This window comes from Arthrobacter sp. HMSC06H05 (assembly GCF_001807395.1).
Taxonomy (GTDB): Bacteria; Actinomycetota; Actinomycetes; order Actinomycetales; family Micrococcaceae; genus Pseudoglutamicibacter; species Pseudoglutamicibacter albus.
Genome location: NZ_KV788977.1, coordinates 1 through 57,671, shown reverse-complemented (window position 1 = coordinate 57,671; position 57,671 = coordinate 1). Strand labels below are relative to the sequence as shown.

Annotated in this window: 51 protein-coding genes (1 of these 51 running past the window's edge); 41 read left to right on the top strand and 10 right to left on the bottom strand. The window is 59.6% G+C overall.

The genetic code is table 11. The features are described from left to right. On the top strand, nt 1-3 hold the end of the coding sequence (locus HMPREF3160_RS02855) for an NAD(P)H-dependent glycerol-3-phosphate dehydrogenase (protein WP_256173851.1). 1,005 nt of this gene lie to the left of the window's left edge; 3 of the gene's 1,008 nt are visible here — the last part of the coding sequence; its start codon lies off the left edge, out of view; its stop codon occupies nt 1-3. Between the two features lie 3 nt (nt 4-6). Continuing rightward, on the top strand, nt 7-1,140 hold the full coding sequence (locus HMPREF3160_RS02850) for a D-alanine--D-alanine ligase family protein (protein WP_035757189.1): 1,134 nt from the start codon (nt 7-9) through the stop codon (nt 1,138-1,140). Here the strand turns inward: HMPREF3160_RS02850 and HMPREF3160_RS02845 are convergent. Beyond that, on the bottom strand, nt 1,137-1,391 hold the full coding sequence (locus HMPREF3160_RS02845) for a hypothetical protein (RefSeq protein ID WP_070506998.1): 255 nt from the start codon (nt 1,389-1,391) through the stop codon (nt 1,137-1,139). The genes HMPREF3160_RS02850 and HMPREF3160_RS02845 overlap by 4 nt on opposite strands. A 432-nt stretch (nt 1,392-1,823) precedes the next feature. Between HMPREF3160_RS02845 and HMPREF3160_RS02840 the strand changes: the two genes are divergently transcribed. The 3 genes from HMPREF3160_RS02840 to HMPREF3160_RS02830 are packed head-to-tail and all read left to right on the top strand — an operon-like array spanning nt 1,824 to nt 6,681. After that, entirely contained in the window at nt 1,824-3,107 is a 1,284-nt protein-coding gene (locus HMPREF3160_RS02840) for an LCP family protein (protein ID WP_083285349.1), read from the top strand. Between the two features lie 41 nt (nt 3,108-3,148). Further along, nucleotides 3,149-4,333, top strand: a complete 1,185-nt coding sequence (locus HMPREF3160_RS02835; RefSeq protein WP_070490369.1) for a DAK2 domain-containing protein — start codon at nt 3,149-3,151, stop codon at nt 4,331-4,333. Continuing rightward, nucleotides 4,330-6,681, top strand: a complete 2,352-nt coding sequence (locus HMPREF3160_RS02830; RefSeq protein WP_083285346.1) for an ATP-dependent DNA helicase RecG — start codon at nt 4,330-4,332, stop codon at nt 6,679-6,681. Before HMPREF3160_RS02835 ends, HMPREF3160_RS02830 begins: the two co-directional genes overlap by 4 nt. Before the next feature lie 14 nt (nt 6,682-6,695). Here the strand turns inward: HMPREF3160_RS02830 and HMPREF3160_RS02825 are convergent, their stop codons facing one another. From HMPREF3160_RS02825 to HMPREF3160_RS02815, 3 genes are all read right to left on the bottom strand, one after another. Next, nucleotides 6,696-7,370, bottom strand: coding sequence for an RsmD family RNA methyltransferase (locus tag HMPREF3160_RS02825; protein WP_035757188.1), 675 nt, complete (start codon nt 7,368-7,370; stop codon nt 6,696-6,698). 67 nt (nt 7,371-7,437) lie between these two features. Then, on the bottom strand, nt 7,438-8,331 hold the full coding sequence (locus HMPREF3160_RS02820; protein WP_141739801.1) for a spermidine synthase: 894 nt from the start codon (nt 8,329-8,331) through the stop codon (nt 7,438-7,440). A gap of 38 nt (nt 8,332-8,369) precedes the next feature. After that, on the bottom strand, nt 8,370-9,719 hold the full coding sequence (locus tag HMPREF3160_RS02815; RefSeq protein ID WP_070490366.1) for an aminotransferase class I/II-fold pyridoxal phosphate-dependent enzyme: 1,350 nt from the start codon (nt 9,717-9,719) through the stop codon (nt 8,370-8,372). 124 nt (nt 9,720-9,843) lie between these two features. On the opposite strand from HMPREF3160_RS02815, the gene coaD reads away from it, so the two are divergent. The 16 genes from coaD (at nt 9,844) to smc (ending at nt 29,505) form a co-directional block, all read left to right on the top strand. Further along, a complete protein-coding gene (coaD, locus tag HMPREF3160_RS02810) occupies nt 9,844-10,308 on the top strand; it encodes a pantetheine-phosphate adenylyltransferase (RefSeq protein WP_035757186.1) in 465 nt (154 codons plus the stop codon). A gap of 112 nt (nt 10,309-10,420) precedes the next feature. Continuing rightward, nucleotides 10,421-11,476, top strand: coding sequence for an LCP family protein (locus HMPREF3160_RS02805; RefSeq protein WP_035757184.1), 1,056 nt, complete (start codon nt 10,421-10,423; stop codon nt 11,474-11,476). A gap of 136 nt (nt 11,477-11,612) precedes the next feature. After that, entirely contained in the window at nt 11,613-12,464 is an 852-nt protein-coding gene (locus HMPREF3160_RS02800; RefSeq protein WP_035757182.1) for an ABC transporter permease, read from the top strand. After that, nucleotides 12,448-13,284, top strand: coding sequence for an ABC transporter ATP-binding protein (locus HMPREF3160_RS02795; RefSeq protein WP_083285344.1), 837 nt, complete (start codon nt 12,448-12,450; stop codon nt 13,282-13,284). Before HMPREF3160_RS02800 ends, HMPREF3160_RS02795 begins: the two co-directional genes overlap by 17 nt. After that, a complete protein-coding gene (locus tag HMPREF3160_RS02790; protein WP_070506995.1) occupies nt 13,284-14,342 on the top strand; it encodes a glycosyltransferase family 2 protein in 1,059 nt (352 codons plus the stop codon). Before HMPREF3160_RS02795 ends, HMPREF3160_RS02790 begins: the two co-directional genes overlap by 1 nt. Then, nucleotides 14,339-15,322: a CDP-alcohol phosphatidyltransferase family protein gene (locus HMPREF3160_RS02785; protein WP_070506992.1), complete on the top strand. Its 984-nt coding sequence runs from the start codon at nt 14,339-14,341 to the stop codon at nt 15,320-15,322. Before HMPREF3160_RS02790 ends, HMPREF3160_RS02785 begins: the two co-directional genes overlap by 4 nt. Then, complete coding sequence (locus HMPREF3160_RS02780) at nt 15,322-16,275, top strand: glycosyltransferase family 2 protein (RefSeq protein ID WP_370977389.1); 954 nt, start codon at nt 15,322-15,324, stop codon at nt 16,273-16,275. The genes HMPREF3160_RS02785 and HMPREF3160_RS02780 overlap by 1 nt, the downstream gene beginning before the upstream one ends. A gap of 104 nt (nt 16,276-16,379) precedes the next feature. Continuing rightward, nucleotides 16,380-16,841, top strand: coding sequence for an FAD synthase family protein (locus HMPREF3160_RS02775; RefSeq protein ID WP_070506989.1), 462 nt, complete (start codon nt 16,380-16,382; stop codon nt 16,839-16,841). Beyond that, nucleotides 16,841-18,151: a CDP-glycerol glycerophosphotransferase family protein gene (locus tag HMPREF3160_RS02770; protein ID WP_070506987.1), complete on the top strand. Its 1,311-nt coding sequence runs from the start codon at nt 16,841-16,843 to the stop codon at nt 18,149-18,151. The genes HMPREF3160_RS02775 and HMPREF3160_RS02770 overlap by 1 nt, the downstream gene beginning before the upstream one ends. 17 nt (nt 18,152-18,168) lie before the next feature. Then, nucleotides 18,169-19,542: a Stealth CR1 domain-containing protein gene (locus tag HMPREF3160_RS02765; protein ID WP_141739800.1), complete on the top strand. Its 1,374-nt coding sequence runs from the start codon at nt 18,169-18,171 to the stop codon at nt 19,540-19,542. Between the two features lie 163 nt (nt 19,543-19,705). Further along, nucleotides 19,706-23,128 (top strand): CDP-glycerol glycerophosphotransferase family protein, encoded by a 3,423-nt coding sequence (locus HMPREF3160_RS02760; RefSeq protein ID WP_070506983.1) that lies wholly within the window; start codon nt 19,706-19,708, stop codon nt 23,126-23,128. A gap of 133 nt (nt 23,129-23,261) precedes the next feature. Continuing rightward, nucleotides 23,262-23,837: a YceD family protein gene (locus HMPREF3160_RS02755; protein ID WP_070506980.1), complete on the top strand. Its 576-nt coding sequence runs from the start codon at nt 23,262-23,264 to the stop codon at nt 23,835-23,837. A gap of 107 nt (nt 23,838-23,944) precedes the next feature. Further along, a complete protein-coding gene (gene rpmF / locus HMPREF3160_RS02750) occupies nt 23,945-24,148 on the top strand; it encodes a 50S ribosomal protein L32 (protein WP_035757176.1) in 204 nt (67 codons plus the stop codon). A 7-nt stretch (nt 24,149-24,155) separates the two neighbouring features. Then, nucleotides 24,156-24,893, top strand: a complete 738-nt coding sequence (gene rnc, locus HMPREF3160_RS02745; RefSeq protein WP_070507176.1) for a ribonuclease III — start codon at nt 24,156-24,158, stop codon at nt 24,891-24,893. Beyond that, nucleotides 24,893-25,849 (top strand): bifunctional DNA-formamidopyrimidine glycosylase/DNA-(apurinic or apyrimidinic site) lyase, encoded by a 957-nt coding sequence (gene mutM, locus HMPREF3160_RS02740; RefSeq protein ID WP_070506977.1) that lies wholly within the window; start codon nt 24,893-24,895, stop codon nt 25,847-25,849. The genes rnc and mutM overlap by 1 nt, the downstream gene beginning before the upstream one ends. Nucleotides 25,850-25,917: 68 nt before the next feature. Further along, nucleotides 25,918-29,505, top strand: a complete 3,588-nt coding sequence (gene smc, locus HMPREF3160_RS02735; protein WP_070506974.1) for a chromosome segregation protein SMC — start codon at nt 25,918-25,920, stop codon at nt 29,503-29,505. Here the strand turns inward: smc and HMPREF3160_RS02730 are convergent. Then, nucleotides 29,502-30,746, bottom strand: coding sequence for an MFS transporter (locus tag HMPREF3160_RS02730; protein WP_070506971.1), 1,245 nt, complete (start codon nt 30,744-30,746; stop codon nt 29,502-29,504). The two genes, smc and HMPREF3160_RS02730, sit on opposite strands and share 4 nt — an antisense overlap. 160 nt (nt 30,747-30,906) lie before the next feature. Between HMPREF3160_RS02730 and HMPREF3160_RS02725 the strand changes: the two genes are divergently transcribed. The 18 genes from HMPREF3160_RS02725 (at nt 30,907) to HMPREF3160_RS02640 (ending at nt 49,241) form a co-directional block, all read left to right on the top strand. Continuing rightward, entirely contained in the window at nt 30,907-32,961 is a 2,055-nt protein-coding gene (locus HMPREF3160_RS02725; protein WP_070506968.1) for an acyltransferase family protein, read from the top strand. A 40-nt stretch (nt 32,962-33,001) separates the two neighbouring features. Next, on the top strand, nt 33,002-34,210 hold the full coding sequence (gene ftsY / locus HMPREF3160_RS02720; protein ID WP_070490354.1) for a signal recognition particle-docking protein FtsY: 1,209 nt from the start codon (nt 33,002-33,004) through the stop codon (nt 34,208-34,210). A 125-nt stretch (nt 34,211-34,335) separates the two neighbouring features. Beyond that, nucleotides 34,336-35,877 (top strand): signal recognition particle protein, encoded by a 1,542-nt coding sequence (gene ffh, locus HMPREF3160_RS02715; protein ID WP_035757162.1) that lies wholly within the window; start codon nt 34,336-34,338, stop codon nt 35,875-35,877. 4 nt (nt 35,878-35,881) lie between these two features. Further along, entirely contained in the window at nt 35,882-36,901 is a 1,020-nt protein-coding gene (locus HMPREF3160_RS02710) for a hypothetical protein (RefSeq protein ID WP_070506966.1), read from the top strand. Beyond that, nucleotides 36,898-38,856, top strand: coding sequence for a prolipoprotein diacylglyceryl transferase (locus HMPREF3160_RS02705; protein WP_070506964.1), 1,959 nt, complete (start codon nt 36,898-36,900; stop codon nt 38,854-38,856). Before HMPREF3160_RS02710 ends, HMPREF3160_RS02705 begins: the two co-directional genes overlap by 4 nt. A 287-nt stretch (nt 38,857-39,143) precedes the next feature. Further along, nucleotides 39,144-39,584 (top strand): 30S ribosomal protein S16, encoded by a 441-nt coding sequence (rpsP, locus tag HMPREF3160_RS02700; RefSeq protein WP_035757211.1) that lies wholly within the window; start codon nt 39,144-39,146, stop codon nt 39,582-39,584. Between the two features lie 11 nt (nt 39,585-39,595). After that, the gene (locus HMPREF3160_RS02695; protein WP_035757153.1) at nt 39,596-39,838 is read left to right on the top strand and encodes an RNA-binding protein; all 243 of its coding nucleotides are present in this window, start codon (nt 39,596-39,598) and stop codon (nt 39,836-39,838) included. Nucleotides 39,839-39,984: 146 nt separating this feature from the next. Then, entirely contained in the window at nt 39,985-40,488 is a 504-nt protein-coding gene (rimM, locus tag HMPREF3160_RS02690; RefSeq protein ID WP_070490351.1) for a ribosome maturation factor RimM, read from the top strand. Between the two features lie 62 nt (nt 40,489-40,550). Further along, nucleotides 40,551-41,396, top strand: a complete 846-nt coding sequence (gene trmD, locus HMPREF3160_RS02685; RefSeq protein ID WP_070490349.1) for a tRNA (guanosine(37)-N1)-methyltransferase TrmD — start codon at nt 40,551-40,553, stop codon at nt 41,394-41,396. 204 nt (nt 41,397-41,600) lie between these two features. Then, nucleotides 41,601-41,954: a 50S ribosomal protein L19 gene (rplS, locus tag HMPREF3160_RS02680; protein WP_035754209.1), complete on the top strand. Its 354-nt coding sequence runs from the start codon at nt 41,601-41,603 to the stop codon at nt 41,952-41,954. Between the two features lie 117 nt (nt 41,955-42,071). Beyond that, on the top strand, nt 42,072-42,821 hold the full coding sequence (lepB, locus tag HMPREF3160_RS02675; RefSeq protein WP_256173843.1) for a signal peptidase I: 750 nt from the start codon (nt 42,072-42,074) through the stop codon (nt 42,819-42,821). Between the two features lie 13 nt (nt 42,822-42,834). Further along, on the top strand, nt 42,835-43,590 hold the full coding sequence (locus tag HMPREF3160_RS02670; protein ID WP_070506961.1) for a ribonuclease HII: 756 nt from the start codon (nt 42,835-42,837) through the stop codon (nt 43,588-43,590). Nucleotides 43,591-43,611: 21 nt separating this feature from the next. Continuing rightward, a complete protein-coding gene (locus HMPREF3160_RS02665; RefSeq protein ID WP_035754210.1) occupies nt 43,612-43,932 on the top strand; it encodes a DUF2469 domain-containing protein in 321 nt (106 codons plus the stop codon). A 126-nt stretch (nt 43,933-44,058) separates the two neighbouring features. Next, nucleotides 44,059-44,493: a YraN family protein gene (locus tag HMPREF3160_RS02660; RefSeq protein ID WP_052048179.1), complete on the top strand. Its 435-nt coding sequence runs from the start codon at nt 44,059-44,061 to the stop codon at nt 44,491-44,493. Then, nucleotides 44,490-46,208: a YifB family Mg chelatase-like AAA ATPase gene (locus HMPREF3160_RS02655; protein ID WP_083285341.1), complete on the top strand. Its 1,719-nt coding sequence runs from the start codon at nt 44,490-44,492 to the stop codon at nt 46,206-46,208. Before HMPREF3160_RS02660 ends, HMPREF3160_RS02655 begins: the two co-directional genes overlap by 4 nt. Then, nucleotides 46,208-47,482, top strand: coding sequence for a DNA-processing protein DprA (gene dprA / locus HMPREF3160_RS02650; protein WP_083285338.1), 1,275 nt, complete (start codon nt 46,208-46,210; stop codon nt 47,480-47,482). The genes HMPREF3160_RS02655 and dprA overlap by 1 nt, the downstream gene beginning before the upstream one ends. 93 nt (nt 47,483-47,575) lie before the next feature. Next, entirely contained in the window at nt 47,576-48,565 is a 990-nt protein-coding gene (locus HMPREF3160_RS02645; RefSeq protein WP_070490347.1) for a tyrosine recombinase XerC, read from the top strand. Between the two features lie 172 nt (nt 48,566-48,737). Beyond that, nucleotides 48,738-49,241, top strand: a complete 504-nt coding sequence (locus HMPREF3160_RS02640) for a DUF3145 domain-containing protein (protein WP_035754213.1) — start codon at nt 48,738-48,740, stop codon at nt 49,239-49,241. A gap of 103 nt (nt 49,242-49,344) precedes the next feature. On the opposite strand, the gene fabF is transcribed toward HMPREF3160_RS02640, so the two are convergent. The 5 genes from fabF to aceE all read right to left on the bottom strand — a co-directional run bounded on the left by fabF (nt 49,345) and on the right by aceE (nt 56,499). Beyond that, on the bottom strand, nt 49,345-50,583 hold the full coding sequence (gene fabF / locus HMPREF3160_RS02635) for a beta-ketoacyl-ACP synthase II (RefSeq protein WP_070506958.1): 1,239 nt from the start codon (nt 50,581-50,583) through the stop codon (nt 49,345-49,347). 167 nt (nt 50,584-50,750) lie between these two features. After that, the gene (locus HMPREF3160_RS02630; protein WP_035754216.1) at nt 50,751-50,999 is read right to left on the bottom strand and encodes an acyl carrier protein; all 249 of its coding nucleotides are present in this window, start codon (nt 50,997-50,999) and stop codon (nt 50,751-50,753) included. A gap of 180 nt (nt 51,000-51,179) precedes the next feature. Next, the gene (locus HMPREF3160_RS02625) at nt 51,180-52,106 is read right to left on the bottom strand and encodes an ACP S-malonyltransferase (RefSeq protein ID WP_035754288.1); all 927 of its coding nucleotides are present in this window, start codon (nt 52,104-52,106) and stop codon (nt 51,180-51,182) included. Nucleotides 52,107-52,298: 192 nt separating this feature from the next. Next, complete coding sequence (locus HMPREF3160_RS02620) at nt 52,299-53,636, bottom strand: PucR family transcriptional regulator (RefSeq protein WP_256173842.1); 1,338 nt, start codon at nt 53,634-53,636, stop codon at nt 52,299-52,301. 118 nt (nt 53,637-53,754) lie between these two features. Beyond that, nucleotides 53,755-56,499 (bottom strand): pyruvate dehydrogenase (acetyl-transferring), homodimeric type, encoded by a 2,745-nt coding sequence (aceE, locus tag HMPREF3160_RS02615; RefSeq protein ID WP_256173841.1) that lies wholly within the window; start codon nt 56,497-56,499, stop codon nt 53,755-53,757. Nucleotides 56,500-56,748: 249 nt separating this feature from the next. Here aceE and HMPREF3160_RS02610 point away from each other — a divergent pair, with 249 nt between their 5' ends. Beyond that, entirely contained in the window at nt 56,749-57,123 is a 375-nt protein-coding gene (locus tag HMPREF3160_RS02610) for a DUF3052 domain-containing protein (RefSeq protein ID WP_070490564.1), read from the top strand. Then, on the top strand, nt 57,124-57,606 hold the full coding sequence (locus HMPREF3160_RS02605) for a redoxin domain-containing protein (RefSeq protein WP_070490344.1): 483 nt from the start codon (nt 57,124-57,126) through the stop codon (nt 57,604-57,606). The last annotated feature ends 65 nt before the right edge of the window (nt 57,607-57,671 follow it).

The following is a 57,671-nucleotide window of genomic DNA, read 5'->3' as shown; positions in this document are numbered from 1 at the left end:
TAACCAGTGTCAACGCCTCAACGGAAGGTTTTGCTCCTTTTCGGTGGCCAGTCGAGCGAACATTCGGTTTCGTGTGTGACCGCGGCCGGAGTTTTGCGTGCGATCGATACGGATCGTTTCACCGTGATTCCAGTGGGTGTCACCCAGGACGGCGTATGGACGCTGGTTGCGCCGCAGCAGGTTCTGACGTATTCCTTCGACGGCGGTGTTGAACCGATGGTTGAGCCTCAAGGCCAGCCGGTGCGGCTCATGCGCTCGGACAGCCCCGATGCGGCGGCGCGTCTGGTCACGGATGCCCAACCAGGTGAGATGGTCAAGATGCTCACCGGTATCGACGTTGTGTTCCCGCTGTTACATGGTCCATATGGCGAGGATGGCACGGTTCAGGGCCTGCTGGAGCTGATCGGGGTCCCATATGTGGGCTCGGGTGTTGCGGCTTCTGCTGTGGGTATGGATAAGCATCTGATGAAGATGGCTTTCAACGCAGCTGGCTTGCGTGTGGGGCCTTATCAGGTGGTCACCAACCGTGAATGGGATGCGGACCCTCAAAGTTGCTTAGACCGGTGTGACTCCCTTGAGCTTCCGTTGTTTGTGAAGCCTGCGCGGGCAGGCTCTTCGCAAGGTGTTGTGCGTGTGGATGATCGTGAGGATTTGAGCCTTGCGATCGAGGAAGCCCGGATGCATGACCCGAAGGTATTGATCGAGCAGGGCATCACAGGGCGTGAGATTGAGTGCGCTGCCTTAGAAGGGCGCCGAGGCGAGCCGACACGTGCCTCGGTGGGCGGTGAGGTTGTGGTCGATGAGGCCGCAGCTGACCTGTATGACTATGAATCGAAATACCTGGCCGATGACAACGCACGCACCGAAGCCCCTGCACAGCTGAGCGAGGAGCAGGCTACATCCCTCAAGGAACACGCGATCATCGCTTATGACGCACTCGGTTGCGAAGGCCCCTCACGCGTGGACTTCTTCTTGGATGAAGCCGGCGAATGGATCATCAACGAGATCAACACGATGCCAGGCTTCACCCCGATTAGCATGTATCCGCAACTGTGGGCGGCAAGTGGTTTGCCGTACGAAGATCTGATCACCGAGCTGATCACCCTTGCCCTTGAGCGGCAGCCGGGGTTACTGCGTTAGCCGTTCTTCTTGCCTTCGCTGACCACGTCCTCGTCCGCGTCCTCAGGCGCTTCGAGGTTGAGGTCGCGGGCTGAGGTGCAGCGTTTGGTTGCTTTGTTGTTCTTCACGGCATCAGAGACCGCAACTGCGACATCGGAGGAAGAGATGCGTGCCGTGTCGATCGTGATGGTGATGTACGGTTCACGGCCGTAGGTTGCGATCGTCCATGTACCGTCATTGTTCTCACGCGCGGTCCAATCCACCTCATCCAAAGTGGAACACCTGTCTGAGGTGACGGCGGGCGCAATCTCACCGCATTTGAGGATCGCTGAAGCCGGTGAACCCCACGCGGCAGTGGACTGGCTCGGGTTTTCCGTTTAGGTTGCCCTGAGATCTCTTGTGGCAAGGTGATCATGACCTGTGAGCATCGGGCATCTGCTGCGTTCTCTGCGGGAGCGACCTCGACCGGTTCGCTACAACCGCTCAAGGTGAGGGTTGCGCCAATACTCAGTACAGTGGCGATAGCGGCCTTGCGTCCACGACAACGGAGTGTGATGCGAGGCTGAACAGGCCTAGAAGGCTGAGAGAACACGGGAAAAGCACGCATATCTTCAGTTTATCTGCAGGGTGCGGCTCTAAGCTTTCCTGTAAGACAGTTGTACTGTGCACATCAGATGCGCATTGAACGAGGTAGGAGACCGCCGATGAGCGACCGGAGATTCAACGTCGACCCTGACCGGTATGACGACGACCGGTACGACAATGGTCAATGGGGCAATGAGTTCAGCGCGACCTCCTCGGGGCGCTCAAGCTACGGATCCGGTTCAGGGTACGGGTCAGGCTACGGATCCGGTTCAGGGTACGGAGGGGAACAAGGATATGGCTATTCCCAACCTGCCCAGCCGTATCAGCCTGCCCAGCCATACCAACAGGGGCAGCCGTACCCGGCCAACCAGCAGTATCAGCAGCCTGGTCAGCCGTATCAACAGCCGGGGCAGCAGCCGTATCCGCCGCAGCGCAAGCCGCGAAAGAAGAAGAGCGGGGGCAAGAAGTTCCTGATTTCGCTGCTCACGATCGTCCTTGTTGTTCTGGGCTTGCTGGGTGTCTATGCGGCGGTGCTTGCCGCGAAGTTCAACGAGTCCCACGCGATTCCGGTGGCGGAGGCGTTCCCGCAAGGGCAGCGGCCGCAACACGGGCCAGGGGATAGGTCCGTCAACATTCTTCTGCTCGGTAACGATTCCCGCGGCGGTCAGAACGATTCCGGCCGTACGGACACGATGATGCTGATGCACATCCCATCCGATAGGCACGGGGTCTATGTCACCTCGATCATGCGTGATACGTGGGTGAACATCCCGAATCACGGTGAGGCGAAGATCAACGCCGCCTACGCGATGGGCAAGATGCCCTTGACCGTGGCAACCCTAGAGAACCTGTTCAACGTTCCTATCGATCACGTCATGACCATCGACTTCTCCGGATTCGAAGGGATGGTCGATGCGCTGGGCGGGGTCACGATCGATGTTCCACAGCCCTTCGATAAAGCAGGCACCCACTATGAAGGCCGCATGGACGTCAACGGCAAGCAAGCATTGTGGTTTGTCCGCGAGCGTTACGCCTTCAAGGACGGCGACTATCAGCGTGTGAAGAACCAGCAGCAGCTTGTGAAAGTCATCTTCACTAAAATGCTGAGCCCGCAAACCTTGATCAACCCGGTCAAGACAACCAACACGGTAGGCGCAATGGCGCCCTATATGACCCGCGACGAGACCCTCACCGGATGGAAACTCATGCAGCTTGGGATCACCATGCCGGGTGTGAGAGCCAACGACTTCCACTTCATGACCCTGCCGAATAAAGGCGTGGGCACCAGCGCTGACGGCCAATCCATCGTGGTCCCGGACATGGACGTGATCAACGAATTCTCTAAAGCGATGCGAGAAGGCGGCATGGAGGATTTCATGACTCGCCACGGATTAGCTAAATAAGTATTCTGAACCAATGGTGGATGAGTGAGAGGGAGGGCACGGTGACGCAGGCAATCCGCGCGGACTTTTCAGGGCTCCAAGACTGGCTGAGCCTCAGCGTCACCGAGCTAACCAAGCAACAGGAATCCCTCAACGCGATCAACGTCTTCCCAGTCCCAGACGGTGACACCGGAACGAACCTTGTAGCGACGATGCGCACCGTGCACCAGGCCATCACCGAGGCTGAACCTACCGGGGACCTCGGGCACCACCTCGCAACTGCTGCCCGGCAAGCGCTCGGCTCAGCCCAAGGAAACTCAGGATCCCTCGTCTCAGTGTTTCTACTCGGGATGGGTGAATCCCTCGCAGGAATCACGACCCTCACCGCGCCGGCGCTCGCCGAGAGTCTCGAAGCTGGACGGTTACGGGCGTGGGCCGCGTTGTCTGAGCCTGTGGGCGGAACCATCTTGTCAGTCATGGAAGCCGCAAGTGATGCCGCCAGAGCACGAGCCAGCCAACAGAAACAACGCGGCCACCAGAAACAGTCCGTCCCACAGGGCACCGTGCCACAGCGCACCGTCCCACAGCGCAAGCGCCGGCTCACCGGGCCCGAGACCGAACCTGCCGCACTGATAGGAACCCTTGAAGACGCGTGGCGGGCCGCGTTGAGGGAAGCCGAGCACACACAGGCCCGGTTGAAAGACCTCACTGATGTTGCGGTCGTGGATGCCGGCGCGGTCGGTTTCGCGATCATCCTGAACTGTTTGCTCGCCGCAGTCACACACACCGCCGTTGACCCGGAGCCTTATCGTGACCTGCCCGGCTATCATGACCAAGGCGAGATCCGCATCGAACAGGTTGAAGCGGCCGATGGTGTGGAAGTTGTATGCACCGTGACCGCATCGGCACTCGATGCCGCCCTGATGCGTGCCGCGCTCGATGCGGTAGGGGACTCCGTTGTCATGTCCGCCATGGAACCGGTCTCAGAGCACGATCCGGAGTACCGCGGCTACAACCACGCCAACCCTAGCCAACAGGCAGCAACCAGCGAGCACACACTTTCCTGGCGGGTGCACGTGCACGTCCCCACCGAAACAACCGCGCTAGAGATCATCAGCAAAGCCGGGGAACCCACCGACATCGCAGTCACGCCGCTACAACACCTATCCGAACACAACCCAACACGCCCGCACACGGCAGGGCAGAGCTCTCAAGGCTGCAACCACGCTGGGATAAACCACCGATGACCGCCGAAACAAACCCTCAGCCAGGTGCCACAGCCTCAGCCGAGCCCTCAGCCACTACAGCAACCGCAGCAAGCGCAGCCACCACAGCAACCGCAGCAACCTTGACCCCAGACACACCACTGATCGAGGCGCTGGGCAAGCGCGACGCCCAAGCGATCCAGAAAGCCTTCGGTTTCAACACCGTCGCAGACATGCTCGCCCACATCCCCCGCCGCTACCTCGACGTAGGAGAGCTCACGGCCGTCCGCGACCTCCCGCTCGGCGAAGACGTGACCGTAGCCGCCAGAGTCATCCACGCACACCAACGCCGCATGCACCGCCGCAAAGGATTCCTCCTCGAGATCGAAGTCGAATCCGAACAAGACGGCGGACTCATGCCCATGACCTTCTTCAACGGCTACCTCGCCGCCCAACAACTCACACCAGGCACACGCGCCGTCTTCAGCGGCAAAGTCACCGCATATAAAGGCGCACTGCAACTTTCACACCCCGAATACACACTGCTCGGAGAAGACCAAGAAGCCGAAGCTAAACCCTTCCCGATCTACCCGCTCAAAGGCAAAATCGGGCAGATCCGCGTGCGCACACTCCAAGCGAAACTACTCGAGCGCATCGACCCCGAAACCTTCACCGACCCTATCCCCACACCACTACGCACCCACCACCGGCTACCAGACCGTGTGTCCGCGCTACGAGCCATCCACCAACCCGAAAACCTACAAGCCGCCTACCGGGCACGGCAACGCTTCGTATTCCAAGAAGCCCTCGTCCTACAAACATTCCTCGCCGACCGCAAAGCGGCACTCGCCGGGCAGACCGCCGTCCCACGGCCCAAGCGTACAGGCGGCCTGTTGGAGGCTTTCGACGCAGCGCTACCCTTCATGCTGACCCCGGGACAGGTCGAGGTAGGGGAGCAGATCGCATCAGACCTCGCACGCTCGCATCCGATGAACCGGCTGGTCCAAGGCGACGTCGGCTCGGGTAAAACACTGGTTGCTCTGCGTGCGATGCTCCAAGTGGTCGATGCGGGCGGGCAGGCCGCGTTCATGGCGCCCACTGAAGTTCTGGCCCAACAACATGCCGCAGCACTGCGTTCGATGCTAGGGGAGCTGGCACGGGCCGGTGAGCTGGGTGCCCCAGAGACCGCAACCCGGGTTGAATTGCTGACAGGCTCGCTCAAGACCGCCCAGAAACGTGAAACCCTGCTAGCTGCCGCTTCAGGGCAAGCAGGCATCGTAGTGGGCACACACGCCTTGATCTCTGATCACGTGCAGTTCGCTGAGCTCGGGCTCGTGGTGGTCGATGAACAGCACCGCTTCGGTGTTGAACAGCGCGATAAACTACGCGACGGTGCAGGGGCGAGGCCGCACATGCTGGTCATGACCGCAACCCCGATCCCGCGAACGGTCGCGATGACAGTGTTCGGGGACGTCGATGTTTCGACACTGAAGGGATTGCCAGCCGGACGCGCCGAAGTCAAAACATTCGTGGTGCCGCTGGCCTTGCCGGCCTGGAAGGAACGCATCTTCACCCTGATCCGTGACGAAGTAGCTCAAGGCCACCAAGCATACGTAGTGGTTCCACGCATCACAGCCAGCGAAGACCAACACCACAACGAACCAGCCGGCTCTCCTGGGCAACCTGGCTCCGCTGGACAACCTAGCTCCGCTGCAGCAACAGTTGCTCCCGAAGAAGGGATGCTTCCGCTAGAGGTCCAAGCCCAAGAGAACCACACGCAACGGACCCCGCTAGAAACCATGTACGAAGTACTCGCGGGACACCCAGCCCTCAAGGACGTGCGCATCGGAGTCCTCCACGGCGGAATGGACCCAGCCGACAAAGCACAAGCCATGGACGACTTTGAAAACCACCGCAGCGATGTCCTGCTCGCGACCACAGTGATCGAGGTAGGAGTGGACGTCCCCAACGCCACCGTCATGGCGATCATCGACGCCGACGCCTTCGGCATCTCCCAACTCCACCAGCTACGAGGACGCATCGGGCGCGGAAACCTGCCCGGAACCTGCCTCTTGGTAACCAACCTCGAACACCAACACCCCTCAGTCGAACGGCTCGAGACAGTCGCATCCACCACAGACGGCTTTGCGCTCGCCGAGGAGGATGTCAAACTGCGCCGTGAAGGCGACATTCTGGGGCAAAGCCAGTCGGGCGGGAAATCGACGCTCAACCTCCTACGCGTCATGAGGGACGCCGATGTGATCCAAGCGGCCCGCGAAGACGCCCACGGCATCGTCGCGCCGGGTTGGCGCGCGGCCCACCCCGAACTCGCGCGGCTCGTGGCTGAACTCGAAGACTCCGAAAGCGCGGCCTATCTGCAACGCTCCTAAGCCTTCTGGAGCGGTTATGGGGTTTCGGCTACTGGTGTTTCGGCGAAATACAGGGTGGTTTCCCCATAGCGGCGTGGCTTGAGCGCTGAAAGGCCGTCCGGCCACTGTGGGGCAGGCGAGCTGGAGGCTCTCTCGAGGCACACGACCGCATCGGGAGCCAGGTGGGGCACAAGTGCGGCTAGAAGCTCATCCACCTCCTCAGTGCTCATGGGGTAGGGAGGGTCGAGGAAGACGAGCGTAAACGAGACGCCCGAGTAGTTGGCGAGGAACGTTGCCGCCTTCGCCTGCTCAACCCTGGCTCCGAACGCGCAGCCCTTCCCAGGCGCTGTGCTATTGACAGGCGCTGGGCTGTTTATGGGCGCTGTGTTGCTGATGGGCGCTGTGTTGCTGACGGGAGCTGTGTTGCTGAGTTCCTTGTTGATGAGTGTGGCGTTGGCGCGTAGGGCTTGGATGGCGGGGCGGGCGTGATCCACGAGGATCGCGTTGTGGGCTCCGCGCGATAAGCTCTCGAGTCCGAGCGCTCCGGATCCGGCGAACAGGTCAAGCACGCGGGCGCCAGCGATGACGTCCCAAGAGTCCAGGCGGGAGAACAGGGCCTCTTTGACGCGGTCGGTGGTCGGGCGGGTGTCGTGGCCGGGCACGCTTGTGAGTCTTCGGCCGCCGGCGACCCCTGCGATGATGCGGCTCACTTATCCTCCTGAGGTTGCTGCCCGGTTGTTTTCATCTGTTCGGTTTCATGTGTCCGTGTGGCGGGGATCATTGGGTGCGGCCTGCGAACACCGCGGCGAGTTCTCCGGGGCTCAGCACGGTACCTGGCCGCGGGCCTGCCGCGTGGAGGGCGGCTAACTCCTCGGCGGTGAACGGGGCGGGTGAACGCCGCGCACCAAGCACGACGTTGCCGGGCATCGTGAGAGAGAACATCGAGGAATCAGCGGCAACGAAATAGCTAGCTCCGGCGGCCTTGAGTGAGTCAGCCATCCGGCGGGTCGCCTCAAGACCCGGCTCGTCGCCGATGTTGATGAGAACAAGCCCGCCGGGGACTACCGCATCGAACATTTCGGTCATAAACCCCGGATCGAACAGGCGAGCTGGCGAATCAGGCTCGATCGAGATATCAAGCACGAGAGCATCGGCAACTCCGGCGACCTCTACCGCGCGAGGCAGGGCATCCCGCACATCGCCGGCGATCACGTGCGGAGCGTTGGTGCCCGGGAACGGAACCTTCGCTAGCACCGTATCGATCAAGTCAGGATCTAAATCCACCACGATGTGGGTGCTGGCTGGTTCCGCTACGGCAAGGGCCCGCGGCAAAGACAAACCTCCGCCGCCTAAGTGAATATAGGTTCCAGCGCGGAAAGCAGTGCCTTGCGATGTTCCAGCGCGGTCCGATTCTCCGGTGCCGCGTGCTGTTCCGGCGCCGCGTGGGGTCCACAGCTGGAGGGCGGCCTGCATCCACTGAAGGTAGTCGTAGAGAAGCCGCGACTGATCATCCGGGAAAACCGTGGACTGTTCGGCCCCATCGATGTCTAAGGTCAACCCGCCCGGGATCCACGGGGAACGCCACCAAGCAGCTACCGCCCCTGAACTGAGAACCTCGCTACCAAGGAACTGAGACCCACTCGGACGTGAAGTATCGGGGTGTTCATTCACGTTTGACGCCTCATCGGCATTGTGTACTCCGCTCATGATCACCGGCCAGCGCTTTCACCCGCTACCGCCCGCGCAGCATCAGCAAGCGAGGTACGCAACCGTTTCGCGCCCTCCTCAACGCTCGCTTGGTCCTTGCAAGCGGCAAAACGCAAGTATGAAGCGAAACGGCCCTCAAACTCAGGCGTCGTGAAGGCGCTGACCGGAACCGCAGCTACACCGGCCTTCTCAGGCAACACCTGAGCGAGCTCGGTCGCATCCTCAATACCCAACGGCGCCATATCGGCCAGCACGAAATATCCACCACGTGGCCGCACAACCTTCGCGCCAGCGTCTTCGAGCGCATCGACCAATACATTGACTTTCTCACCCAGCTGCACAGCACGGCGGGTGAAGAACTCGCGCGGCAAACGCAAACCATGAGCGATCGCCGGCTGGAACATCGGGCCGGTAGAGAACGTCAGATACTGCTTGACGGTACGCAACGCATCAATCAACTGAGCCGGGCCAGTAGCCCACCCAACCTTCCACCCCGTCAAAGAGAACGTCTTCCCGGCAGAAGAAACCGAGATGGTTCGCTCCCACGCCCCAGGCGTGTGAGCAAATGGCACAAAACCATTGGCAAGCCCCAGACGCTCATCGCCTTTTTGGTTATAGACCAGGTGCTCATAGACCTCGTCAGAGAGGATCAAAGCAGAAGCCTCAATAGCAGCCCTAACTATCGCCTGGCGGGAGTCCGGACTAAACACCGAGCCGGTCGGGTTATGCGGATCATTCACGATGATCATGCGTGTGTTCTGATCCACCGCCTGAGCCAAAGCCTCACAATCCGGCTGAAAAGAACCCGTCTGAGCGTCATAAACCATCGGGACAGTCCGCAACTCAACCCGGGCAAAACCAGTCAACGCCGCATAGGCGTCATAAAACGGCTCGAAAGTCACGACGTTATCGCCCGGACGAGCAAACGCGAGCACAGCCGCAGCGATAGCTTCCGTAGCACCTGAGGTCACAACAACCTGCGCATCCGGATCCACCGTCACCCGATACCAGGACTGCTGATGCTCAGCGATCGCAACCCTCAAATCCTGGACACCGGCCGCCGGAGCGTACTGATGATGACCACGCGCAAGCATCTGCTGAGCGATATCCACGATCTCATCAGGCGCATCGTTATCCGGAACACCCTGACCTAAATTCACCGACTCATGCAACCGTGCAAGATCCGAAACCTCCTCGAAGATAGTTTTCTTCAGCCCATGAGCCCCCGCCAGACGCGCTCGCCGCGCCCCCTGGAACCACGGCGCAATCGAGGGTGAGGCAGGAATCGAAGAGAAGCGGGGCTGCTGGCCCGGGTTTGAAGTATTCGTGCTGGTCTCATTGATGCTGGCCATGCTTATACAGTACCGAGCCCATACACGGACGCCGCTGCGCATAGCTGCGCGCCACAACCTGTGAATGCATCCCAAACCGTACGAATTCGACGACGTTCCCAGAAAAATATGAAACAGTGTTCACATGACTCGTGTTGTATGCCCAGGGTCCTTCGACCCTGTCCATAAGGGCCACCTAGAGGTCTTCATGCGTGCGGCCTCACTCTTCGATGAGGTCATCGTTGCCGTCTCCACGAATCCGGCAAAGAAATACCGTTTCAGCGAAGAAGAACGCGTCCAAATGATCCGCGACCAGGTCTCAGCGATCAGCGGCATCACAGTGGAACCCATGGGGGACGGGCTACTAGCCGAATACTGCGCTCGCAAAGGGGCGCGCGCCATCCTCAAAGGGCTACGCAACAGCCAGGACTTCGAATTCGAAACCCCGATGGCCTCCATGAACCGCCACCTCACCGGGGTTGAGACCGTATTCATTCTCGGAGACCCGGAGTATCAGTACGTTTCTTCATCGCTGATCAAGGAAGTTGCATCACTCGGGGGAGACATATCCGAATTCGTCCCCAAGAGTGTCGCTGCGAAATTTGCCTAGTAAACCCAAAACGACTCTATTCTTAGAACTTGGGACTATCACTTCTGTGAGCGGTCGCTTCGTTGGATCATCAGGGCGCCCATAGCCGTGATCGACTACGTGAGGAGCATTGATGTACGGAACCACGCAGGGTACCTATGTGCCCCGCCGCGTGAAGCACCGTCGGGTGCACGTCGGCCGTATCGTACTGGGATGCCTGCTCATCATCATGGTCACCGTCGCAGGAGCCGGCCTCGGCCTGGCCTCAAAATTCGGGCGTGCCTTCGAGAAAACCACCACAATCGCAAGCGCTTTCCCGGACGAGGACGACCGCCCGGTCAAAGACCCAGGCGACACCTCCATGAACATCCTGCTACTGGGCGCAGACGGTGGACCCGGCAAAGGTAAGCGGGCGGCTATCGACCCGAACGCGACCGCAACTGACCGGCGTTCCGACTCCATGATGCTCGTCCACATCCCAGAAAGCCGCGATAAGGTCTACGTCATCTCGCTCATGCGAGACACCTGGATTTCCATCCCAGGCCACGGCGAGGCAAAACTCAACGCCGCAATGGCTAACGGCGGCGTCCCGCTACTCATCCAGACCCTCGAAGAACGGCTCGGCACCCGCATCGACCACGTAGCGATCATCGACTTCCAAGGATTCCGCGACCTCACCACAGCAATCGGTGGCGTCACAGTCGACAACGAATACGACTTCATCGCCCACGACACCGACTACCACTACCCGAAGGGCAAGATTCACATCGACGGCGACAAGGCCCTACGCTTTGTGCGCGAACGTAAGAGCTTCCCCGACGGCGACTATCAGCGCGTACGAAACCAACAGAAGTTCCTCAAAGCTGTCTTTGGGAAAGTCCTGAGCGCGGAGACCCTGTCTAACCCGGCCAAGCTCTTCAAGGTCGTGGATTCTATAGCCCCATACATCTCCATGGACGAAGAATTCTCTGACCCATCCCTGCTCACCGGGCTGGGACTGCAGATGAAGAACGTACGTGCCTCCGACATCGTGAGCTTCACGCTGCCAACCGCAGGTACAGGTACAAGCCTGGACGGACAGTCGATCGTTTTGCCTGACCAAGCCGCGATCGATGCGCTCGCGGAAGCTCTGCGCAACGACACGGTCGCGGATTACTATGCGGCGCTACCGGAAGAAAAGAAAAAGTAAGCGGCAGCACACCGATTGCATCCGAGCCGTCGATGCGCGCTAAGGTGAGCAACACACGAACAGATAGAATCTTTCACACCAAGCCGGCCGTTTTGCATGTACGGCCAGCATCATTAGAGGAAGCAGTAGCTCGTCTATGGACATCCCAGCGTTGGCACAGTCCCACGGCCTGAGCCGTGTGGGCGCGCGCCCTGGCCTCTTCGCTTATTATCGAGAGACCTGGCGGCGCAGGCGATTCGCCATTGTCTTTGCACAGTCCAAGATCCGTGCACGCAATTCCCAAAACCGTTTAGGCGTGTTCTGGGAGATTCTGAAGCCTACCTTCAACGCGTTGATGTACGGGTTCATTTTCGGTGTCCTGCAAGGAGACCGGCGCCCGCCTGGATTCGCGGCGTTCGTGGTGATCGGCGTGTTCCTCATCGAGTTTTTCTCCAAATCGATGAGCGACGGCGCCCGCTCTATCACGGGTAACCGTGCGCTCGTGCAGTCGCTAGCCTTCCCGCGCGCGACCCTTCCGTTCTCGATCGTGATCCAGCAGATCCTCACTCAGATTCCGATGCTGGGCGTCATGTTCATCTACGTCATGGCACTGGGCTACTGGCCACGGTGGCAGTGGCTTTTGATCATCCCGCTATTCGCGCTCTATGCGATCTTCAACACAGGGGTTGCATTCCTGTTTGCACGCTTGACCGTGCACACACACGACCTGACGCAGCTGCTGCCGGTCGTGAACCGTTTCTTCTTCTTCACATCCGGTGTCTTGTTCTCGGTCGAGAACATCCTGGCTCAGTGGCCAGCCGTGATCACCGTGTATGACTTCCACCCGATCTATCAGGTCCTCACCATTGCACGCGGACTTGTTTTGGGTGGTAGCCACACGTTTGATCCAATGGCGTGGGCAGTCGTAGCGGGTTGGGCTGTGGGCCTGTTCGTGATTGGCACCGTATTCTTCTGGCGAGCGGAGGAACTCTATGGCCGAGTCTCCTAAAAAGGAACAACCTAAGAAAGAGCAAGAAGGCGTGGCCGAGCCCGTTCCGCCGAGCCGTGACGAGCAGCTGCGCATCGACCCTGATCGTCAACCGGTTGTGATCGTGGATGATCTCCACGTGAAATACAAGGCGTTCTCTTCAGGCCGCTCGGCCGGGGCGAACAGTCGCGGAGGCATCTTCAAGAAGCGGATGCGCGGCGTTCGTGAAGTGCACGCGCTCAAAGGTGTCAGTTTCGTTGCGTACAAGAACGAATCCATCGGCATTATCGGTTCGAACGGTTCCGGAAAATCGACGCTACTGAGAGCCATCACGGGCCTCACCCCACCAGCTGAGGGCGCAACCTACGCCTCAAGCCGCCCGAACCTCCTTGGCGTCGGTGCGGCTTTGATCCCGAGCGTCTCAGGCGATGAGAACATCACATTGGGTTGTTTGGCGTTGGGTTTTTCGATGCATGAGATCGAAGAGCTGCGCCCCAAGATTGTTGAATTCGCGGGCCTTGAAGATTTCATCGACCTTCCGATGCGCACCTACTCTTCAGGTATGCAGGCGCGTTTGAAGTTCTCGATCGCGGCTTCGAAGTTCCACGACATCCTGATTGTCGATGAAGCCTTGTCCGTGGGAGACGCGGCTTTCCGTAAGCGTTCGGAGAAGCGGATCCGTGAGATCCGTGACGGCGCCGGCACCGTCTTCTTGGTGTCCCACTCGATGAAATCGATTCAGGATACCTGTAGCCGAACTATTTGGATTGAAAAGGGTGTCTTGATGATGGACGGGGACACCCCAGAGGTCGTCAAGGCGTATCAGAGGTCACGAGGCTAATGACGAAGAATGCGTTGCCGCAGCTGAAGGCGAATCCAACGGTTGCGTATGTGATCCCTGTGCTGAACGGGGCCGCCTATATTGCGGAGGCTATCGCCTCAGTTTTGGATCAGGAATATGAAGGATCCCAGAAGGTCGCTGTAGCGGTGGGCCCCAGCAATGACGGTACTGAACGGATTGTGCAGCGGATCGCGGCAGAAGATTCGCGTGTGCTGTTTGTGGAGAATCCGGCCGGTAACACGCCGTCAGGTTTGAACAGGGCGATTGAAGCGGTCGACGCGGATGTCATCATCCGCGTGGATGGCCACTCTGTTTTGAGCCCGGGCTATACGCGGATCGCGATTGAGGCGTTGAAAGAGACCGGGGCCGCCGATGTTGGCGGGATCATGGACGCCCAAGGCACCAACCCGATCCAGCGTGCAGTCGCTGCGGCCTATAAGTCGCCGTTCGGTTTGGGGAACGCCCCCTACCACACCGGCGCGCAGGCCGGCCCCGCTGATTCCGCTTATCTTGGTGTTTTCCGCCGCGAGATCTTCGAGATCGTGGGCCTCTATGACGAGACCATGATCCGCGCCCAGGACTGGGAGCTGTGCAAACGCATCCGCGAGGCCGGCCATACGGTGTGGTTCGACCCTCGCTTGCGAGTTCGCTACTACCCCCGCGATAACTTCGGGGCTCTTGCCCGCCAGACCTTCGCATCAGGCGTGTGGCGTGGGGAACTAGGGCGACGAGGCCCAGGGGGCGCGCGCCTGAAACACTATGCGCCTCCCGCTGCACTGATCGGCTTCGGCGCGGGCATCATCGGGCTTATGATCCGTCCATTCACCTCGAAGGGCTCGGCCCTGCGCAAAGCGAGTACCGCGGCCGCGATAGCCCCGATCGGCTACGGCCTCGGCATCCTAGGGGCCGCTTGGCATGCCGGCCGTGAGCTACCGTTGAAGGAGAAAGGATTGCTCGCGCGGGTATTGCCGACAATGCACGGAACCTGGGCGGCCGGCTTCATCCGTGGCCGCATCATGGGCGCCGGCGACGTCAAAGACACTTCGAGAGTCAAATGACCCACAATTTCCCATCGAATCTGCAGGTTTCTGCTGACGGCACCGTCCCGGTTGGTCCGGACGGGTTGATCCGGCCGGCGAACCCCACGCTCGCCCAACTGCGTGCCGTGTGCCAGCCTCCGCATGTGCGGGCGCGCAAGAACGCAGAACACTGGACCGCTGAGCTGTATCTCCGCCACATCTCGATCTATTTCACGCGTGTGCTCGTCAAGACCAGGATCACCGCGAACCAGGTCACCACGCTCATGATGATCACGGGCTGGTTCATGGGGGCGGCAATGCTGATCCCGGGTATCTGGGGCCCGTTGATCGCAGTGGTGTTCTCGCAGGTTCAGCTCTACCTCGATTGCTGTGACGGGGAAGTAGCGCGCTGGCGCGGCGTCCGCGGACCTAAAGGCATCTTCATCGATATGGTCGCGCACCACTCAACTGAGGCGGCCGTTGCCGTCGGGGTGGGCGTACGGGTTGCGATGGGGGTCTCCCCAAGCGCGTTCACCGCGGCCGGATGGGCTGCGGCCTGGGCCGGGGCAACGTTGGGTGTCTTGCTGTTGATGAACCGCTCGCAATCGATCATGATGCATGCCTCGCGCGCATTCGCCGGTGTTGAGAAGCTCCCGGACACCTCAGAGGCCCGAGCGATGCCGCCAGCTTCGCTGATTGGACGCTTGCGCAGCATGGCGCGGTTTGTTCCGTTTCACCGCATGCTTCACGCGGTTGAGTTGAGCCTCATCTTCTTTGCGGCCTCGATTGTCTCTGCGGTGATTGGCCAGCCGGTTGTTGCCGAATCGTGGGTCATGTGGGTCTTGCTCGTTGCCACAGTGGGTGTGAACGTGGGACATTTCTGTGCCCAGGTGTTCTCTGCGCGCCTAGCGCCGCTATCGACCGGCTGGGAGTATAAGCGCCCCGAAGACGTTCAAGCACAACCTGTAGAGCTCACGGATGCTACTGATGCGTCTGTGCGTACAAGCGGTGAGAACTGATGTTCTCATCCCTCAAACGTCGGATCGGGAAGCTACGCTCAGCTGGCCGCCGTCAACCGCACCTCATGGTTGAAGGCACACCCACAGTCGGTGTTGTAGTGCTCACGATGGGCCAGCGGCCTGCCGAGCTGGCTCGTGCGTTGCGTTCGTTGCGGCGCCAGAAGGACGTCAACGTCAACATCGCGGTGGTCGGCAACGGCTGGCAGCCAGTGGGGCTGCCTGATGGGGTCAAGGGCATCAAGCTCGAAGAGAACCTTGGTATCCCGGCTGGCCGGAATGCTGGGGTTGAGCACGTGCATGGGGAGTACCTCATGTTCTTGGATGATGACTCCTGGCTGTTGGATAACGACTTCATAGCGGAGGCGGTTGAGCGTTTCCGCCAACACCCGTCCATGGGCCTGTTACAACCGCAGATCGTGGACCCTGCTAAACCGGGCCAGTCGCCCCGCCGCTGGACGCCGCGTATCTGGAAACGCACTCCAGACGTTTCCAGCAACGTGTTCCACGTAGGGGAGACCTGCTTGGTGATGCCTCGGCACCTCTTCGACGAAACCGGCGGGTGGGCTGGTGGTTTCTGGTACGCGCACGAAGGCATCGAACTTGCGTGGCGTATATGGGACACAGGCCACCGAGTCTGGTATGCAGGTGACATGCGTGTCGGCCACCCCGTGGTTGATGCCCGCCGGCATAAAGAGTTCTATCGTCTGAATGCACGTAACCGCGTGTGGCTGGCCCGCAGAAACTTGCGTCCGCCGTTCAAGTGGATCTACCCGATGGTGTGGGCGTTGGGGCAAACCGTGAGAATGCGGAAGGACCCTCGAGGTTTACGGCAATACTGGGAAGGTTTCCAGTCCGGTTGGGAAGGCTCGCCGTGGTATCACCATCCGCGGCCTCCTTTGAAGTGGTCAACGCATCTACGGATGGCTCGCTACGGGCGCCCACCGCTGATATGAGCCAGCCGGCAGGTTCGGTGTGAGATGATGGGGCGAGTTAACCCTGCGTCCATCTTCTGTTTGGACGTTTCTCATATTCTTCTAAGTCTTCACCAGGAGGACCTGTGGCACGCACCATCATCACGTATGGGACGTTTGACCTTTTCCACATCGGGCATCTGAACATTCTGCGCCGCCTGAAAGAGCAGTGCGACCGCCTTATCGTGGGTGTTTCAACGGATGAGTTCAATCAGATCAAGGGTAAGAAGCCGATTGTTCCTTTCGAACAGCGGATCGAGATCGTCCGTTCGATCCGTTACGTGGATGAAGCGATCCCGGAAGAGAACTGGGACCAGAAGCGTAGCGACATCGAGAAGCACAACGTTGACGCGTTCGCGATCGGTGAGGACTGGAAAGGTAAGTTCGATGACCTCGAGGACATCGTTGAGGTGATCTATCTTCCTCGTACGGACGGCATCTCAACGACCGAACTCAAGCGCATCCTTTCGAGTTTCGATGCCCGCAAGGTCAACGAACTCAAGGAATCCCTCGACACGCTCTCGCGCATTGTTGAGGAGCTTGGCTAATGCCACGAGGCGTTTCGCCGCTCGATGCGGTGCTGAAAGTGCGGCGTATTGCAGGTAGGAGCTTTTCGCTGGGCAGTGCTGGGCTGAAAGCCCTCAACGACCAGCTTGCTAAGCGGGCAGCGGCGCGGCGATTCGCTTCCTCAACTGACGCCGAATATTCAGTGGCGTTGGTTCATGCGGGTGGCCCGCTCACTACGTATCAGATGCGGCAGTGGGTGCGGCCCCTCAATGCTCTTGATGAGCATCTGCGTGAGCAGGGCGTGCCTGGTGCTGCGATCATCGTTCGTGATCCACGCGTGATGCAACAGTGCGCCGATATCGCGAAAGTGCCCGTTGTTTTGGCGTGGGGGATGGCCGAGGTCATCGAGGCCCTCAACAAGCCGAGTGTGCGTGTTGCGCTGTATGCCAACAACAACACGTTGAATTTTCAGGCGATGGCCGCTCAAATCCCCGCGCACGTGCATGTAGGGCATGGCGAATCAGATAAAGCGTCGATGGTCTCGAACCAGTTGAGGGCCTACGATGCTGCCCTCATCGCGGGTCAAGGAGCACGTGACCGCCTTGCCGCCCGGCTTGTGGGGCTGGATCGCGTTGCCCTATATGAGGTGGGGCGTCCGCAGATGGACTTCCCGGACCCGCCTCCAGCGAGTGTGCCGGAAACTGCGAAGAAGACGGTTTTCTATGCCCCCACATGGGAGGGCGACCGGGCTGAGATGTCGTATTCCTCCCTGGTTTCATGCGGTTCCGCCGTGGTCGAGGATCTTGTGGATGCCGGGTATCGACTCATTTACCGGCCGCACCCGCAGACGGGGAAGAACTCGTCGCTGCATGCTGCGGCGGATCGCGCGATCCGGCAGACCTTGCATCGGGCTGGTGCTGAGCATGTGGTCGATGACCAGCCGGGCCTTGGCTGGCAATGGGATGTAGCTGACTATGCGGTGCTCGATGTTTCCGCGATGGCCTTTGAAGCGCTGGCGGCTGACAAGCCGACCGTGGTGATCGCGCCTGAACACGAGCAGGCTGAACGAGTCAGCGGCGGCATCCTGGAGTCGTTAGTTGTCTTGGATCCGCGTCAAGCCAAAGCTTCTGGGCAAGCGGGTGCGCGCGATGGCGGGATCTGTGAGCTTCTGAAAGTTGCCGAGCGCGAGGAGTCTGTCGCTCAACGGCGCCGATGCGCGGCCTATTATTTTGGTGATGTCACTCCCGGGGCTCAGCGGAGGCGTTTCGTTGATGCTTGCTGGGATATCCTCATCACTCGGGACCGAGCGCTCGTGGATACGCTCGGGCTCGCTTCAGTACTCTCCACTTAAGGCAGACGTTAGAGATCGTGAGTAGGTTGCCGGTCAAAGACGCCTTTTTCTCCATCCGTTTCGCCTATGCGTTGCGTCGGTTGCAGCAGTGCCACGCATCGATGGGCCTCACGCCCGGTAGGGTGTGGGCCTCCTATGCCGGGGGTATCTCCGATGAGGTAGCTACCCGTTTACCGGTTACTGAGCGCTCCACTTTCCGAGGCAGGGCGGTTCTGTGGATAGAGGAGCCAGACGTTGGCGGCAACGAACTCTCAGTTGCGAATCCGCCGGCAGGGCTCAAGCTTCTCCGGGCTCCGCGCCGGTTTGTCCCGCCGGAAGCTCAAGCCGCTTGGCGGGTGATCGCCAGCAACGGGCGCGCGATTCATCCGGCGGCGCAACCGTTGATATGCGCGGGCGAGCCTGGTCAGGGCGTCACAGGCACGATGTTCTTCAACGAGCCTGTGGATGCGGTCATCACGTGGGTCGATGGTTCTGATCCTGAATGGGTGCAACGTAAGAGCGCATTTCAGCCGGGGCAATCGGCACGTGAAAGTTCGAACGTCGAGGCCCGCTTCAGTGATAACAACGAGCTGCGGGCATGCCTGCGTGGCATCGCGGCGTATGCGCCGTGGATCAGGCACATCTTTATTGTGACCGATCAACAGGTTCCGGCGTGGCTCGATCAGTCTGCCGGACAAGCGGGCGGAACCGGCGTCAGCATCGTAGACCACCGTGAGATTCTGCCCCACAACGTGCTACCGACGTTCAACTCGCACGTCATCGAGTCAGCCCTGCACCGCATCCCAGGACTATCGGAGCATTACTTGTACTTCAACGACGATGTGATCTTGGGTGCGCCGAGCACCCCGGAGGACTTCTTCACCCCTGCTGGCCAGATGCGTGTTTCACTGAGCGGACAGGGCATTCACGGTGACCTACCGGTCATGGATTCAGCACGTAAGAACCGCGAATTGTTGATGCAACTGACAGGTACGATCATGGATCGCCGCTATAAACACGTACCCCACGCTCAGCTCAGAAGCGTTGCCTATGAGCTAGAAGAGGCCATCGAGGAACATATTTCACAAACGCGTTCGCATCGGTTTAGAAACCCTGCGGATGTCTCTTTCGCTTCCTCGCTGTTGCTCAGCTATGCGGTCGCTACGGGGCGCGCGGTTCCATCAGCGTTGTCGTATTCCTACATCGATGTGGGGCAGAACGATGCGGTGCGCCGCTTAGGCGGGCTACTGCGAGAAAGAACTGCTGCACAGAATGGTTCGGCGGAGCAGGGCTACGGACGTTTGGTCAACTGCTTCAACCAGGTTAAAACCATGAGCGCTGGCAACAGCAAGGCGTTACGGAAAACGCTTGAGGCCATGTGGCCGTGGGCCTGCCCGTGGGAAACCACCTGAATGTGAACCGGCTTGCGTTTGGGTACTAGAAACCCTGGCACGTAACCGCAGCGCAACCCCTCAAAACACAAGCGACGTGTCGAGCCGAGCGCTCCTATGTGAAAACCGTCGCTAATATAGCGGTGGAGCTTGTGCATAGCAATGGTAAAGGAACTCTCAGCAAGTGGACCCCAAGGGCATTCTGAATAAAGCTAAAAGCAACGTGGTTCGCTCCGCGATGCGCTCAGTGAACCTCACCCGCGGTGCTCTGCGGCGCCGTCGTGCCGTCAAACCGCGTGCAGGTAGTGAATACCTAGCTGTGAGTCCGGATGCCCTCGGCTTGATTCTGACCGCTTATGGGTTCAAGCAAAAGCCGGTTGCCCTGGTTGCTGTGGCAGCGGAGCACGTCGTGGCGCGATTCGACGTTGAGCAGGCAACGGTTGAGTCTCGGACTGATGCCTATACAGCCACGGCAGACTACCGCGTGATCACCAACGCTCTAGCCAACCTCACGATCGCGACTGAGGACATCGACGGTGATGAGAGCACACCTGAGGATGGCGAGGACGAGGGATGGAAGCTGCAGCTTGGCTGGTTGCTGGAGCCCAGCGAAGAACGCCCGGTCGGCGCCAGCAGCAGCGTTGTCTTAGGCGACCATGTTGTTCACGAGACTGAACTAGAGCACACCGCCGGTATGCAGTGGATTCAATGGGCTGGCCGCGCGAGCAAAACGGAGGCTTCAGCGTTCCCTCGCCGCCACGTCAACGGTCACACCGTGACGCCGCTGATTACAACGCGTGGCAACGTGCGCATCGACGTCAACACGCCACCGGCTCTGCACGCGTTGATCTACGCTGACGATGTTTGCGTCCAAAGCAACGGCATTCATGTCAAAGGTCGTGTTGCTTCAGCACAAGGCAACGTGACGCAGCCGCGATTCGTTGTGGTGGGACGTGAGACTGGTACGCGTTTTGAATCCCGTATGCGCTTGGAACTTGACCGTGGCTGGACTCAAACCGATTTCGGACGTCGACGCTACCGGTATGACGTGCGTGTTCCGATCAACCCCCTCATGTGGGACAGCTTCAGCAACTCGGAACCGTTCGATGCGGTAGTCGAGTTCTATGACACCGAAGGCGTTGTGCATACTCGCCGTGTCTCGCGTGTGCCGATCGAGTCTCGCGTGGCAGCACGCGGCGGGATCCTAGAAAGTAGGGGTCGCATCGCTTGCGTGAGCCCATACTTCACGTTCAAAGCTAAGGCTTTGTCTTTCCATATCGAATGCTTCGAGCTTTCAGTCAAACCGTTGCTGACTGGCACCCGGAAGGTCGATCCGCAAGCCGATGTGTGGCTCATCGGTGAACAGCCGTGGCGAGCAGGAGACAACGGCTACCGTTTCTTCACGTGGCTCAGGCGCAAGCATCCGCAGATCAACGCGTACTACGTGATCGACAAGGATTCGCCGGATATCGAGAAATTCTCCGGCGAGCCCAACGTGGTGTTGAGCGGGACCTATTCCCATTTTGAGAAAGCGCTCCAAGCGAGCAAATTCATTGGAACGCACCACCCCGATTTCCTGATGCCAACCTACGCGCCTTCGTTCAAAGCGCGGCTGCGTGGAACCCGGGTATTCCTGCAGCACGGCGTGCTCGGAGTGAAGCGCATGACGTCCACGTACGGCAAGAACGCCCCCCAGTTCAACGTGGACCAGTTCTTTGTCTCCTCAGAGAAAGAACGCGAGATCGTGATGAATGACCTGGGATACAAGGCCGACCAGGTTGTTGTCACTGGCCTTCCACGTTTCGATTCCCTGTTGGGGGAGAGTGTTGAGCCGCGGCGCGGCCAGGTTGTGGTGATGCCGACGTGGCGGGACTGGATCCGTGACGAGGAAGGCTTCCTCGCCTCCGAATATTTCCAACAGTGGCACCAGGTGCTCTCCAGCGATGGCTTCGCCCGCGTCGTTCGTGAAAACGGGCTCGACGTCAAGCTATATCTGCACACGAATATGCAGCGTTTCGCCCACCACTTCGAAGACCTGCCTGTCACGGTGATCTTCCCCGGTGAAGAAGACGTTCAGTGCCTCATGCAAGAATCTCAGCTCTTGATCACCGACTATTCCTCGGTTGCATTCGACTTCAGCTTCCTCGGCAGGCCTGTGATCTATTTCCAATTCGACCGGGGGCGTTTCCTTGGCCGAAACGGCTCCCACCTTGATTTGGACGCGGAACTCCCAGGCTACATCGAGTTCACCGCCAACGATGTTGTAGAGCGGCTTCGCAGCTGTGCTGCGTCCGGGTTCGAACAGACCGAAGAGTTGCGTGCGCGTAGCCGCAGCTTCATGACGCACCGTGATACACGTAACTGTGAACGGGTTTTCAAGGCGGTCATCACCGGGCCGGAGCACACCATCGTAGGCTCAGGCTCGCCATGGAAAGACGCGATGCCGTTGGTGGTACGCCGTTTCCGCCGTAGCCGCTGGTACTGGAAATCCATGCGGGCTTTCTATAAAGCGGCCTCCGTTATGCCTGGCAAACGCGAAAGCCTCGTCTTCGAATCTGGGCTGGGTAAACAGTATGCGGACTCGCCGCGATACATCTATGAAGAGCTCCTCCGGCGCGGAGACACGCGCCCTAAAGTCTGGATCTATAACGGCCCGCACGTTTTCACCGACCCGAACACGGAAGTTGTTCAACGGTTGAGCCCTGAATACTACGCCGCCTTAGCGCGTGCCCAGATATGGACTATGAACCAGTCAGCGCCTTCGTATCTGAAGCGTCCGGCAAAGGTGCGTTTTGTACAGACCTGGCACGGGACACCGCTCAAACACATGCAGCTCGATGCCGCTGGAAAGCAAGAACAAAGCGAGGGATACCTTGAGCGCGCCCAGGCGGGTGTGCGGCAGTGGACCCACTTACTATCGCCGAGCCCGTATGCGAGTGCCGCGTTCCGGTCCGCGTTTGGTTTCAACGGGCCTATCGTTGAGCTCGGTTATCCACGTAACGACATCCTCGCCTCAGACGAGGCGCCAGCCATCCGCGAACACACCCGAGCCCAATTGGGGTTGGGGGAGCAACGCGCAATCCTGTATGCACCGACCTTCCGCGATAACCAGAAGAACGCGCGCGGCAAGCTAGCCTTCCAGCTTCCGTTCGATCTGGAGACCTTCGCGCAACAGATGCCGGATGACACGGTTCTTCTGCTGCGCATGCACAGCCTCATCGCAAGCCGCATTCAGATCCCTGAGCACTTGCGTGACCGGGTCAAGGACGTCTCCTCATATTCGGATATCCAGGAGCTGTTCCTCGCATCCGATGCCCTGATTACTGACTATTCTTCAGTGTTCTTCGACGCCGCAGTGTTGCGGTATCCGATCGTCTTCTTCGCATACGACCTCGAGGACTACCAGCAGAACCTGCGTGGGTTCTACCTCGACTACATGAAAGACCTTCCAGGTCCGATCGTCCAAGACGAAGCAGAGCTGTGGGCCACGGTGAATGAGCACCTCGAGAAGGGGATCGACCAAGAGCTACGCACCCGCTTCATCGAACGCTTCGCACCGCAAGACGACGGGCATGCAGCCGAGCGCGTCGTCGATGAACTCTACTGAGCACAACAGGCCTGTGCTCACGGATGTTCGCATGTGGGTTGCGCCACGCCAACTGGAGTTGATTGGAGACGCGACGGTGAATCAGCTAAGATGGAATGTCGCATGTGTTCTGCTCACAGAAGGAGTTAGGTAGATGAGCACTGAGGCGTTGAACACGCCTTCAGCATCAGCCTGGGTCTTCGACGTGCATGAGATCGCCCGGAAGGTCGGTTCGATGCATGAGGAGCAGAAGACGCTTCCGGCGCCTGAAGACCTGAAAGTTCCGCTGATTGGCGTAGAGCCCGGCTCGCGCGTTCCAGTGGAACTACGGTTCGAAGGCGTACACGAAGGTGTATTGGTGACCGGGCAAGCAACCTTGCCGATTAAGGGCGAGTGTGGCCGTTGTCTGGACCCCATTTCCTACACATATGATGCGCACTTCCAGGAACTGTTTTTCCACCCGGAACAGCAGCTTGATTCGGATGACGAGACGGAAACACACGTGATCGTCGAGGACAAAGTAGACCTGGAGCCACTGCTTCGCACCGCCGTGGTTGGTGAACTACCGTTCCAACCACTGTGCGATGAAGACTGCATGGGTTTGTGCGATCAGTGTGGGGTTCGACTCGAAGACGAGCCGGAACATCACCACGAGATAGTGGATCCCCGTTGGGAGGCACTGCGTGGGTTGAGCACCTTGGGTGAGGAAGCGCCCCAGGAGCACACATAAGGCTGAGATCCTAGTCCCGGATACCCGGGCAGGTGAAGCCGACATAGATTTTGACTCTGGACGCTCACCGTCCAAAACTGACCAGCAACAAGGAAGAGAGACAAGCCGTGGCTGTTCCAAAGCGGAAGATGTCCCGTGCGAATACACGCAACCGCCGCGCTCAGTGGAAGGCCACTGCGCCAACTCTGGTGAAGACCGTTGAAAACGGTCGCGTGACGTACAGCCTGCCTCACCAGGCGAAGATGGTCACCGACTCGGCAGGCACCGAGCTGTTCCTTGAGTACAAGGGACGTAAGGTAGCTGACGCCTAAGTTGTCTGTGGCTAAAGCAACTGAGCTTTCGAAGCGTCTCGGGGTCTTTTTAGACCCCGAGACGCTTCGTTTAGCGTTGACGCACCGCTCGTGGGCCTATGAGCACGATGGTGAACATAACGAGCGCCTCGAGTTCTTAGGGGATTCGGTGCTCGGGTTTTGTGTTACCACGTTCATTTTTGAGCAGTACCCGACGGTTTCAGAGAGTCAACTGACGGCGTTACGTGCACGTTTGGTCTCTACCCAGACGCTCGCCCAGGTCGCTCGTGCGCTTGGCGTTGGGCCGCACATCCGGCTCGGTAAAGGCGAGCAGCAGTCTAACGGTCAAGATAAAGATTCGATCTTGGCTGACACGATGGAAGCGCTCCTGGGAGCCGTGTTTTTGAAACACGGATTGGACGCTGTGAAACGGATCATCGCCGAGAACGTGCTTCCGCTGATTGACGATGAGGAAACGATTCGCCGCAGCACAGACTGGAAGACGTTGATCCGGCAGATCGCGAGCCAACACGATCTAGGTGAGGTTGTCTATGACATCACCAGCGAAGGGCCGGACCACGCCCACACCTATACTGCGCGGCTCTTGATTGGCGATAAACGCTATGCGAACGGCACCGCGACCTCCAAGAAGGACGCCGAGAAGATCGCTGCTGGAGCATCCTGGAAGATGCTCGTGGGGGACTTGATCGCGATGGGCGTGATCGATTCAGATCCCCTCTCACCTGGGCACAAAACCTCCGCCTGATGCCTGAACTGCCTGAAGTTGAGGTTGTCCGCCGTGGTTTGACGGATTGGGTTGTTGGGCGGCGGATCGAACACGTAGAGGTCCACGACCCGCGTTCAGTTCGCCGTCAGGTCGGTGGTCCTGGCGCCTTCATTTCCGTGGCAACGTCAATGACCATCACGGCGGCGGTGCGTCGCGGCAAGTTCCTGTGGCTCACGCTCGCCCCTGAGCTAGGGTCCGATGCGGGGCACGAATTTGGCGCGGAGCCTGCCTTCGCTCTCATGGCTCATTTGGGTATGTCTGGGCAGATGCTCGTCGAGGACGCCGAACAGCCGTGGGAGAAGCACCTCAAGGTGCGTTTCTCTCTTTCGGAACGCGACGGCGCACCTACCGAGCTGCGCTTCATAGACCAGCGGATCTTCGGCGGGATGTGGATCTCCGAGCTTGTACCGACACCGGACCACGGCCCTGGTGGGGTAGGAGACCAAGCCCACCTGATCCCGCACGCCGCACACCACATCGGGCGCGATGTCCTAGACCCCCTGACCAACGCTCGTAGCTTGCGGAAGCAGTGGCGCAACAAACGCACCGGGATCAAGAACGCACTCATGGATCAGTCCGTGGTCTCCGGGGTGGGCAACATCTATGCGGATGAGGCGTTGTGGCGGGTCAAGAGGCACTATGAGACTCCGGTATCGCGTCTGCCTCTAGCGGAGATCGAGGCTTTGCTGGAGGCGTTGCGCGCCGTGATGCTCAGTGCGTTGGAAGCCGGTGGGACGAGCTTCGATTCTCTCTATGTCAACGTCAACGGCGCTAGCGGCTATTTCGACCGTTCCCTCAACGCCTACGGGCGAGCCGGCCAACCCTGCCCGCGGTGTGCCAACAACGGCAAGCCAGGCATGATTGTGCGTGAGCCGTGGGGCGGGCGCTCATCGTTCCGGTGTAGCTGGTGCCAACGCCGCCCACGCGGACTCTGAACACCTGAGCACAGGAAAGGGGAAAATCCCCGGTTTCTTAGCGTGTGCGTTACATAATAGAAATCACCATGTATTTGAAATCCCTGACGGTTCGCGGATTTAAGTCATTTGCTTCCGCGACCAGCTTCGACTTCGAACCCGGCATCACAGCCGTGGTGGGCCCCAACGGGTCAGGTAAGTCGAATGTTGTCGATGCGCTCGCGTGGGTCATGGGTGAGCAGGGCGCTAAGACGTTGCGTGGCGGGAGCATGGATGACGTGATCTTCGCCGGCACGAGTTCCCGCCAAGCGTTGGGCCGGGCACACGTGACGTTGACGATCGATAACTCGGATGGCGCGTTACCGATCGAATACACGGAAGTCACGATCTCTAGAACCTTGTTCCGCTCAGGTGGTTCCGAGTATGCGATCAACGGTTCCCCGGTGCGTTTGCTCGATATTCAGGAGTTGCTCTCCGATTCCGGTTTGGGTCGTGAGATGCACGTGATCGTGGGGCAGGGGCAGCTCGATAAGATCCTGCAGGCCAGCGCTGAGGAGCGCCGCGGTTTCATCGAGGAAGCCGCGGGGATTCTGAAGCATCGGCGTCGCAAAGAAAAAACGCTGCGCAAGCTGGATTCAACTCAGGCGAATCTGAGCCGATTAGATGATCTTGTCAAGGAGATCGGGCGGCAGTTGAAGCCGCTGGGCAGGCAGGCGGATACGGCGCGGCGTGCCCGTGGTGTTCAGGCGCGGCTACGTGATGCTAAGTCGCGCCTGCTGGCCCACGATGTGGTGCAGCTGCTGGATGAAGCCGAGTCAGCTTCCGTGAAGAGGGCAGATCTGGAAGAAGCTCAGAGGCAGGCTAGTGACGCTGTAGATGCCGCAACTCGCACGGTTTCCGCGGCTGAAGTTGAGGCTGCGAAGGCATCCCCGGCTGCGGCTTCAGCACGTGAGACGTGGTACGAGTTGTCCCAGTTGAGCGAGCGCTACACGGGCTTGCTGCGGGTCGCGGAGGAGCGGCAGCGGCTTTTGGGGCAGCCGCTTGAGCGTTCGTCGGTAGGTGAAGATCCGGATGTTCTGGAGCGCCGCGCTGCGGCGAGCGACGCCGAGGCCGATGAAGCGGACGAGGCTGTTGAGAAGGCACAAGATGCGCTTGAGGCCGCCGGTGGTGAGCGCGCTGAGGCTGAGTCGAAGCAGCGTGCAGAAGATGAGCGGTTGACTGCTCTATTGCGGGCAGTTGCGGATCGCCGTGAGGGTTTGGCGCGGCTTGCTGGGCAAGTGGGTACTGCCCGGCAGAGGCTTGAATCTGCGGTGGGTGAGCGCCAGCGTACCGTTGAGGCTCGCGATGCGGCACGCGTTCGAAGTGCCGAGGCTAAGAGCCATATGGATGAGGCGCAGGTGGAAGCTGATGAAGCGCGGGAGGCCACGGTGGCGCCTTTGGCGCGTGTGCCTGAAACGCAAGGAGCGCTGGATGAGGCGAAAGCTGCGTTGCAGTCGGCGCGTGATGCGTTGAATACGGCGCGTCAACGCCGGGCGGGGCTTGAAGCGCGGGTAGCTGTTTTGGCTGAGACTACCCAGCCGGATGCTGGGGCGGGCACGTTGCTTGAGGGGTACGAGGACGCCCTGTTGGATGTGTTGAGTGACCGCTTGACGGTCGAGCGGGGCTTTGAGGCCGCCGTCAAAGCGGCTTTGGGTGGCGCTGAGGACGGCTGGGTCGCTGCAGCGCAGGTGACGCTCGAGCAGGTGGCGGAGGCTGCGGCTGCCGGTGCCGAGGGGTCGGTGACGTTGCTACATACCGTGGGGCAGCATCGTGGTGATGTGTTGCCTTCCGGTGCGCGTAGTGTCGCCGATGTGGTGAGCCCTAAGCCAGGGGATGAGCAGCTTGTTGAGGCTCTGCTGGGTAGGACTGCTCTGGTGGATTCGGATGCTGAAGCCCGCGCTGTGGTGGCTGAGTCCGGGTGCACGGCGGTGACTGTTGAGGGGCATCGGTGGACGCGTGCTGGTGTGGTGATCGGTGCTGGCGATGGCGCGGGAGCTTTGGCGCGGGTGCGTTCGCTGGAGACGGCTCGGGAAGAGCTCACGGAAGCCGTTGCGGCGTGTGAGGCGGCTGAGGCGGAGGTTGAGCGCGCGCAACCCGCCGTGAACAACGCGCAAGCAGAGCGGAAAGCAGCCGAGGAAGCGGCGCGGCAGGCCAGTGATGCGTCCCGGAACGCGGCGTCGCGTGTTGAGCGGTTGTCTTCGCTTGCGGCTCAAGCCGATGCGGATGTTCAGCGGCATGCGGACGCGTATGTCGCTGCCGATGCCGCTGTTGAGAAGGCGCGTGTGGGGCTTGAAGAGCTCAACGAGCGTTTGGCTGTGGCCCAGGATGTTCCGGAAGAAGCTGAACCCTCGACAGCTGAGCGTGACCGTCTAGCTCAGGCCGCATCGCAGGCTCGTGAAGCTGAGATTCAGGCGCGGTTGGCCTTGCGGGAGGCCCAGGAACAGGCCCGTAAGCTTCGAGACCGGGCGCATTCTCAGCGTCGCGCGGCCCGTGCTGAGCGTGCCGCACGTGAGGAGGCGCAGCGGCGTGCAGCCCGGCGTGCCGCACAAGCGAAGAAGGCGGAGACAGTCGCGGAGCGTGTTCGTACGGCGCAACGGCTTCTGGCTCGCTCGGTTGAGGCGGCTCACGTGCGTGTCGAAGAGTCCGAGGAAGCGGTGCGGCGCTGCAACGCTCAACTCGAGACCGCGCGCGCAGCTCTAGCGAAGGCGCAAGCGCGCCTCTCCGAGCTGCGGGACGAGGCGCACAAGACAGAGATCGATCAGGCAGAGCGGCAGGCCCGCTTCGAAGCACTCGAAGAGAAGGCGTTGTCGGAGGTTTCGATGACTCCGGACCACCTGGTTGAACACTTCGGGCCGCATCTTCCGGTGCCATCGGATTTCAGTGACGCTTCTGATCCGTGGGCGGAATTGCGTCAAGAGGTCGATGAAGACGGTAACCCGATCGACGGCGAGCCGTTTGACCGCGAAGCTCAGCTCAAACGCCTCAAACAGGCCGAACGCGACCTTCAGGCCTTAGGCAAAGTCAACCCGTTGGCGTTGGAAGAGTTCGCGGCCCTTGAAGAACGGCATTCCTATCTGGTCGGTCAGGTCCAAGACCTCACCAACACCCGTGCTGAGCTTCTGAACCTCATTGAAGAAGTAGACCAACACGTCAAGACGGTGTTCGCTGACGCGTTCGCTGACACAGCGAGAGAGTTCACAGCGATCTTCAGTCGGCTGTTCCCGGGGGGTGAAGGCAAGCTGACACTCACGGACCCGAGCGATATGCTGAGCACCGGTATCGAGGTTGAAGCGCGCCCCGCAGGTAAGAAAGTCAAGCGGTTGTCGCTGCTCTCGGGTGGGGAGCGTTCACTCACGGCACTCGCGATGCTGATCGCTATCTTCAAAGCACGGCCCTCGCCGTTCTATGTCATGGACGAGGTCGAAGCCGCCCTCGACGAGCGGAACCTGCTGCGCCTGCTTGAGGTCTTTAAAGACCTACAACAGGCCTCCCAGCTGATCATCATCACTCACCAGAAACACACGATGGACATCGCCGATGCCCTCTACGGGGTCTCGATGAGAGGCGACGGCGTGAGCCGCGTTGTGTCTCAGCGCATCGCACAAGACACAGAGACCGGGGATCACGAACCCGCCTAGCGGGGTTTGCTCGGGCTCACTTCGGTGTGTTCGATGTTCTGCCGAGGCGAGACCAAAGCCCACGCGATCACACCGGCACCCATGATCAGGCCCGAGAGCACGAAAGCCCAACTGAACCCGAACTGGTCCGCGATCCAACCAGCGATCAACGGCGCCATCACAGCCGGAAGATCAGCCGCCATCTGGAATATAGACATCACGCGCCCCGCATGATGCTTCGGCCCCACGATATCGGCGATGCTCGCCTGCTGGGCCGGATTGAACATACCAGTCCCGAAACCCGCCAACGCTGACAAAGTCACGAGCACCGCGACGTTGGGGGAGAAGCCAGTAGCTACCGTGCACAGCCCAGCCAGGCTCAACCCGATCATGATGGGACGCCGCCGCCCGACCCTGTCAGACCAGCGGCCGCTGAACGTCAACGCTGTAGCGTTACCGGCCGCGAAGCCGGTCATAACAAGACCCACAGATAACGCCCCAAGACCCAACGCTTGAGCCGCGAACAGAGGCACAATAGCTACCCGCACACCGAAAGAGCACCACCCGTTACCGAAATTAGAGACTAACGCGGCACGATACTTCGGGTTAGCTAAAGCATCAGCGAGGCTATACGGCGGCAGATGATGCCGAGCCCTCGGCTGGCCTCGCCGCCCGCGAGAGCTCACCAGGAAATAAAACACAACCAGTGAAGCCGCGATCAACGAGCCACCGTAGATGAAGAACGGAACACGATAGCCCAACGGAGCTAACAAGCCACCCACCAAAGGGCCCGCCACGTTACCGATCAAAAACGCTCCACCATACAGGCTTGCGACCCGGCCACGGATATCTGGGGGAGAGGTCCGGGCAATGAAACTCGAAGCCGCAACCGTAAACGTGACAGAGCCGATACCACCGAGGCCTCTAACAAGAATCAGAACCCAATAATTCGGGGCCAATCCACACGCAATCGTTGAGATCGCAACGATGAACACGCCGAGCACATACGCCCCCGGCTCACCCAACTTTTCAGAGACCCCACCGGCAAAAGGCGCAAACCCCAAACGTGTGAAGGCAAACACGGAAACGATCGCCGCCGCCATCATGTGGCTCACCCCAAAACTTGAGGCGTACTGCGGCAGAATCGGGGCGATCAGCCCAAACCCAATAGCGATCAGCAGAGCCCCAGCGATGAGGACTTTAATCTCACGAGGAACCGGGGTCGGACGCGCCGAAGGCGATGAGGAAACGGGGTGAGGCATGATGCATCTGATCGTAGATCATGACTACGCCAAGAGAAACATAACAATTAGCTGAGAGTTGCGTATCAATGCGGTATCAGTCCCGAATTTTGGACATTCCACCTAGATTTCGTTTGTATCGTAGATTCGCTTGTGTTAGGCGAAGAAAGAGGTAAATGAGGTGAGCCAGGTCAGCCGCGTTGAACCCCGCAGACCATCCCCAGGTTTCGGGGCCCCAGGCCGAACGTCCAGCGGCCGACAGCGCAACTTTGTGCTCGATGCGATGCGCGCGCTCGCTGTGCTCCTGGTTATCGGTTATCACGTGGCACCTGATGCGGTTCCGGCCGGCTATCTGGGCGTGGATCTCTTCTTCGTTCTATCGGGTTATCTGATTACCTCAAGCTTGTTGCGACGCACCGCGCACCTCTATGTGGAGTCGGGCACTAAGAGGGCCCGGCTGAAGGCGTTTTTCGGGAAGTTCTATCTGGGTCGTTTGCGGCGCTTGGTGCCCGCAGCGATCCTGATGCTGATCGTGATCCTGCCGTTAACGTTGCTGGCAAACCCCGATGTGCGGGTTCACTTGGGCAGACAGGTTGCTGGTGCGCTCACGGCAACGGCGAACTGGGTTCAGCTGGCTGCCGGAGTCTCGTATTTCGATCAGGACCAGGCGCATCTTCTGAACCACATGTGGTCGCTGGCGATTGAGGAGCAGTTCTATCTGTTCTGGCCGATCATCATCATCGGCTTGTCGTATGTGGGCGTACATTCTTCCTCGAAAAAGATGTCTTCGCTTCATCGCACGGTAGGTACGGTTGCGTTGATCGTCGCGGTGCTTTCTGGCATTTTGATGGCTGTCACGTATTCGTTGACTCGTGACTTTGATCAGGCGTACCTGAACACGTTGACCCACTGCTTCGGTTTGCTTTTGGGTGCTGCGGTTGCCTGCATGCCGCGGGAGTTGGACTTAGGCTCTGGGGTGCGTGCGCTTGTGACCGTTGTGGCGTGGGCTGTCCTGGCTGTTGGCGTTGTGGTTTTGAAGGAGCAGACCGCGATCACGCAGCTGGGCGGCATGTTCGTGTTCTCTGTTGCCGCGGCCGCCGCAGTGCTCATGGCGACGACGGGCCGGCAAGCTCACTGGCAACCGCGCGGGTTGCTCGCGGCCGGGCTGCGGTGGGTCGCTGAACGCTCGTATGCGATGTATTTGTGGCATTGGCCGATGGTGGTGTTGGCTGCCGCGTGGATGCCTGACCCCAACGGCGGTGAGGTTGAGCTTGAGCTTCTGCTGGCGCGAGCATCGTTGGTTGTTGTTGTGACGTTTGCGCTTTCGGCGGCATCTTTCCGTTGGATTGAGCAACCGATCCTGACGAAGGGCTACCGCGTTTATGCGGCCGAGATCTGGGCGCGTCTGTCCGATAGGGCGGCGATGCTGTGGAGCGCGGCCGTCACCGTCGTGGTAGCACTTGCTTTGATTGCGGTGGGGACGGCGCCAGCTAAGACCCAACAGCAAGAGCGTTTGGAGGCTTTGGCCGCGCAGGCGCAAGCTATTGATATGGACGGTGACGGCTCGGGTGTTGACGAGGCGGCCGGAGACGGCGAAGAAACTGAGGCTAAACCGGGCAAGGATAACTCGGGTAAGGACAAGCCTGCTGAGGGTAAGGGCTCCCAGGATGAGGGAGCTAAAGACAAGAAACCTAAGCCGGAGAAATCTAAAGACAAGGCAAAAGATAAGTCCGGGAAGGGCTCGGATAAGACCACTCCAACGATCCCGTCGAAGAACATCACGTTCATTGGCGATTCAGTCACGGTAGCCTCGGTGCCGGCGATTCGGCAGGTATATCCGGCCTCTCCGGTGCAGGCGAGCGTGGGTATGCAGATTTGGGATGCCCCGGATGTGGTCAAACAGCTCAAAGCACGCGGGAAGTTGCGTGAATACGTCGTTCTAGGTTTGGGAACCAACGCGACCTTCACCAAGGAACAGCTCGGCTCACTTCTGGCAGATGCCGGGCCGGGCACCAAGTTCGTGCTCGTGATGCCGTATGGGGACCGCGAATGGATTCCGGATGCGCGTAGGAACATCGCTGCGTTCGCTCAAGAGAACCCAGATAGGGTTCGTGTGGCTCACTGGGATCAGGTTGCGGTCAATGCAAGCGATATCGCCTCCGATGGTATTCACCCTGGCCCTGAGGCGGCGAGGATGTGGGTTGAAGAGGTCACAAAGGCGCTGAATTCGTTCTAGCTTGGACTGTAGCGCTCGCGGTCTGTGAGAAGCTAATGATGTGAACGAACAGACTATGTGGATCCTCATTGGCCTCGCCGCCGTGGTGCTCATCGCAGCGATCGTGATTGTTGTGGTCGTGCGTGCGCGCCGGCCGCGGGTGCCTCATGCACCTCGAACCTCGCAGACCACCGCGCATGCCCCGAGAACAGGGCCAGCGGGCTCAGCTGATGTGGATGAACCGAGAGCTCATTCACCACCTGCCAACGGCGCGCCAGCTGGTGGGGTAGCGGTCGATGAGGCTGGCACTGGTGAAGCAACTGCCGCACCGGCTTTCGACACTCCGGCTCCTGCGCAGGGCCGTCTGGCGCGCTTGCGTGCCCGTCTGGTCCGTTCGAACAACGTTTTCGGCAAGGGCCTTTTGGCTCTGTTGTCCTCCGACAAGATCGATGAGGACGTGTGGGACGAAGTTGAGATGACGTTGCTCGCCGCTGACCTCGGTACTGAGGCCACCGACGAGTTGATCTCTAATCTGCGTGAACGCGTCAAGATCGAGGGATCCCGGACCCCGGAGCGGGTGCGTGAGATCTTGCATGAAGAGTTGCTCAAGGTTGTTGATCCGAGCCTGGACCGCGCGCTGGATACCGAGCGGAAGGACGGCAAACCGTCCGTCATCCTGGTTGTTGGTGTCAACGGTGTTGGCAAGACCACCACGATCGGTAAGATCGCCCGCGTATTGGTCGCCGAAGATAAGGATGTTCTCTTAGGTGCTGCGGATACGTTCCGTGCCGCTGCAGCTGATCAGTTGCAGACCTGGGGCTCGCGCGTAGGTGTGCCTACGGTGCGTTCGGATAGGGAAGGCGCTGATCCGGCATCGGTTGCTTTCGATGCGGTCGATAAGGGTATTGAGGCTGAGGTCGATACGGTCTTGGTGGATACCGCGGGGCGCCTACAGAACCGCTCTAACCTCATGGATGAGCTCGGCAAGATCAAACGCGTGATCAACAAACGGGCCGAGGTGCGCGAGGTTCTGTTGGTTCTGGATGCAACGACGGGACAAAACGGTTTGAGCCAGGCCAAGGTGTTCTCTGAAGTCGTGGATGTCACCGGCATCGTTTTGACGAAGCTTGACGGTACGGCCAAGGGCGGCATCGTGGTTGCGATCCAACGCCAGCTGGGCGTTCCAGTGAAGTTGGTCGGCTTAGGCGAAGGCCCAGATGATTTGGCTCCTTTCGAACCGGAAGCGTTCGTGGACGCTATTCTCGACTGATTCGAGTGCGCGGTCCGTTACACCAGCAGGAAGCAATGTAGCGGACGGGCTAAAATGATTCGTCGATACGTAAACATGTAGGCCCTCACCTACATCAGTTCAATCAGATAAGTGAGCAGGACAACGTGTTCAATTCTTTAACAGAGCGCCTCACCTCGACGTTCCGGAATCTGCGCGGCAAGGGCCGTCTTTCGGAAGCCGATGTTGACGGTACCGTCCGTGAGATCCGGCGTGCGCTGCTGGATGCGGACGTTGCTGTTTCTGTTGCCCGCGAGTTCGCGGCCAACGTCAAGGAGCGCGCTCTTTCGGCGGAGGTCTCTGAAGCGCTGAACCCTGCCCAGCAGGTTGTGAAGATCGTCAACGAGCAGCTCGTTGAGGTTCTGGGTGGCCAGACTCGCCGCCTTGAGTTCGCGAAGTCTGGCCCGACCATCATCATGCTGGCTGGTCTGCAGGGTGCCGGTAAGACGACGTTGGCCGGTAAGTTGGCTAAGTGGCTCTCTTCTGAGGGGCACACTCCTTTGCTGGTTGCCGCTGACTTGCAGCGCCCGAACGCTGTGACTCAGTTGCAGGTTGTTGGGCAGCGGGCAGGTGTCCCTGTCTATGCGCCTCATCCTGGTGTGCAATCTGAGTTCGAGGAAGTTACGGGTGACCCGGTTGTGGTTGCGCGTAACGGTGTTTCTGAGGCTCGCCAGAAGCAGCACGATGTGGTGATTGTTGACACCGCTGGTCGTCTTGGTGTTGACGCCGAGTTGATGCAGCAGGCTCGCAACATTCGTGACGCGATCTCGCCGAATGAGGTCTTGTTCGTGATCGACGCGATGATCGGTCAGGACGCGGTCGCCACGGCACAGGCGTTCAATGAGGGTGTTGATTTCACGGGTGTTGTCTTGTCGAAGCTTGATGGTGACGCGCGTGGTGGCGCCGCGTTGTCTGTCGCTTCGGTGACGGGTAAGCCGATCATGTTCGCCTCCACGGGCGAGAACGTCGGCGATTTTGAGGTTTTCCACCCTGACCGTATGGCTTCGCGCATCCTGGATATGGGCGATGTCATGACCCTGATCGAGCAGGCTGAGCGCACGTGGGATAAGGCTGAGGCCGAGCGCATGGCTAAGAAGTTCGCCGATCAGGAGGACTTCACCCTTGATGACTTCTTGGCTCAGATGCAGCAGATCAAGAAGATGGGCTCCATGAAGAAGATGCTTGCATTGATGCCGAACATGGGTATCGACAAGCGTCAGCTTGAGCAGTTTGATGATTCGCAGGCGGACCGTGTTGAGGCGATTGTGCGTTCAATGACTCCGCATGAGCGCGCCGCCCCTAAGATCATCAACGGTTCGCGCCGTGCCCGTATCGCTCGTGGTTCGGGTGTTTCGGTGTCTGAGGTGAACCAGTTGCTTGAGCGTTTCACCCAGGCTCAGAAGATGATGAAACGAATGGCCGCTCAGGGTGCGATGCCTGGTATTCCGGGTGGTCGTGCTGCTCGCCGTAAGGGCGGGGCGAATAAGAAGCGCGGTAAGAAGTACGGCAACCCGGCACGCGCTGCAGCGGCGGCTCGGGGCGAGAAGGTTCAAGGCCATAAGCAGGCGGGCTCGTCCTTCGCTAAGAAACAGGATCTCAAGCCTGAGGATTTGCAGCTTCCTAAGGGCTTTGAAAAGTTCTTGCGGTGAAGCGATGAGTGAGCGTCACTTCTCGGATTCTGCTGACGGTTCCGCAGATCGTTCCGCACACCAGGCGGCGGGTGCTGCACAGTATGGCGTGTCTTTATTAGGGCCTGCCGTGTTGACCGGTGTGGACACACCAGAGAACGGCGGGGCAGGTACTCGTTGGGTTGAAGATGCCGTATTGCTTGATGCTCCCTCCGTGCAGTCTCGTAGCCTGTTGGCGGGCTCTCGCGCAATGATGTTGCTTTCGGCTTATCCTGCCGGTGCCCGTTCTGTAACTGAACCAGCCACTGACACAGGCCTGGGTGAGGCAACGGAGCCCGGAGCTGAAACGGGCATCGTGGTTTCTCTACGGATGTGGAGCGCTGATTCGCGCGCCGGATCGGCCCCAGATCTGGCATGGGACAGCGGCTCCAACGCCGGAGTGAAAGACCGCTTCGGGTCTGTCGGTGTGGTGAGTGAGCAAGCGCAGACGCAAGCCGCTCAGTACCTGGCTGAAGTGGCTGAACTCGCTGCTGCTTCGATCGATACGCCGAGTGCGCGCGCAGCGACCGTGGTGCGTGAACCGCTCGAAGAAGCCTTGACTTTATTGGGACAGGATCCTAAGTGGGCTTCGATTGCTCTGGGACTCACTCAGGTGGACGGTGTGCGCGTTGTTGAGGCGCTAGATGAAAGCGAGCACGAACGCGCAAGCAGGGAAGCGCTCAGCCAGGCGCGCGCAAGTGTTGCCACAACGGGGCGCAACCGGCCGGTTACGGCACCCGGTGCAGGGACGTGGCGCAGCCGCTACCCGGTTGCCGCCATCATGCTCTCGATCCTGTGGGTCGTGCTGGCTGTGGCCTGTTTGGTGCTGAGGCCTTTTTCAATTGGCGCAGCCAATTTCATTGTTGCTTTCGTTTTGGGTCTGGATGCCGTGGCAGGCTTGATTGCGGCCGTGTCTGGCATCAAAGTTAAGAGACAAAGGGCTCAACGGGGCTCGCAGGGTAATCAAGGGCAGGATGGAACTCTAAGGAAGGATCATCAGCAGTGATCGCCTCGAACACATCTTTGGAGTCGGAGCGCCAGACTGTATGGCGTGTGACTGTTGCGTGGCCGGTGACTGACCCGGTGGGCCAGCAAGAACGCGTTGACGGTCTCACGCAGATCTTGACGCAACGCAAGATTATTGGCCTCATGGGTCCTGGCCGCCCAACACGCCGCGGCTTGGCTGTTGAACTGGTTTTGCCGATGCGCGAAACACGGGTGTTGACCGCCCAAGCTGACGGAGCTATTGAGCCCAGCCTTGGAGGCGAAGAGTTCGCTGCGAAGCTTCACGAGAGCACCGGCGCCGTTATCGTCAACGGTGACCCCGCATCGGGGGATTTCGCTGTTTTGGCGTCTCCGAAAGAGTTCAGCGACCGCCAGATCGCAGGCGTGCTTGAAGAGCGGATCACCTCGATTCTGTTGGTGGATACCGTCAGCCCGGATGCAGTCGAAGAAGCACTCGACCGAAGTGACGTTTCAGGTTGGATGTCGGAAGGGGAACGCACGGTTGTCGCGTTGGACTCCGCGCCTTCCGACCCTACGATGTTGATCATGCCGGGGGCCTCCAAGCTTTCCTCCTCTATCAGGGAATACGCTGGCCGCGTTGATGTCGTGCTGTGGGGCCCGTCTGATGAAGGCAACGAACCCGTGACACGTCGTCGCCGTGCCGCCCGGAACACTCCGCTGATCAATACGTATGCGGGGGCTCGTTGCCGCCCGATCGTATTGCCAGAAATGTATCGCCCGGCAGGCTCTGAGGCGGCTTCGCTCTTGTTGAGGCTCGAGGAAGATTTTGCGCCGCTGAGCGAAGACGACATTAAGGCGTTGGCATCGATGCTTCCGCCAAAGCGTGTCGATGCGTTGGTGACCGCGATCAACGAGGCGCCCGTTCGTGGTGTGGACCCTGAAGGTGGCGCGTTGGCACCTCTGGAAGACGGGCTCATGCCTGGCGAGGAAGACGAGCACGCCGTTGAAGACGGAGCGTATTCTGCGACACGCGCGATGCTTGAAGCATTAGGGGAAGACCCGGATTGGGTTGAGCTGTTCGACGGCGGCTCACCGGATGGCGGTTCTGTACGCAGTGTTGGTTCACCAGCGGGAGCAACTGTTTCCGGCCGAGATGCGGAATCTACCTGGGCGCACGTTGCCGAGGAAGACGGGGATGAAACAGAGCCTGATGCTGAAGAGACAGTCACAGAGGAGACGGCCGCCGGAGAGATCGAGGCGACTGAACAGCGTGAGTCCGATCAGCCGGACGAAGACCCTGCTCAGCTTGAACTAGCGGGGTATGAACTGGATGGGTCTGAACTGGCGGAGCCTGAAGTAACGGACTCTGAACTTGTGGAACCTGAACCAAGCGAGGCTCGCGCCACGGAACATGAACTAACGGAGCCTGAAGTAACGGACGCTGGGGCAACAGAGCCTGATCCAACCCAGCCAGAGTTGGCTGATTCTAAGGATGAGTCCAAGGACGAGTCGCTGGGCGGTTTCGAATCACAGTTGGCCGGATCGGACGTCAAGGACTCCGAACCGGAGGAAACTGAACAGGACTTCAACGCTATCTTGGAGGCCCCGGCCACAACTGAGTCCCCGGCTACAACTGACTCTCCGGCTGCAACTGAGACATCAGCCGCGGCGGAGGAGCCTCGCCGGGCAACGTCTCGTTCCGGTCTGCCGGAGCCGACCCCGGCGGGAACGACCCCGGTCGCAACCGAGACCCAGCTCAAAACTCAGCCTCGACGCATCGGCCACATCGTGTGGTTGGTCCTTGGGGTCGTGGTCTTGGTAGCGGGCGGGCTGATGGTTCTGAGGGGGATCGAAGTCGTGAGCTTTCCGTCGGTTCCGTACCAGTCGCTGTCAACCCTTGCGATCATCGGTGGAGTCACAGCCCTCGTGGGTGCGGCACTCGTACTGCTGTCCGTCTCTTTGTGGCCTAAGAGTCGCAAAGCGAAAAGCAAGTGAGCCGTAAAGCGAAGAGCCAGTCGGCAATCGAGAAATGTAAGTAGCCGAAAAGCGAATGCACGGCGGATAGATCCGTGCTTGAGCGTCAAACGGCGGCGTCAGAGTGTGCGGCGGCACACGCGCACACGGCGTGCGTTGGAGGCCAACGCATGGCATAATAGACCGGGTACTCGGCGTGCGTGGCCCCCTCTCTCTGCGTTCGTCGGACATTTGGGACGTTTACTGCTGCTTTACCCCAGAGCTTGGCGGATTCGTCCCGTTCAACAGAAACAGGAGTGACCACTAACGTGGCCGTTAAGATTCGCCTGAAGCGGATGGGTAAAATCCGCCAGCCTCATTACCGTATCGTCGTCATCGATGGCCGCGCTAAGCGCGATGGCCGTCCGATCGAGGAAATCGGTACCTATAACCCGATGACCAACCCATCGACCATCAAGGTCGAGTCCGAGCGTGCACAGTACTGGCTCGGTGTTGGCGCTCAGCCTTCGGATCGTGTTCTCTCGATCCTCAAGCTGACCGGTGACTGGCAGAAGTTCAAGGGTATCGAGGGTCAGGAAGGCTCGGTTAAGCTCCCAGAGCCTAAGCCTGAGTTCGTTGCACCAGACAAGGGTTCGGTGATCCTGCCAGAGGCAACTACCCCTAAGAAGTCGAAGGCTGACGCAGAAGAAGCTCCAGCGGAAGGCGCCGCTGAGGAAGCTGCTGAGCCAGCAGAGACTGAAGAAGCCTGAGGCCCAGCCTGATGCTTGAAGACGCACTGGATCATCTGGTTTCCGGGATTGTAGATAACCCGGACGATGTTGATGTTCGCCGTCGTAACGGACGCCGGCATGACGTGTTGCAGGTTCGTGTCAACCCGGAGGACCTCGGCCGTGTGATCGGCCGGCAAGGCCGCACCGCTAAAGCGTTGCGTGCCGTTATCGGTGCTCTGCCTGGTGGCGATGACGTCCGTGTGGACGTCGTGGACACCGACCGTCAGCGCTAACCCAGTTAGATCGGCGTCTCTCACATCGTTGTGAAAGCGGCCCTAGCCAACCCCAAGCAGGCTAGGGTCGCTTTCGCATATCGGGGCGTCAACCTCAATCGTTGTTCAACTCTTCAAAATCTTCTCTCCACCTAGAGAGGCCTCACATGGATGTTAAAGTAGCCCGCATCGGTAAACCCCACGGGATCCGAGGCGAAGTCACGGTTCAGGTTCTAACGGATGATCCGGAAACGCGTTTTGCGCGCGGAACACGTTTGCTGACCGAACCCGCATCGCGCGGCCCGCTCACCGTGAAATCGGCGCGGTGGAATAAGCACATTCTTCTGCTCGGCTTTGATGAAGTCAACGACCGTAACCGGGCTGAAGAGCTGCGCGGAACCATGCTCTATGTTGAGGCCGAAGAATCCACAGATGATGCGTGGTTCGAACACGATCTTCTCGGGCTCGAAGTTCACGTAGACGGTGAGGTGATCGGCAAGGTTTCGGCTCTCCATACCGGTCCCGCCCAGGACCTTCTCGAGGTTGAATTGAGCGATGGCTCCGAAACGCTGTTGCCGCTAGTTGAGGAGATCGTCCCCGAAATCGACCTTGATGCCGGAGTGGTCACCGCGACACCACCGCCAGGGCTTCTCGACTTGGACCGCGAGTAAGCCGCCGAGGCATCGGCGATCATCAAACAAATAGGACGTATTCGTACAGGACGTAGGCTTTCATGCGCATCGACATCATCACGATTTTCCCCGAGTTCTTTGATGCCCTTGACATCTCCCTGATCGGTAAAGCCAAACAACGCGGCCTGATCGACGTTCACGTCCACGATTTGCGGACCTACACTTACGATCGCCACAGGACAGTTGACGATACTCCCTACGGTGGGGGCGCGGGCATGGTCATGAAACCTGAGCCGTGGGGTGAAGCGCTCAGCGAAGTACTAAGAGACAGCGATGCGGTGCATGAACAGGACACGGCCCTCAGCCAGGTTGAAGCAGGCGCTGAACCCGACGCTACCTGCGCGCCGTTGCTGTTGGTGCCTTCGCCCGCGGGCACTGTATTCAGGCAGCCGGTTGCTCATGAGTGGGCCGAAGAGAAGCATATTGTGTTTGCGTGCGGACGTTACGAAGGTATCGATGAGCGCGTCATCGAATGGGCCCGTGAGCGTTTCCGTGTGGTTCCGTTCTCGCTCGGCGATTATGTCCTCAACGGCGGGGAAGTGGCGACGATGGCCGTGATCGAAGCCGTGGTCCGTTTGGTCCCAGGCATGGTGGGGAATCCGGAATCGCTCGTGGAAGAAAGCCATTCAGTCGCTGGCGATGCGTTACTTGAATATCCCGTCTACACCAAACCGGCCGTATGGGAAGGCCGCGAAGCTCCTGCGGTTCTGCTTTCGGGAGACCACGGCAAAGTGGCTCGCGCCCGCCGCGACTGGCAACTGGAACGCACCAGTCAACGCCGGCCAGATCTCATCGAGAACTTACGCACAGCACGGCTCAGCAAGCATGACGTAGCGACACTCACGTCGTTAGGGTGGAACCTCCAAGGTGAGCATCCTTCACGCTGAGGAAACCTGACATCGAGTAGCAACTACGTTAGAATAAGGAAGTTGTCACCCACCGCATGCATGACTGCCGCAGGGGTCATGTGTGAACACGGTCGGGTCCGGTTCGGTTGAGCGAACCGGGAATATCGGCGAACTCCACCAGAGAGTAACGCCCATATGCATCATGGCTCACGGACCTGCGGCCGGTTCCATGTGGAGAAAACAATGAATCTTCTTGATTCTGTCGACGCCAAGAGCCTTCGCGATGACATCCCGGATTTCGCTCCGGGCGACACCGTCAAGGTTCACGTGAACATTATTGAAGGTAAGAACTCCCGTATTCAGGTGTTCCAGGGCTACGTCTTGGCACGCCAGGGTGGCGGCGTTCGCGAAACCTTCAAGGTTCGTAAGGTTTCCTTCGGCGTAGGTGTCGAGCGTACCTTCCCTGTGCACTCCCCGGTCATCGACAAGATCGAGGTCGTGTCCCGTGGTGACGTCCGCCGCGCCAAGCTGTACTACATGCGCGACCGCCACGGTAAGGCTGCTCGCATCCGCGAGAAGCGCGAGGGCGCGAAGTAAGCGCGGCTTACTGACTTCCGTGCTCCTCTCGGAGCACCCGGCAGGCGCTATCCCCGCACGCTTTGTGGGGGTGGCGCCTGCTTCATGTCATACGCATCAGTATTGAGGAAAATTCCTGTGCAGAAACACAATGACGACGCCCACGGGCACAGCCACGCGAAGACCGAGAAGTCCGAGCATGCTGAGCATAAGAAACGTGGCGCCTGGGCTTCCATCAAGGAGATCCTGTTGACCGTTGTGATCGCGCTAGCGGTCTCTGTTGTGGTCAAAACCTTCCTGTTCAGGGCGTTCGTCATCCCCTCAACCTCGATGCAGAACACGCTGATGGTCAACGACCGTGTGTTCGTGAATCAACTGTTCCCAAAGCTGTTCACACTCGAACGAGGCAACGTCATCGTGTTCAAGGATGACGAGCACTGGTTGCCGCCACTGGACCACAGCGCACAGCCCAACGGCTTCGAGAAAACCCTGACGTTTTTGGGTTTGCGTCCAGATGACAGCACCCAGCACCTGATTAAACGCATCATCGGCCTCCCGGGTGACACGGTCGAATGCTGCACAGCGAACGGGAAGATCTCAGTCAACGGGGTTGAGATCAGCGAGCCGTACCTGTATCCGGGTGACGCCCCCTCGGCAACGGAATTCAAAGTCACTGTTCCGAAAGACAAACTCTGGGTTATGGGGGACCACCGCTCCGATTCGGGGGACTCCCGCTACCACCAGGACAAGGACAACGGGATGGTGTCAATGGAGTCCGTGGTGGGGCGCGCTGACTTCATCGCGTGGCCCCTAGACCGTTGGAGTGGTGTAGCGAACCCTGAAGGCGCGTTCGATGCGGTCCCGGACCGCGAACCTCAAGGCGAGTGATAGGACTGGTCGAATGAGCGGACACGTCCCGGACCTCACCGTTGAACAAGGTTTGGTGGGTGCCGGCCAGATCATCGCAGCCGTCGACGAGGTGGGCCGCGGGGCACTTGCAGGTCCCGTTACCGTTGGGGTGAGTTTCGTTGCCCCGCACGAATGTAGCGACCAGCCGGTAGGGCTCGGAGATTCCAAAGACGTCTCGCCCGCGTTGCGTCAAGCGCTTGTGCCGTTGATTCAGGACTGGGTCGTATCCTGGGGTGTGGGCAGCGCAAGCCCTAGCGAGATCGACCGGCTCGGGATCGTGGCAGCACTCAGGCTTGCCGGCCAGCGAGCCTATAGGGAAGCCAGCGAAAGACTCAGCGAACGAGCATCGGAGGCTAAGGCGCCCGTCGTGGTCTTATTGGATGGGGTGCATGACTGGCTGAGCACCCCGGAGCCAGACCTGTTCAGCGCTCTAGCGTCCAGGGCATTAGATTCTGACGGATCAGACCTCGGGCTTGATGCGGAAGCAGCGGATGCCGCGCCAGCAGAAGCAAGTGTGGACTTACCGCGTGTGATAACCCGTCCCAAGGCCGACCGTGACTGCGCATCCGTCGCGGCCGCGAGCATCATGGCGAAGACGCACCGCGATAGTGCCATGGTAGAACTATCGCAAACTCACCCCGCCTACGGGTGGGAATCGAATAAAGGATACGGCTCGGCACAGCACAGGGCCGCAATCCGCGAACACGGAGCAACTGAGGCCCACCGGCGCACATGGAAGCTACTGTGACAAGGAAGGGGGACCAAGCCCATGAGTGATGAGGACATCGAACGCTTCGAGACCCAAGCGGAGCTGAACCTCTACCGTGAATACCGTGACGTTGTAGGGCTGTTCTCCTACGTAGTAGAGACAGAACGTAGGTTCTATCTAGCGAACCACGTCGAATTGGAAACCCTGACGTCCAACGGGGAAATCTATTTCTCGCTCACGCTGAGTGACGCGTGGGTGTGGGACGTGTACAGGCCGCAACGATTCGTGAAATCCGTGAAGGTCATCACGTTCAAAGACGTCAACATTGAAGAACTTTCCAAGCCTGACCTCTTCAAAGGCGATGACGTCCCGGGTCCATAACTGAGCCCTTAACGCCTTTCCACAAGCTTCTGATTCTCGGGTTCTATCCACATTTTTCTACGCAGAGGCTACCGGGAGTGCTTTCCACGCTGAGATGAGTACACAAGCTCATCCAGTGGAGGAAACATGGCATCGACGAACAGCGGGACAGACCGCGTAGCCGAGAAGGTGCGGCGGCGAATAGAGCTGGGGCAACGCGGCGAAGAATTCGCGGCGGGGTGGTGTCAGAACAACGGGATCTTCGTTCTTGAACGGAACTGGCGCGGGACCCGCGGTGAGCTGGACATCGTCGGGCTCGACCTCAACACACACGAGCTCGTGGCGCTTGAGGTCAAGACGCGTTCCGGTACCGGCTACGGTCTACCGGCAGAAGCTATTACCGGACCTAAGTTTGAGCGGTTGCAAAGACTCATCTGGGAGTATGCCCGGACCGGAGAGAATACAGCCGGCCTCGCTCTACGCGGTGTCGATACCCGGGTTGATGTTCTAGGGATCGTGTGGCCACCGGACGCTACTGAGCCAACAACGGTTGAGCACTACCGTGAGGTGGCAGGGGCATGAGCAACCCTGCGAACATCCAGATTGCAACTCACCCGCCCCGAGTCGCAACAACGCCGACCCATCAGCGTGGCCTGGGGTCTTCACTGAGCATCGCGCTGGTTGGCCTGAAAGGACACAAGGTCGAGGTTCAGGCCGATATAGGCAACGGGCTGCCTGGCATGACTCTGTTAGGTTTACCGGATGCAAGTCTCAACGAAGCCCGCGACAGGGTACGTTCTGCGGCCCGCAACGTTGGAATACCCTTGAGCGCTCGACGTACGGTGATCAACCTGATTCCAGCGGGGCTACCCAAGAAAGGCCCCGGCTTCGACGTTTCGATCCTGATCGCCGCCATGGCAGCAGATGGGCACATCACGTCCCCTGCTAGCACCGCCTATATAGGGGAGCTCGGGCTGGATGGTTCGTTGAGGCCATTCACCGGGACGTTGCCGGCGGTGCTTCAAGCGCGCGAACTGGGAATCGAACGCATTGTGGTTCCTGCTGCCAACGATGAAGAAGCCCGGCTCGTTCCGGGTATAGAGGTTCGCAGCTACAACCACGTCAGCGACCTTTTGATCGACCTGGGCGCGGATGCACGCATCATCGTCAACCCCGGGCAACAAGCGGGCCAGGCGGATAAGCGAGCGGACCATAACAGCGAACGTGTGCGGCTTGAACCTCTGAGCAGTGTGAGCTCGCTTGCGGTTCCAGATATGGCCGACGTCCGAGGACAGGCGACTGGGCGGTGGGCGTTGGAAGTCGCGGCGGCCGGTGGGCACCATCTCTTGCTGACAGGCCCACCCGGGGCAGGCAAAACCATGCTCGCCGAAAGACTGCCGGGGATCCTTCCTCCATTGACAGACGAAGAAGCGATGCTCACCACGAGCGTGCACTCGTTGTCAGGAGAACACGTCTCCGGTTTGATCAAGGTCCCACCGTTCCAAGCCCCACACCACACATCGAGTGCTGCCGCATTGGTGGGCGGTGGCTCCGGTATCCCACGGCCGGGCTCAGCATCCCGTGCGCACGGTGGCGTGCTGTTTCTAGACGAAGCACCAGAATTTCAGGCACGCACACTCGATGCGTTACGTGAACCACTCGAATCCGGGATCATCACGCTGCACCGCTCAGCGGGAATCGCGTCCTATCCGGCGCGTTTTCAACTGATCATGGCCGCGAACCCCTGCCCGTGCGGTAAAGAAGGCCCTGCATGCGAATGCGCAGCACTCACGAAGCGACGGTATTGGGCGCGCATGTCGGGGCCACTGCTTGACCGCGTCGATATTCGCGTGAACGTGCCAGCCGCACGTCTTTCAGCGCTACTAGCTCATGAAGCGGAAGAGAGCTCATCAAGCATCAGGAAACGGGTTGAACGCGCGCGTGCCGCCGCACGCGAACGCTGGTTGGGTGTGGCCCCCGATGGCAACAAGGCTGACGGCGTGAGAAGTGGAGGAACCAGCGTCGATTCGGCGCAGAAGGAGGTGTACAGCGGCGCAAGTGCAACCAACGCGTCCGTTCCTGCCTCAGTTTTGAGGTCGCAACGCTTCCGACTGACCGGTGCCGCCGCGCAAGAACTGATGAATATCAGCGCTCACAGCGGACTCACCGGACGTGGGCTCGACCGGGTTCTGAGGATCTCCTGGACCCTCGCTGATCTCGCCGAACGGCAAGCCCCGAGCCCCGAAGACGTAGCAGCAGCCGTACACCTGAGAGGAACACCGGAGGCATTCAACTAATGAACTCACACAACACGGCATCGATGAACGATGAGGGTTTAGCCGCCGAACGGCTTGCACGAGCTGGCCTTTCACGAGTGACCGAGGCAGATGACTATCCGGCCCGGCTGGGGTTGGAGATGTTCGGAGCGGTACGGCTATGGGAACTCATCATGGGCTCTACTCCTTTGCCCGAAGAACACACAAGCTACCGCGAAGCGGTTGAGCAGGCCTATGGGAGCAACGCCCGGGCACACCGCCACAGCAAACTTGAACACGCCTTGCAGCGATGGGCGAGCAGACGCGATCAGAGCAGCCCCGAACGTGACCTTGCATTCATCACGTCCCAGGGCGGCGGGTTCCTGATTCCGGGGGATCCAGGATGGCCGGAAGCGCTCAACGATCTGGGGGAGTCAACACCCTACGGTTTATGGTGGCGGGGTTCTCAACCCGTTCCAACCAACACAAAGAGCTGGGTTGCGGTGGTGGGTACACGAGATCCCACACCGTACGGAGAGCACGTAACCCGTGAATACACGGCAGAACTGGCCGAACGCGGGGCAACCATCATCTCTGGCGGGGCCCTGGGGGTCGATGCGTTGGCTCATCGTACAGCGCTTGAGCATTCCCTCGCTCCGTTAGCTACAGCGGTTGTCTTAGCCGGGGGAGTGGACCGGCTCTATCCGGCGGCAAACAGGGCACTGTTGGAACGCATCGGCACCGAGCATGTCATCGTTTCTGAAGCCGCACCAGGGGCTTCACCGATGCGGTGGCGCTTCCTAGCCCGCAACCGGATCATCGCGGCACTCAGCCGCGGAATCCTTGTGACCGAAGGCCGGCACCGATCAGGTGCGATCTCAACCGCGGTGCACGGGCTCGAGATCGGCCGATGGGTCGGCGCGATCCCGGGACCGGTAACATCGGCGGCTTCAGCCGGGCCCCATCGACTCATCAGAGACTATCCGGTAGAGCTAGTCGCATCGGCAACACAACTTTGTGAAACCCTCGGCTTCAGCACGAACACCCAGGCGATGCAAGCGCAAGCCGGGCAAACTCCAGCCCTTTTCGGTAGTGACCCGGCCCCTGCAGCGGCACGGCTAACCGATGGATTGACTGCCCTCGAACAACGCATCGTTGAAGCATTGTCGCCACGAACTTACCGCAACTTGGATGAGGTCTTCGCGATCGCTGGGCTATCCGTGCCAGAAGCGATGCCCGTACTGAGCCAGCTGCATAGGCGAGGGCTTGCTGTCCAGCGTGGCCAAATGTGGAAACGCGGGAAGATCGGCCCCTAGGAGTGCCCAGAATGCTGCGTGTGTAAGGTGGTGTATGAGTCCCAGCAGGTGACTCCTGGTAGGTAGGTACACGTATGTAAGGCAGGAAGGGCCGTGGAGAACTCGCTGAACGATGCCCTCGATGCGTTCGCGCGGCACTTACGTTACGAACGCGGCAGGTCAGAACACACGATCCGCGCCTACACCACAGACATCACTGCCCTGTGCAAGCACGCGGGACTAGACCTCGAAACTGACGAGGCGACAGCTCTGCGCAGCATCACCATTGCGCAGCTGAGGTCATGGCTCGCCCATGCGGCACATGAAGGTAGGGCATCGGCGACGTTGGCGCGGCAAGCCGCATCGGCTCGCACCTTCCTTGCATGGGCTCTGCGTGAAGGTTATATCGAGAGCGATCCATCGAACCGCCTTAAAGCACCCAAGCGTAGCCAGCATCTTCCTCAGGTTCTCAAAAACCAGCAGGCTGAACGGCTTTTGACCCATTCGGCCCAGCCAACGGATGACCCGCCCGAAACCAAACAGCAGCGCGCCGTCCGCCTACGCAATCAGGCCGCACTCGAACTCCTCTACGCCAGCGGCATTCGTGTCTCAGAACTCGAAGGGCTCGACGTCTCAGACGTCGATCTGGAGAAGCGAACCGCGAAAGTCCTGGGTAAAGGCAACAAAGAACGCGTAGTCCCGTTCGGGGTTCCAGCAGAAGAAGCCATCCGAGAGTGGTTACGTACCGGGCGGCCGCATTTAGTGAAAACCGAGTCCGAAGCAGACAAGGCGCTAATCACCGCGGCCTCGGCTCACCGAGGCAGTAGCGAACCCTTGTTTCTCGGCGTCAGGGGAGGCCGATGGGGTAGTAGGCAAATCCGTGAAGCCGTCAACGCCGAGCTTGAAAAACTAGGGGATACCTCAGCACGGGGCCCACACGCCTTGCGTCACACTGCTGCAACACACTTACTCGACGGAGGAGCTGATCTGCGCAGCGTGCAAGAGCTCTTGGGGCACACATCCTTGGCCACAACCCAGCTATACACCCACGTTTCAGTAGAAAGACTGAGGAAGGCGTATCAGCAAGGACACCCGCGAGCGTGAGGCGCAGCGAATCAAGGATGTTGAGCAACCCGTGAAGCTGTAGTGAACAATGTGACTCAAGTGATAGTGCGCTTGTGAACCAGCTGAGTAATTGGCACAATGGATGCACCGTTCTGTTATCTTCGCATCGGTCGTAGGGGAAGACGTACCGAAGCAGTGAAGAAGGAGCGGCATGTCACAACCAATGACGAGGGGCGCCTTGTATATACACTCGGCCCCTGCAGCGCTGTGCCCTCATATTGAGTGGGCTATCGGGTCCGTAGTGGAACGCCACACGACCCTCGAATGGGTCGCGCAACCTGCGGCACCCGGGATGCTCAGAGCCGAGATGGCTTGGGCTGGCCCACAGGGCACAGGCGCTGTCTTGACGTCCACCTTGCGCGGGTGGGCGCACTTGCGCTACGAAATTACAGAAGAAGCCTCTCGTGGGGTGGATGCTGGTCGCTGGTCGCATACCCCGGAACTTGGTATCTTCCACGCCACAACAGACGTTGCCGGGAACATCCTGATCTCCGAGGACCGTATCCGCTACGCCTACGAACAAGGACAAGGCAACCCTGCGGCTGTCTATCACGAGCTTTCTATCGCGCTCGGGGAAGCCTGGGACGAAGAGCTCGAACCGTTCCGAGCTGCCTCTGACGGCGCGCCGATCCGCTGGCTTCACCACGTAGGCTAAGGCGAGCCGAAACGCTTCCTAGCCGCCGCTCCCAATTCACTGCTTTAAATGGTCTGGCCCCACACGATGTGTGGGGCCAGACCATTTGCTCGTTCAGGTGAGGTTAGTAGCTACGGAACGCAGCCACTGCGTTGTGTCCACCGAAACCGAAAGAGTTGGATACCGCTACACCTGGCTTCAGCTCGCGCGCAGTTCCAGTGACGACATCGAGAGGGATCTGCGGATCCTGCTTCTCGAGGTTGATCGTCACCGGCGCCTTAGCGTGATGAAGAGCCAGGACAGCCAATACAGCTTCAACCGCGCCGGCACCACCCAACAAGTGGCCAGTCATCGACTTGGTTGCAGATACCGCGACGTTATCGAGTGCATCGCCGAAGGCAGCACGCATCGCGGTGTATTCAGGGATGTCACCCACCGGGGTGGAGGTGGCATGCGCATTGACGTGAACAACATCGGAAGGACTGAAATCGCCGTCAACCATAGCTGCCTGAAGCGCACGCATCGCACCGTTGCCAGACTCATCCGGCGCGGTGATGTGGAACGCGTCAGCGGTGATACCTGTGCCCGCCACCTCCGCGTAGATCTTCGCCCCGCGCGCCTTGGCGTGCTCCTCGGTTTCAAGGATCAAGGTTCCAGCGCCCTCACCCATGACGAAACCGTCACGATCAACGTCATACGGGCGGGATGCGGCCTTCGGGTCATCGTTGCGGCGCGATAGAGCCTGCATCGACGAGAACGCTGCAATCGTGATCGGGTGAATAGCTGCCTCGCAGCCTCCGGTGATCACGATGTCAGCCTGACCGTCACGAAGCATCTGCACAGCAAGAGCGAACGCTTCAGTACCGGATGCACAAGCAGACACTGGCGTGCGTGCCGCAGCCTTAGCGCCGAAAGCCAGCGACAACGCACCCGAAGGGGCGTTCGGCATCAGCATCGGTACCGTCATCGGTAGCACGCGGCGCGGGCCCTTCTCACGTAGGGTGTCCCACGCATCAAGCAAGGTATTGACTCCGCCGATACCGGTCGCGTAGCAGACACCTAGACGTTCGTGATCGATCTCGGCATCTTCAAGCTGAGCATCAGCCCAGGCCTCGCGAGCCGAGACGAGTGCGAACTGGGTCGAAGGGTCGTTGCGTTTGATTTCGGCGCGGGAGAGCACATCGGAGGCGGGGACGGCGGCACGTGCGGCGATGTTCACTGGCAGGCTGTACTGCTCGACCCAGCCCTCGTTCAGGTTGTCGACACCCGAGGTGCCAGAGAGAGCCGCCTCCCACGTCGTGGGGACGTCACCACCGATCGGAGTCGTGGCGCCAAGGCCAGTCACGACAACTTTCTGTGCCATAGAACATCCTTTGTTTACGTGCCGCTGAACCGGCTTCCGCGCGGTCAAGATCTAATAAGTGTGCCCAGTAGCCCGGACAGTTGGGGCGGGCCTAGGGGCGATGTGCGGCGGGCTCTCAAGCTCGAGGGCCTATAGGGGAGCCAGCCGCACATCGATACAACATCTGACTAGGCCTGGGCCTTCTCGATGTAGTCGACGGCGTCGCCAACAGTCTTGAGGTTCTTAACTTCCTCGTCTGGGATCTTGACGTCGAACTTGGACTCAGCTTCAACAACGATGGTCATCATCGAGATCGAGTCGATGTCGAGGTCCTCGGTGAAGGACTTCTCAAGCTGGATCTCTTCAACGTCGATATCGGTTTCTTCGTTGACGATCTCAGCCAGACCGGCGAGAATCTCTTCCTTGCTTGCTGCCATGAGCGGCTCCTTTATCGTTTAGCACCTGTCCATCGTTGGGCAGGCTGTGGTGTTCTCCGCCAACACTGCGTCGACGGCCTGAACTAAGCCTATGTGGTTGCGGGGCAGAGTTCATCATTACGGGGCCGCCGAGCTAAAGATCAACGGATCAAGATCAGCGGTACCCGCGAAAGCAAATATTTAGTTGCCGGAATGTTCGCTGATGAACGCTCGCGCGTCATCCAGCTGGTCCGGGGTTTTGAGCGCGAAAGTCTTCACACCCTTGAGCCCTCGGCGTGCAAGACCAGTCAGTGTTCCTGCGGGGGTTAGTTCGATGAGCCCAGTGACGCCGAGGTCCTTCATGGTTTCCTGGCAGGACTCCCAATCCACAGGCCGCGTTACTTGGTCCACCAGTAACCGCAGCATATGCGTGCCCGTATCCACCTGGGAGCCCCCAGCGTTGGTGAGCAACGTTCCGCGCGGATCCTTAGCGGTGATGGTCTCGGCAAGTTCACGCAACGGGTCTACCGCTGATGCCATGTAGTCCGTGTGGAAAGCGCCAGCAACCTTCAATGGGATAACGCGCGCTTTAGCGGGAGGGTTCTCATTGAGTTTCTCTAGGCTTTCGAGGCTACCTGCGGCAACGATCTGGCCGCCGCCGTTCATGTTGGCTGGTGCGGCACCCGCGGCTTCGATAGCCGCGATAACCTCGGTGTGCTCGCCACCGAGAACTGCCGCCATACCGGTCGGTTGCGCGTTGGAAGCCTTAGCCATCTCATCTGCTCGCAAAGCAACGAAACGCAAAGCATCCTCGTAGCTCATGATGCCGGTCATGGCAGACGCAGTGATCTCGCCAACCGAGTGCCCTGCATACACGGCCTCAGCCGGCGCGCCATCTTCCCCGAACAGCGCATCGGCGGCTAGAAGGCCGGCAGCGACGATGAGCCGCTGAGCATGAGCGGTGTCCTTGATCGTTTCCTCGTCGGCTTCAGTTCCGAGCCACGCGAGGTCCTTACCGGCAGCATCGGAGAGTTCAGCCAAACGGGAGGCAAGAGCAGGCTCTTCAAGCCAGCTGTTCAAGAAACCGGGGGTCTGTGAACCCTGTCCAGGGCAAACAATTGCTAACACGTGTTCCACTCTTCCAAAATTTTCTAAACTCTGGCTGGCATACGGGAGACCAAGGTCGCCAACGACTTTTGTAGACATTCTACAAAGCTGTGCGTGCGCTGAGGCGAGATTCCGGCTCCAAGGGGCGGCATCTATTGGCCAGATAACACAATGAGCTACACGAATAGCGGCAATAACAGCGGCCGATAACCCCTAAGGAGTAGCCTCGGAATCGTGGATGCGCCCCACGATTAACGCGACATGCAAAACCAATGCGTCGCGAGGCAACAGAGGGTCCCACCCAGTCAGCTCCGTGACCCGGCGTAAGCGATACCTGACAGTGTTGGCGTGAACGTAGAGCTCCCGAGCCGTGCCTTCGAGTGAACGGCCACCTGCAACGTAGGTCGACAATGTTTGCGCCAGCACCGCATCGGACTCAGCGATCGGCTCATACACCCGTTCGATGAGCTCAGCGATCGCGAGCTGGTCACCGGCCAAAGCCCGTTCCGGCCATAAATCCTCAGCACGAATTACCCGCGGAGCATCTGGCCACGCCGGCGCGGCCGCCAAACCAGCCAAGGCTTGGCGCGCAGAATTATGGAAATCCTCAACTGTATCCACCACGGGGCCGATCACCACATACTCGCCACCGAACTGATCCGCCAACGGTTCGAAAGCACCATCAGTTTCGTTGACCCCACCCAGCAAGACCAGCAAACGCTCGCCCTGAATCCCGATGACTGCGTCCTTGCCGGCGCGCATCGCCGCCCGCCGGATGTCAGCCACATTATTCGCGGTTGATTCCCCAGCAGTGCGGCCCACAACAACGCAAAACGAATCCACGGAACGCCAACCCACCGCAGATAATCGGGAACGCAACGCGTCAGCGCCCTCACCACGCAACACAGCATCAACAACAAGCGCTTCTAACCGGGAGTCCCATGCGCCGCGACGTTCAGCGGCGCGTGCATACACATCGGCTGCAGCGAAGGCGATCTCACGCGAATACAACAGCACAGCTTCCCGCAGGGCAGGCTGTTCGGAAGCCTCAGCCAGTTCGGGAACCTCGTCCTCGACAACCCCAACCACGGTACGGATCAGCTGCAGCGCACGCTGCAGTGAGATAGCGCGGGAGAGCTCACTCGGAGCGGAACCGAACACGTCCGCCAGAACCCACGCCGGGGTGTCAGGGTCTTGACACCACTGCACAAAATGCGTGATACCGCGCTGAGCAACCAGCCCCAAGGCGGAACGCTGATCAGGTAGAAGCGAGCGATACCACGGCAACTGCTGATCCAATGCGTTCAACGCAAGGGTTGAGAGCTGGCCAACCTGTGCTTTGAGCCGCTCCACCGCAACCGGTGCCTGAGACACTGTTGCGGCAAGACGTAAGGAACGTTGCGAAGGGATCGATGTGCCAGCCGGGTGCGTTTCCCTCCCACCGGATTCGGTGACCAGCTCGGACGCATGTAGCCCGGTCTCTTGCAAAGCGCCATTGCCATCAGGAACACCGCTGTTGGTAACGCCGTCTTCACCGGGCATGTTAAGCATGCTTGTCCCTCCTGACGGCTTTTAGATTCCTTGGTGTTGCTAATGCTAACGATGTGAGGCGGCTTACGCACGTGGTGCGCAAGCCGCCTCACCCTAGAGCTAGGTCAGCTGATGTGGCTTAGGCGTCGCCGCCGCCACCGCCGGTCGAACCAGCGTTGACATCGAGCAGATCGTACTTCTTGATCGCCTGAGCTGGAACATCCTTATCGATCTCGCCGCGGTCCGACAACTGCTGGAGCGCACGGACAACAATTGACTCGGCATCGATGTGGAAGTAGCGGCGAGCCGCAGGACGAGTATCGGCGAAACCGAAATTATCGCCACCCAACGTCGTGTAGTCGCCTGGCACAAAACGGCGGATCATATCCGGCACATGGTGCTGATAGTCGCTGACCGCGAGGAACGGACCGTCCGCGCCCTGGAGCTTCTCGGTCACGTAAGGAACCGGAGCATCGGACTCAGGGTGCAGGAAGCGTTGCTTCTCAGCACGCAGGCCGTCGCGACGCAACTCCGACCACGAGGTCACGGACCACAGATCAGCGTTGACACCCCAGTCCTCAGCGAGCAACTCCTGTGCCTTGAAGATCCATGGAACGGCAACACCGGAAGCGAGCAGCTGAACCGTTGGGCCGTCAGCCTCACCCTTAGACACCTGATGGATACCCTTCAAGATGCCTTCAACATCGACGTCATCAGGTTCTGCCGGCTGCTTGATCGGCTCGTTGTAGACCGTGAGGTAGTAGATCACGTTCGGATCTGGGTGCTCGCCGCCGTACATGCGTTCAAGCCCGTCACGGACGATGTGACCGATCTCGTAGCCATAGGCAGGGTCATAGGAGACAACACCCGGGTTGGTCGCAGCCAAGATGAGCGAATGACCATCCATGTGCTGGGTGCCCTCACCGGTGAGGGTCGTCAGACCAGCGGTCGCTCCGATCATGAAGCCACGTGCCAGTTGGTCAGCGGCAGCCCAAATGCTGTCACCAGTGCGCTGGAAACCGAACATCGAGTAGAAAATGTAGACCGGGATCATCGGTTCTTGATGCGTCGAATACGACGAACCTGCCGCAGTTAGTGCCGCAACGGAACCGGCTTCGTTGATGCCGGTGTGCAGAATGACACCCTGCGGGGATTCCTTGTACGCAAGCATCAGATCGCGGTCCACCGAAACGTAGTTCTGACCCTGCGGGTTGTAGATCTTCGCGGTAGGGAAGAAGGAGTCCATACCGAAGGTGCGTGCCTCGTCCGGAATGATCGGCACGATGCGGTGGCCGAATTCCTTGTCACGCATCAGATCGCGCAACAGACGCACGAACGCCATCGTGGTTGCGGCTTCCTGACGGCCAGAACCACGCTTTGCGCCGCGGTATGCGGTCTTATCCGGTAGAGCGATCGCGGAAGTGCGTTCGCGGCGTTCCGGCACGAAACCACCGAGCGCCTGGCGGCGGGTGATCATGTAACGGATCGCTTCATCGTCCATGCCCGGGTGGTAGTACGGCGGGCGCGCCGGATCCTTCTCAAGTTCTTCATCCGAGATCGGGATACGCAGGTGATCGCGGAAATCCTTGAGGTCTTGCAGGGTGAGCTTCTTCATCTGGTGGGTCGCGTTGCGGCCCTCGAAGTGGGTGCCGAGGCCGTAACCCTTGACTGTCTGGGCGAGGATCACGGTTGGCTGGCCCTTATGCTCAGTAGCGGCCTTATAAGCCGCATAGACCTTGTTGTAGTCGTGGCCGCCGCGCTTGAGCTGCCAGATTTCCTGGTCGCTCATGTCTTCGACCATCGCCTTGGTCTGTGGGGACTTACCAAAGAAGTGCTCACGCACGAAAGCACCGGACTCAGCCTTGTAGGTCTGGTAGTCGCCGTCTGGTGTTTCGTTCATGATGTTCACGAGCGAACCATCGTGGTCCTTCTCCAGCAGGGCATCCCATTCACGGCCCCACACAACCTTGATGACGTTCCAGCCGGCGCCACGGAAGTAGGCTTCAAGTTCCTGCATGATCTTGCCGTTACCGCGGACCGGGCCGTCGAGGCGCTGCAGGTTGCAGTTGATGACGAAGGTCAGGTTGTCGAGGCCTTCGTTGGCGGCGTGCTGCAGGAATCCGCGCGATTCTGGCTCGTCCATTTCGCCATCGCCAAGGAATGCCCAAACGTGTTGCTGGGAGGTGTCCTTGATGCCGCGGTTGTGCAGGTAGCGGTTGAACTGTGCCTGGTAGATAGCGTTCGCTGGGCCAAGACCCATCGAAACGGTCGGGAACTGCCAGAAGTCAGGCATCATGCGCGGGTGCGGGTAGGACGGCAAACCGTTTGGTGCCTTCGACTTCTCCTGACGGAAGGAATCCAGCTGCTCGTCAGTGAGGCGTCCTTCGAGGAAGGCGCGCGCATACATACCGGGGGAAGCGTGGCCTTGGAAGAAGATCTGGTCGCCGCCACCATCGTGGCCCGGGCCGCGGAAGAAGTGGTTGAAACCGACCTCATAGAGGGTCGCGGCACCTGCATAGGTGGAGATGTGGCCACCTACGGACAAGCCTGGCGCTTGTGCACGGTGGACCATGACTGCTGCGTTCCAGCGGATCCAACGGCGGTAGGCACGCTCAAGTTCTTCAGTACCCGGGAATTCTGGTTCTTGGTCCACCGGGATCGTGTTGACGTAGTCGGTGGTGGTGACCATCGGCACGGCAACGGACTTGGCGCCGGCGCGCTGCAGGAGGGAACGCACAATGTATTCGGCGCGTTCGGTCCCGTGTGCTTCAACGAGCCCGTCGAATGACTCGAGCCATTCTTTGGTTTCTTCTGGGTCGGTGTCAGACAGATGTTTCACCAATCCGCTACGGATGTCGGTGATGTGATGGTCCTGTTGAGCCAAGGCCGTTCCCTTTCTAGTGCTGACAGTTCTGGTTCTTGTTCCTTCACCGTTTTCAACGGTTGAGTGAACTCTCTTCTTCCCATCGTAGTCCGGTGGGCAAGCCGTTTTGGCGCGTTCAGTTGTTTTGCGCGCTGAAAACGTGTTTTCTAGGACGTGTACCCCGAACGGGGGAGTGTTTTCGTTGTTCTATTGAAAAGGATTTGAAACGTGAGCGTTCGGACGGCGCCGTATGAGGGTGCTGCTCAGCGGATGGGGATCTCTGGGGATCACCTTGTTCAAGAGCTCGGTTATGACGAGGATGTCGATTTTGAGCTGCGTGAGGTGATCGAGGAGGTCACTGGCGAGCCGATTCTGGACGAGGACGAGCATGAGGTTGTCGACGCCGTGTTGTTGTGGTGGCGCGACGGCGACGGTGACCTTGTCGATGCGATGGTTGATGCCCTCACGGACCTTGATGACGGCGGTGTTGTGTGGCTTTTGACCCCGAAGCTGGGGGAGGAGGGCCATGTTTCCGCTGTTGAGATTCAGGAGGCAGCCCCGACGGCAGGGCTTCATAGGACGAGTGCCGTTGATGTGTCTGAGTTGTGGTCTGCTGTGTGTTTGCAGCAGCGGAAGCGCAACTGAATGCCTGTGAATCCTACCGGGGCGGCGCCAGGGTTGGCAGCTGTCTCGGTTCCCGTGGTGAACCAACACGGCGAGGAGGTTGTGCTTTCTGAGCGTGTTGGGCAGATCACGGTTTTGAGTTTTTTCCCGTTGAGTTTCACCCCGGTGTGCCATTCGGAGCTGAGTATGCTCGCGCAGGTCTCGCCTGAATGGACTGCCGCTGGAGTGTATGTGGCGGCGTGTTCGGTGGATTCACGCTATACGTTACGAACCGTGTCAGATCAGCTGGGTTTGGGCTTTGATGCGTTGAGCGACTTTTGGCCGCACGGCGCGCTCGCTCAGTCTTTGGATGCGTTCGATGCTGACCGCGGCCACGCTACGCGCACGGCTTTCGTTTGGGATGCTGCCGGCCGGATGACCGCCCGAATTGAAGCTGACCGCACAGCCAGCAGGCCTCTTGATGCGTATGTCGATGCGCTGCGCAAAGCGGGTGCATTCGTCTAGTCCAGCGCAGGCTCTTCGGTTCAGCCGGACATAGGGCTCAGAGACAACGCGCGAGCCCCACCACT

Excerpts from the sequence above, each read along its gene's own strand:
- HMPREF3160_RS02840 (WP_083285349.1), top strand. The coding sequence starts at position 1,824 with ATGAGCGACCGGAGATTCAACGTCGACCCTGACCGGTATGACGACGAC.
- HMPREF3160_RS02830 (WP_083285346.1), top strand. The coding sequence starts at position 4,330 with ATGACCGCCGAAACAAACCCTCAGCCAGGTGCCACAGCCTCAGCCGAG.
- HMPREF3160_RS02815 (WP_070490366.1), bottom strand. The coding sequence starts at position 9,719 with ATGGCCAGCATCAATGAGACCAGCACGAATACTTCAAACCCGGGCCAG.
- coaD (WP_035757186.1), top strand. The coding sequence starts at position 9,844 with ATGACTCGTGTTGTATGCCCAGGGTCCTTCGACCCTGTCCATAAGGGC.
- HMPREF3160_RS02805 (WP_035757184.1), top strand. The coding sequence starts at position 10,421 with ATGTACGGAACCACGCAGGGTACCTATGTGCCCCGCCGCGTGAAGCAC.
- HMPREF3160_RS02800 (WP_035757182.1), top strand. The coding sequence starts at position 11,613 with ATGGACATCCCAGCGTTGGCACAGTCCCACGGCCTGAGCCGTGTGGGC.
- HMPREF3160_RS02795 (WP_083285344.1), top strand. The coding sequence starts at position 12,448 with ATGGCCGAGTCTCCTAAAAAGGAACAACCTAAGAAAGAGCAAGAAGGC.
- HMPREF3160_RS02790 (WP_070506995.1), top strand. The coding sequence starts at position 13,284 with ATGACGAAGAATGCGTTGCCGCAGCTGAAGGCGAATCCAACGGTTGCG.
- HMPREF3160_RS02785 (WP_070506992.1), top strand. The coding sequence starts at position 14,339 with ATGACCCACAATTTCCCATCGAATCTGCAGGTTTCTGCTGACGGCACC.
- HMPREF3160_RS02780 (WP_370977389.1), top strand. The coding sequence starts at position 15,322 with ATGTTCTCATCCCTCAAACGTCGGATCGGGAAGCTACGCTCAGCTGGC.
- HMPREF3160_RS02770 (WP_070506987.1), top strand. The coding sequence starts at position 16,841 with ATGCCACGAGGCGTTTCGCCGCTCGATGCGGTGCTGAAAGTGCGGCGT.
- HMPREF3160_RS02755 (WP_070506980.1), top strand. The coding sequence starts at position 23,262 with ATGAGCACTGAGGCGTTGAACACGCCTTCAGCATCAGCCTGGGTCTTC.
- mutM (WP_070506977.1), top strand. The coding sequence starts at position 24,893 with ATGCCTGAACTGCCTGAAGTTGAGGTTGTCCGCCGTGGTTTGACGGAT.
- smc (WP_070506974.1), top strand. The coding sequence starts at position 25,918 with ATGTATTTGAAATCCCTGACGGTTCGCGGATTTAAGTCATTTGCTTCC.
- HMPREF3160_RS02730 (WP_070506971.1), bottom strand. The coding sequence starts at position 30,746 with ATGCCTCACCCCGTTTCCTCATCGCCTTCGGCGCGTCCGACCCCGGTT.
- HMPREF3160_RS02710 (WP_070506966.1), top strand. The coding sequence starts at position 35,882 with ATGAGTGAGCGTCACTTCTCGGATTCTGCTGACGGTTCCGCAGATCGT.
- HMPREF3160_RS02695 (WP_035757153.1), top strand. The coding sequence starts at position 39,596 with ATGCTTGAAGACGCACTGGATCATCTGGTTTCCGGGATTGTAGATAAC.
- rimM (WP_070490351.1), top strand. The coding sequence starts at position 39,985 with ATGGATGTTAAAGTAGCCCGCATCGGTAAACCCCACGGGATCCGAGGC.
- trmD (WP_070490349.1), top strand. The coding sequence starts at position 40,551 with ATGCGCATCGACATCATCACGATTTTCCCCGAGTTCTTTGATGCCCTT.
- rplS (WP_035754209.1), top strand. The coding sequence starts at position 41,601 with ATGAATCTTCTTGATTCTGTCGACGCCAAGAGCCTTCGCGATGACATC.
- HMPREF3160_RS02670 (WP_070506961.1), top strand. The coding sequence starts at position 42,835 with ATGAGCGGACACGTCCCGGACCTCACCGTTGAACAAGGTTTGGTGGGT.
- HMPREF3160_RS02665 (WP_035754210.1), top strand. The coding sequence starts at position 43,612 with ATGAGTGATGAGGACATCGAACGCTTCGAGACCCAAGCGGAGCTGAAC.
- HMPREF3160_RS02660 (WP_052048179.1), top strand. The coding sequence starts at position 44,059 with ATGGCATCGACGAACAGCGGGACAGACCGCGTAGCCGAGAAGGTGCGG.
- HMPREF3160_RS02655 (WP_083285341.1), top strand. The coding sequence starts at position 44,490 with ATGAGCAACCCTGCGAACATCCAGATTGCAACTCACCCGCCCCGAGTC.
- dprA (WP_083285338.1), top strand. The coding sequence starts at position 46,208 with ATGAACTCACACAACACGGCATCGATGAACGATGAGGGTTTAGCCGCC.
- HMPREF3160_RS02640 (WP_035754213.1), top strand. The coding sequence starts at position 48,738 with ATGTCACAACCAATGACGAGGGGCGCCTTGTATATACACTCGGCCCCT.
- fabF (WP_070506958.1), bottom strand. The coding sequence starts at position 50,583 with ATGGCACAGAAAGTTGTCGTGACTGGCCTTGGCGCCACGACTCCGATC.
- HMPREF3160_RS02630 (WP_035754216.1), bottom strand. The coding sequence starts at position 50,999 with ATGGCAGCAAGCAAGGAAGAGATTCTCGCCGGTCTGGCTGAGATCGTC.
- HMPREF3160_RS02620 (WP_256173842.1), bottom strand. The coding sequence starts at position 53,636 with ATGCTTAACATGCCCGGTGAAGACGGCGTTACCAACAGCGGTGTTCCT.
- HMPREF3160_RS02610 (WP_070490564.1), top strand. The coding sequence starts at position 56,749 with ATGGGGATCTCTGGGGATCACCTTGTTCAAGAGCTCGGTTATGACGAG.
- HMPREF3160_RS02605 (WP_070490344.1), top strand. The coding sequence starts at position 57,124 with ATGCCTGTGAATCCTACCGGGGCGGCGCCAGGGTTGGCAGCTGTCTCG.